Source organism: Dendronalium phyllosphericum CENA369 (assembly GCF_016056275.1).
Taxonomy (GTDB): domain Bacteria; phylum Cyanobacteriota; class Cyanobacteriia; order Cyanobacteriales; family Nostocaceae; genus Dendronalium; species Dendronalium phyllosphericum.
Window position 1 is genome coordinate 1 of record NZ_JAECZA010000234.1, and the last position, 52,964, is coordinate 52,964.

General features: G+C 40.9%; 45 protein-coding genes, 1 tRNA gene, 2 pseudogenes and 1 CRISPR repeat array. Of the genes and pseudogenes, 17 read left to right on the forward strand and 31 right to left on the reverse strand.

All coding sequences use genetic code 11. The features are described from left to right. Nucleotides 1-262 (reverse strand): annotated as a pseudogene (locus I8752_RS27095) (IS4 family transposase); the annotation flags it as partial. A 98-nt stretch (nucleotides 263-360) separates the two neighbouring features. On the opposite strand from I8752_RS27095, the pseudogene I8752_RS27100 reads away from it, so the two are divergent. The 3 genes and pseudogenes from I8752_RS27100 to I8752_RS27110 form a co-directional block, all read left to right on the forward strand. After that, nucleotides 361-681 (forward strand): annotated as a pseudogene (locus tag I8752_RS27100) (sensor histidine kinase); the annotation flags it as partial. 342 nt (nucleotides 682-1,023) lie between these two features. Then, nucleotides 1,024-1,860: a sulfite exporter TauE/SafE family protein gene (locus I8752_RS27105; RefSeq protein WP_214435325.1), complete on the forward strand. Its 837-nt coding sequence runs from the start codon at nucleotides 1,024-1,026 to the stop codon at nucleotides 1,858-1,860. Nucleotide 1,861: 1 nt separating this feature from the next. After that, on the forward strand, nucleotides 1,862-2,239 hold the full coding sequence (locus I8752_RS27110) for a DUF1634 domain-containing protein (RefSeq protein ID WP_214435326.1): 378 nt from the start codon (nucleotides 1,862-1,864) through the stop codon (nucleotides 2,237-2,239). Nucleotides 2,240-2,382: 143 nt separating this feature from the next. Here the strand turns inward: I8752_RS27110 and I8752_RS27115 are convergent. Continuing rightward, nucleotides 2,383-2,455: transfer RNA gene (locus I8752_RS27115), tRNA-Ala, on the reverse strand. A 72-nt stretch (nucleotides 2,456-2,527) separates the two neighbouring features. Between I8752_RS27115 and trhO the strand changes: the two genes are divergently transcribed. Then, nucleotides 2,528-3,430 (forward strand): oxygen-dependent tRNA uridine(34) hydroxylase TrhO, encoded by a 903-nt coding sequence (trhO, locus tag I8752_RS27120; RefSeq protein WP_214435327.1) that lies wholly within the window; start codon nucleotides 2,528-2,530, stop codon nucleotides 3,428-3,430. A gap of 37 nt (nucleotides 3,431-3,467) precedes the next feature. Here trhO and I8752_RS27125 read toward each other — a convergent pair whose 3' ends face one another. Beyond that, nucleotides 3,468-4,130 carry a class I SAM-dependent methyltransferase gene (locus tag I8752_RS27125; protein ID WP_214435328.1) on the reverse strand — a complete coding sequence of 221 codons (663 nt, stop codon included), beginning with the start codon at nucleotides 4,128-4,130 and terminating at the stop codon, nucleotides 3,468-3,470. A 179-nt stretch (nucleotides 4,131-4,309) separates the two neighbouring features. Then, the gene (locus tag I8752_RS27130) at nucleotides 4,310-5,389 is read right to left on the reverse strand and encodes a DUF389 domain-containing protein (RefSeq protein ID WP_214435329.1); all 1,080 of its coding nucleotides are present in this window, start codon (nucleotides 5,387-5,389) and stop codon (nucleotides 4,310-4,312) included. A gap of 88 nt (nucleotides 5,390-5,477) precedes the next feature. Here I8752_RS27130 and I8752_RS27135 point away from each other — a divergent pair, with 88 nt between their 5' ends. The 3 genes from I8752_RS27135 to I8752_RS27145 all read left to right on the forward strand — a co-directional run bounded on the left by I8752_RS27135 (nucleotide 5,478) and on the right by I8752_RS27145 (nucleotide 8,800). Beyond that, nucleotides 5,478-7,046, forward strand: a complete 1,569-nt coding sequence (locus tag I8752_RS27135; RefSeq protein WP_214435330.1) for a cation:proton antiporter — start codon at nucleotides 5,478-5,480, stop codon at nucleotides 7,044-7,046. Nucleotides 7,047-7,508: 462 nt separating this feature from the next. Further along, on the forward strand, nucleotides 7,509-8,366 hold the full coding sequence (locus I8752_RS27140; RefSeq protein WP_214435331.1) for an SDR family oxidoreductase: 858 nt from the start codon (nucleotides 7,509-7,511) through the stop codon (nucleotides 8,364-8,366). A 176-nt stretch (nucleotides 8,367-8,542) separates the two neighbouring features. Further along, nucleotides 8,543-8,800, forward strand: a complete 258-nt coding sequence (locus I8752_RS27145; protein WP_214435332.1) for a hypothetical protein — start codon at nucleotides 8,543-8,545, stop codon at nucleotides 8,798-8,800. Between the two features lie 299 nt (nucleotides 8,801-9,099). Here I8752_RS27145 and mgtE read toward each other — a convergent pair whose 3' ends face one another. Beyond that, entirely contained in the window at nucleotides 9,100-10,500 is a 1,401-nt protein-coding gene (gene mgtE, locus I8752_RS27150; RefSeq protein ID WP_214435333.1) for a magnesium transporter, read from the reverse strand. An 813-nt stretch (nucleotides 10,501-11,313) separates the two neighbouring features. Between mgtE and I8752_RS27155 the strand changes: the two genes are divergently transcribed. Further along, the gene (locus I8752_RS27155; RefSeq protein ID WP_214435334.1) at nucleotides 11,314-14,772 is read left to right on the forward strand and encodes a PA14 domain-containing protein; all 3,459 of its coding nucleotides are present in this window, start codon (nucleotides 11,314-11,316) and stop codon (nucleotides 14,770-14,772) included. Between the two features lie 90 nt (nucleotides 14,773-14,862). Here the strand turns inward: I8752_RS27155 and I8752_RS27160 are convergent, their stop codons facing one another. The 3 genes from I8752_RS27160 to I8752_RS27170 all read right to left on the reverse strand — a co-directional run bounded on the left by I8752_RS27160 (nucleotide 14,863) and on the right by I8752_RS27170 (nucleotide 18,066). Continuing rightward, on the reverse strand, nucleotides 14,863-16,410 hold the full coding sequence (locus tag I8752_RS27160) for a mercuric reductase (RefSeq protein WP_214435335.1): 1,548 nt from the start codon (nucleotides 16,408-16,410) through the stop codon (nucleotides 14,863-14,865). 111 nt (nucleotides 16,411-16,521) lie between these two features. Then, the gene (locus tag I8752_RS27165; RefSeq protein ID WP_214435336.1) at nucleotides 16,522-17,241 is read right to left on the reverse strand and encodes a TVP38/TMEM64 family protein; all 720 of its coding nucleotides are present in this window, start codon (nucleotides 17,239-17,241) and stop codon (nucleotides 16,522-16,524) included. A 114-nt stretch (nucleotides 17,242-17,355) separates the two neighbouring features. Then, nucleotides 17,356-18,066 (reverse strand): TIGR04283 family arsenosugar biosynthesis glycosyltransferase, encoded by a 711-nt coding sequence (locus I8752_RS27170; RefSeq protein ID WP_214435337.1) that lies wholly within the window; start codon nucleotides 18,064-18,066, stop codon nucleotides 17,356-17,358. 304 nt (nucleotides 18,067-18,370) lie between these two features. On the opposite strand from I8752_RS27170, the gene I8752_RS27175 reads away from it, so the two are divergent. Beyond that, a complete protein-coding gene (locus I8752_RS27175; RefSeq protein ID WP_214435338.1) occupies nucleotides 18,371-18,874 on the forward strand; it encodes a 2TM domain-containing protein in 504 nt (167 codons plus the stop codon). A 165-nt stretch (nucleotides 18,875-19,039) separates the two neighbouring features. On the opposite strand, the gene I8752_RS27180 is transcribed toward I8752_RS27175, so the two are convergent. Next, entirely contained in the window at nucleotides 19,040-19,663 is a 624-nt protein-coding gene (locus tag I8752_RS27180; protein WP_214435339.1) for an FMN-dependent NADH-azoreductase, read from the reverse strand. A 250-nt stretch (nucleotides 19,664-19,913) separates the two neighbouring features. On the opposite strand from I8752_RS27180, the gene I8752_RS27185 reads away from it, so the two are divergent. Continuing rightward, nucleotides 19,914-20,297 (forward strand): winged helix-turn-helix transcriptional regulator, encoded by a 384-nt coding sequence (locus I8752_RS27185; protein WP_214435340.1) that lies wholly within the window; start codon nucleotides 19,914-19,916, stop codon nucleotides 20,295-20,297. Between the two features lie 149 nt (nucleotides 20,298-20,446). Here the strand turns inward: I8752_RS27185 and I8752_RS27190 are convergent, their stop codons facing one another. The 3 genes from I8752_RS27190 to I8752_RS27200 form a co-directional block, all read right to left on the reverse strand. After that, nucleotides 20,447-20,842 carry a salt stress protein, Slr1339 family gene (locus I8752_RS27190; protein WP_214435341.1) on the reverse strand — a complete coding sequence of 132 codons (396 nt, stop codon included), beginning with the start codon at nucleotides 20,840-20,842 and terminating at the stop codon, nucleotides 20,447-20,449. Nucleotides 20,843-21,068: 226 nt separating this feature from the next. After that, entirely contained in the window at nucleotides 21,069-21,674 is a 606-nt protein-coding gene (locus I8752_RS27195; RefSeq protein WP_214435366.1) for a vWA domain-containing protein, read from the reverse strand. Between the two features lie 30 nt (nucleotides 21,675-21,704). Beyond that, nucleotides 21,705-22,310 carry a vWA domain-containing protein gene (locus tag I8752_RS27200; RefSeq protein WP_214435342.1) on the reverse strand — a complete coding sequence of 202 codons (606 nt, stop codon included), beginning with the start codon at nucleotides 22,308-22,310 and terminating at the stop codon, nucleotides 21,705-21,707. 266 nt (nucleotides 22,311-22,576) lie between these two features. On the opposite strand from I8752_RS27200, the gene I8752_RS27205 reads away from it, so the two are divergent. Further along, nucleotides 22,577-24,346: an ABC transporter ATP-binding protein gene (locus I8752_RS27205; RefSeq protein WP_225895943.1), complete on the forward strand. Its 1,770-nt coding sequence runs from the start codon at nucleotides 22,577-22,579 to the stop codon at nucleotides 24,344-24,346. 131 nt (nucleotides 24,347-24,477) lie between these two features. After that, entirely contained in the window at nucleotides 24,478-26,262 is a 1,785-nt protein-coding gene (locus I8752_RS27210) for an ABC transporter ATP-binding protein (protein WP_214435343.1), read from the forward strand. 213 nt (nucleotides 26,263-26,475) lie between these two features. Here I8752_RS27210 and I8752_RS27215 read toward each other — a convergent pair whose 3' ends face one another. Both I8752_RS27215 and I8752_RS27220 read right to left on the reverse strand, forming a co-directional pair. Further along, nucleotides 26,476-26,844: a type II toxin-antitoxin system VapC family toxin gene (locus I8752_RS27215; RefSeq protein ID WP_214435344.1), complete on the reverse strand. Its 369-nt coding sequence runs from the start codon at nucleotides 26,842-26,844 to the stop codon at nucleotides 26,476-26,478. Further along, nucleotides 26,844-27,233, reverse strand: coding sequence for a hypothetical protein (locus I8752_RS27220; RefSeq protein WP_214435345.1), 390 nt, complete (start codon nucleotides 27,231-27,233; stop codon nucleotides 26,844-26,846). The genes I8752_RS27215 and I8752_RS27220 overlap by 1 nt, the downstream gene beginning before the upstream one ends. A gap of 249 nt (nucleotides 27,234-27,482) precedes the next feature. Between I8752_RS27220 and pbpC the strand changes: the two genes are divergently transcribed. Beyond that, complete coding sequence (gene pbpC, locus I8752_RS27225) at nucleotides 27,483-29,864, forward strand: penicillin-binding protein 1C (protein ID WP_214435346.1); 2,382 nt, start codon at nucleotides 27,483-27,485, stop codon at nucleotides 29,862-29,864. A gap of 87 nt (nucleotides 29,865-29,951) precedes the next feature. Here the strand turns inward: pbpC and trpC are convergent, their stop codons facing one another. Continuing rightward, nucleotides 29,952-30,800 (reverse strand): indole-3-glycerol phosphate synthase TrpC, encoded by an 849-nt coding sequence (gene trpC / locus I8752_RS27230; protein ID WP_214435347.1) that lies wholly within the window; start codon nucleotides 30,798-30,800, stop codon nucleotides 29,952-29,954. Between the two features lie 334 nt (nucleotides 30,801-31,134). After that, a complete protein-coding gene (locus I8752_RS27235; protein ID WP_214435348.1) occupies nucleotides 31,135-31,419 on the reverse strand; it encodes a HetP family heterocyst commitment protein in 285 nt (94 codons plus the stop codon). 2,130 nt (nucleotides 31,420-33,549) lie between these two features. Here I8752_RS27235 and I8752_RS27240 point away from each other — a divergent pair. After that, entirely contained in the window at nucleotides 33,550-34,722 is a 1,173-nt protein-coding gene (locus tag I8752_RS27240) for a PAS domain-containing sensor histidine kinase (protein ID WP_214435349.1), read from the forward strand. 97 nt (nucleotides 34,723-34,819) lie between these two features. After that, entirely contained in the window at nucleotides 34,820-35,770 is a 951-nt protein-coding gene (locus I8752_RS27245) for a response regulator transcription factor (RefSeq protein ID WP_214435350.1), read from the forward strand. Between the two features lie 29 nt (nucleotides 35,771-35,799). On the opposite strand, the gene I8752_RS27250 is transcribed toward I8752_RS27245, so the two are convergent. The 6 genes from I8752_RS27250 to I8752_RS38855 form a co-directional block, all read right to left on the reverse strand. Next, nucleotides 35,800-36,129, reverse strand: a complete 330-nt coding sequence (locus tag I8752_RS27250) for a DUF3082 domain-containing protein (protein ID WP_214435351.1) — start codon at nucleotides 36,127-36,129, stop codon at nucleotides 35,800-35,802. A 142-nt stretch (nucleotides 36,130-36,271) separates the two neighbouring features. Next, nucleotides 36,272-37,231 (reverse strand): 4-(cytidine 5'-diphospho)-2-C-methyl-D-erythritol kinase, encoded by a 960-nt coding sequence (ispE, locus tag I8752_RS27255; protein WP_214435352.1) that lies wholly within the window; start codon nucleotides 37,229-37,231, stop codon nucleotides 36,272-36,274. Nucleotides 37,232-37,260: 29 nt separating this feature from the next. Continuing rightward, nucleotides 37,261-38,076 (reverse strand): 16S rRNA (adenine(1518)-N(6)/adenine(1519)-N(6))-dimethyltransferase RsmA, encoded by an 816-nt coding sequence (rsmA, locus tag I8752_RS27260; RefSeq protein WP_214435353.1) that lies wholly within the window; start codon nucleotides 38,074-38,076, stop codon nucleotides 37,261-37,263. 365 nt (nucleotides 38,077-38,441) lie between these two features. Then, nucleotides 38,442-38,645 (reverse strand): type II toxin-antitoxin system RelE family toxin, encoded by a 204-nt coding sequence (locus I8752_RS27265; RefSeq protein ID WP_214435354.1) that lies wholly within the window; start codon nucleotides 38,643-38,645, stop codon nucleotides 38,442-38,444. Continuing rightward, nucleotides 38,642-38,911 carry a DUF6887 family protein gene (locus tag I8752_RS27270; protein WP_214435368.1) on the reverse strand — a complete coding sequence of 90 codons (270 nt, stop codon included), beginning with the start codon at nucleotides 38,909-38,911 and terminating at the stop codon, nucleotides 38,642-38,644. The genes I8752_RS27265 and I8752_RS27270 overlap by 4 nt, the downstream gene beginning before the upstream one ends. Further along, on the reverse strand, nucleotides 38,908-39,015 hold the full coding sequence (locus I8752_RS38855; RefSeq protein WP_404827124.1) for a DUF6888 family protein: 108 nt from the start codon (nucleotides 39,013-39,015) through the stop codon (nucleotides 38,908-38,910). The genes I8752_RS27270 and I8752_RS38855 overlap by 4 nt, the downstream gene beginning before the upstream one ends. A gap of 326 nt (nucleotides 39,016-39,341) precedes the next feature. Between I8752_RS38855 and I8752_RS27275 the strand changes: the two genes are divergently transcribed. Further along, nucleotides 39,342-41,243, forward strand: coding sequence for a bifunctional serine/threonine-protein kinase/formylglycine-generating enzyme family protein (locus I8752_RS27275; RefSeq protein WP_214435355.1), 1,902 nt, complete (start codon nucleotides 39,342-39,344; stop codon nucleotides 41,241-41,243). 493 nt (nucleotides 41,244-41,736) lie between these two features. On the opposite strand, the gene I8752_RS27280 is transcribed toward I8752_RS27275, so the two are convergent. The 3 genes from I8752_RS27280 to I8752_RS27290 all read right to left on the reverse strand — a co-directional run bounded on the left by I8752_RS27280 (nucleotide 41,737) and on the right by I8752_RS27290 (nucleotide 46,858). Then, nucleotides 41,737-42,363, reverse strand: a complete 627-nt coding sequence (locus I8752_RS27280) for a Uma2 family endonuclease (protein WP_214435356.1) — start codon at nucleotides 42,361-42,363, stop codon at nucleotides 41,737-41,739. A gap of 235 nt (nucleotides 42,364-42,598) precedes the next feature. Continuing rightward, nucleotides 42,599-45,232: a PAS domain-containing sensor histidine kinase gene (locus I8752_RS27285; protein WP_214435357.1), complete on the reverse strand. Its 2,634-nt coding sequence runs from the start codon at nucleotides 45,230-45,232 to the stop codon at nucleotides 42,599-42,601. Between the two features lie 144 nt (nucleotides 45,233-45,376). Beyond that, entirely contained in the window at nucleotides 45,377-46,858 is a 1,482-nt protein-coding gene (locus I8752_RS27290) for an integrase (RefSeq protein ID WP_214435358.1), read from the reverse strand. Nucleotides 46,859-47,017: 159 nt separating this feature from the next. Here I8752_RS27290 and I8752_RS27295 point away from each other — a divergent pair, with 159 nt between their 5' ends. Beyond that, nucleotides 47,018-47,638, forward strand: coding sequence for a GerMN domain-containing protein (locus I8752_RS27295; protein ID WP_225895942.1), 621 nt, complete (start codon nucleotides 47,018-47,020; stop codon nucleotides 47,636-47,638). Nucleotides 47,639-47,953: 315 nt separating this feature from the next. Here the strand turns inward: I8752_RS27295 and I8752_RS27300 are convergent, their stop codons facing one another. From I8752_RS27300 to I8752_RS27325, 6 genes are all read right to left on the reverse strand, one after another. Next, nucleotides 47,954-48,235, reverse strand: a complete 282-nt coding sequence (locus I8752_RS27300) for a CopG family transcriptional regulator (RefSeq protein WP_214435360.1) — start codon at nucleotides 48,233-48,235, stop codon at nucleotides 47,954-47,956. 261 nt (nucleotides 48,236-48,496) lie between these two features. Beyond that, the gene (locus I8752_RS27305) at nucleotides 48,497-49,087 is read right to left on the reverse strand and encodes a ParA family protein (protein WP_214435361.1); all 591 of its coding nucleotides are present in this window, start codon (nucleotides 49,085-49,087) and stop codon (nucleotides 48,497-48,499) included. A 918-nt stretch (nucleotides 49,088-50,005) separates the two neighbouring features. Next, entirely contained in the window at nucleotides 50,006-50,350 is a 345-nt protein-coding gene (locus I8752_RS27310; protein WP_214435362.1) for a hypothetical protein, read from the reverse strand. A gap of 200 nt (nucleotides 50,351-50,550) precedes the next feature. Further along, nucleotides 50,551-51,156 carry a Uma2 family endonuclease gene (locus I8752_RS27315; RefSeq protein WP_214435363.1) on the reverse strand — a complete coding sequence of 202 codons (606 nt, stop codon included), beginning with the start codon at nucleotides 51,154-51,156 and terminating at the stop codon, nucleotides 50,551-50,553. Between the two features lie 172 nt (nucleotides 51,157-51,328). Beyond that, the gene (locus I8752_RS27320) at nucleotides 51,329-51,577 is read right to left on the reverse strand and encodes a hypothetical protein (protein WP_214435364.1); all 249 of its coding nucleotides are present in this window, start codon (nucleotides 51,575-51,577) and stop codon (nucleotides 51,329-51,331) included. 235 nt (nucleotides 51,578-51,812) lie between these two features. Beyond that, nucleotides 51,813-52,277: direct repeats of the CRISPR family, unit length 37 nt; unit sequence GTTTCAATCCCTCATAGGGAGTTAATGAAATTTCAAC. A 134-nt stretch (nucleotides 52,278-52,411) separates the two neighbouring features. Next, nucleotides 52,412-52,964 (reverse strand): HNH endonuclease (locus I8752_RS27325; RefSeq protein ID WP_214435365.1); only part of this gene is annotated, 553 nt, incomplete at its 5' end.

Sequence of the window (52,964 nt, forward strand, 5' to 3'; positions counted from 1 at the left end):
CACTTAAGGTATTCAATGTTAAAAACCTTTGTATATGCCGTCTACGACTGTTTTGTTGTATTGGTAGAGGTAAGGTTGCTGCCAGTCTTTCTATCTTCACCTGTTTCTGATTTTGTAACAACCACACCAACATTTTCAGAGTGATTAACTGTGCTTTATTTAGGTATTTTTCTAAAAAGTTTTGGTAGAATGATGCCAGCATTATGACGACGGTCTTAATTAAATTACGAGACCGTTCTTTTTTACCATTAAACTGTACCATACAGGTAGCTGCTTAATAACTGTACAGTTCATTCTCAATAAGTACCCACATTTGTTAAGGGGTCTGTGCCTCTCAAACCTTTATCTGGCTAGGTTTAGAGGCGTTTGTCGCCCCTTGAAATTAATGGCATTCAAGCCACACCCAGCGGCGGACAAGTGACGGTGGTTTTAGAAAGTAGCGATCGCTACGCCTTTATTGTCGTCCAAGATACAGGAATTGGTATTGCCCCAGAGGAGCGCAGTCGCATCTTTAACCGCTTCTACCGCATCAATCAAAACCGTTCTCGTGCTTCTGGAGGATCTGGATTAGGATTAGCACTGGCAAGTGCGATCGCTAGTTCTCATAAAGGTAGTATTCAAGTGCAGAGTCAGCTAAATAAAGGCAGTATCTTTACAGTCAAACTTCCTTTACAACACTAAGCAAAAGAGGGTTTGAAAGAGTTTTTGAGAAAGTCTTGTTATTAACAATACCTTTGCCAATTTTTGAAAATGCCCGCAGAGTGATGGTTTCGGGGTATGGGTTTAAACCCTAGTTCAAAAGCTTGAAACCTTTACTGTCTGAGGAAATTAGCTTTTTTCTCTAGCTCTAATCCTCTAATTTTGGCGAAGGTATCGATTAATTTAATTTATAAATTGGAACAATAAAAATATTTGCTTCTATTACTCAATGTTTTTAAAATACTTGTGTAAAGTCAGACCGCCAAAAATTCGAGTTTCGCTTTCTAGTATCAATCTAAAAAAGTTTGTCGCAAAGGAAGCATCATGAACATTCTAGAATTTTCTTTACTGGTATGGCTTGGATCTTTGAGCGCCGGATTTTTGGGAGCGTTAACGGGGTTGGGTGGTGGGGTAGTAATTGTTCCCCTCTTAACTGTAGTTTTTGGAGTTGATATTCACTATGCTATTGGTGCTTCTTTAGTATCTGTGATTGCTACTTCCAGTGGCGCAGCATCTGCCTACGTTAAGGAAGGATACACAAATCTGCGATTGGGAATGTTCCTCGAAGTAGCTACAACATTTGGTGCAATATTCGGAGCAATTGTTGCAGCAAAAATTTCAACTCAGATACTTGCTATTGTGTTTGGAATTATTTTGCTCTACTCAGCATATTTATCCCGTCAAAGCAGGAATGAACATCTCAATAATTTATCATCTAACCCTCTAGCAATTCGATTGAAGCTGACTGGTACATATCCAACACCAGAGGGAGAGCAGTCTTACAACGTGCGTAGTGTAACCTTTGGATTTGGATTAATGTTTGTAGCTGGTGTAATTTCTGGGTTGCTGGGTATTGGGTCTGGAGCGTTCAAGGTCTTAGCAATGGATCGAGTTATGCGTATCCCATTCAAGGTTTCTACAACCACCAGCAATTTCATGATTGGGGTAACCGCAGCGGCTAGTGCTGGGATCTACCTGAGTCGAGGTTACATCGATCCCGGATTAACTATGCCTGTAATGTTAGGGGTACTCTTAGGTGCTGTTTTAGGAGCGCGGATACTGATGAGAGCTAGAGTACCGCTTCTACGGAATATTTTTAGTGTGGTAATTTTGATGCTAGCGCTAGAAATGATTTACAAAGGTTTAACAGGGAAGCTTTAACATGTCTCTAAAAAGGCGTACTAAGTTTGAGCAACGCTTTGAGCAATTTATTGGCAATCTGTTAAGAGTTGGGGTTATCCTTGCCACCACCTTGGTGCTAATAGGTGGAATTTTATACTTAATTCGCCACGGAACTGAGGTTCCTAACTACCAGTTTTTTCGAGGAGTATCGCCGGAGTTTCGCACTCCAGATGGGGTAAAAACATCAATATTATTAGGTCGTAACCGAGGCATTATTCAACTAGGACTACTGCTACTGATTGCTACTCCTGTTATCCGAGTAATTTTTTCTCTATTTGCCTTTATTAAACTACGAGATTTTACTTATATAATTGTGACTTTAATTGTACTCTTGGGGCTGATATACAGCCTAATTTGAGGAAATTATTAGCTCTGTTTTATAAATTCTGGAAGAGATTAATCTGGGATGCTGACAGCATAAGACTTTTATTAATCCCAGAGTGACATAAGAAGGATAAGTCGGCAGAAATCGAATTCAAGCGATCGCTAAAATACTAGATATGGAGGTTAGCGGACTCGAACCGCTGACATCCTGCTTGCAAAGCAGGCGCTCTACCAACTGAGCTAAACCCCCGTAAAATGAAAAAGGCGGGTAAATTTTACTGCCGTTGTTATTGTAACCGAAGATTGTGCCGTTACTAAAGGAATGAAGCAAAAAAATATCCAAGTAGTTGCAGCACTTTATAAATTTGTGCGGCTGCCAGACTTTGCCGAAAAACAAGAACCCCTTTTGTCTTACTGCTTATCGCAAGATGTCAAAGGAACTATTCTGCTAGCGGCAGAAGGTATTAACGGTACAATTGCGGGTTCGCGTCAGGCGATTGACTCAGTTTTGGGCTTTCTGCGTTCTGACCCCCGGTTAGCAGACTTAGAACACAAAGAGTCGCATACAAACACTCCACCATTCGAGCGGATGAAGGTGCGGTTGAAGCGAGAAATTGTCACTCTGGGTTTACCTGAAATCGATCCGAATGAGCAGGTTGGTACTTATGTCAATCCCCAAGAATGGAATGATTTGATTTCTGACCCAGAAGTAACTGTGGTTGATACTCGCAATGATTATGAAGTGAATATCGGTACTTTCAAAGGAGCGCAAAATCCTCAAACTGAATCATTTCGAGAATTTCCTGAATATGTTCGCCACCAGCTTGACCCCAACGAACATAAAAAAGTAGCTCTGTTTTGTACTGGCGGGATTCGCTGTGAAAAGGCTTCATCTTTCATGCTTGCCCAAGGCTTTGCAGAAGTTTATCACCTCAAAGGTGGCATTCTTAAATATTTAGAAGAAGTTCCAAATGAAGAGAGTTTATGGCAAGGCGAATGTTTTGTCTTTGATGAGCGAGTAGCCGTCCGTCATGGTTTGGAGTCAGGGAGTCATGAATTGTGTTTCTGTTGTGGATATCCGATTTCTCAAACAGATAAAACATCTCCCAAGTATGAGGAAGGCATTTCTTGTGCCTACTGCTTTGATAGCCTCACCGCAGAAAAAAGAATGCGTCAGCAAGAAAAATGGCGACAGTACCAATTAAAAATGAAAAATGAAAAATAGCCAGTCTTTGCCATTTTTAATCAGAGAGAATATTAATTTAATTCTTCAGCGCCAGAGTCAAACCATCGGCAATTGGCAATAAGCTGAGACTGATTCGCTTATCTTGATGCAATTTGTGATTAAAGGCGCGAATCTTTTTGGTTCTATTGTCTTGCACTTGAGGATCTGCAACCCTTCCCGACCAGAGAACATTATCGATCGCAATCATTCCTCCCGCACGAATTAGTTGCAGCGATCGCTCATAATAATTATCGTAGTTGCTTTTGTCGGCATCAATGAAAGCAAAATCAAAGCTTTCTGCTTCGCCTGCTGCTAGCAATCGATCCAAAGTCTCTAAGGCTGGGGCGATATGCAAGTCGATTTTATTTGCCACTCCTGCTTGCTGCCAATAACGACGAGCGATCGCGCTAAACTCTTCACTAACATCACAGGCTACTACTTTGCCGTCAGTCGGTAATGCCAATGCCACTACCAAGGAACTATAACCTGTAAATACTCCTATATCTAAAGTTTTCTTTGCCCTCAGTAACTCTACCAGCCACGCCATTAGCTGTCCCTGTTCTGGCGCAATCTGCATTCTAGCCATTGGATGCTGGGCTGTTTCCTGCCTGAGTTGCGTTAATATTTCTGGCTCTCGTAAAGAAATAGACAGTAAATAGTTATACAGATTGGGTTCGAGTCCCAGTGTGTGAGTTGTCATTGGTCAGTTGTCAATTGTCAGTTGTCATTGTCCCCCTTCGGGTGACGCTCGTACCTCGCTAACGCTGCGCTAACGGCAGTTCGCAACCCACGGAAACCCTTACGGGTGACGCTCGTGCCTCGCTAACGCTGCGCTAACGGCAGTTCCTCCACTTGGGGAAACCCCAAGACTGGACTGCCTCACCGCGTCCCTGCGTCCCCGCGTCCCTCCATCCTCTCCTCTGGTTCAGAACTGCGAATTTCCTCAATTTGACCAACTTCAAAAATGAGGGTGAATGTTTGGCCCATCTGTCCTTTTATGAATTCTTCTAATAACTGTACTTGTCGAGGCGTGACAGGTTGCTTTGCCCGAACGCTGAGACGAACAACTGGAGGATTCGCCAACCAGTTGGTACTACTGTTAAGCAGTTGCAATCGTTGAAAAGTAACAGTTCTGTTCAATAATGCTTTTTGCAAGCTGCTTTCTAGTTGTGCTTGGCGGATTAGTCTAAAAAAACTAACACCTAAGGGAATTAATAGGATAGCTGTTAAAACCGCAGTCAAAATCAGTGGTTTGCGTGCCTGAGCGAAAGAAGTATAACCTGCTACCAAAAATATCAGCATACAGGAAAGGGAAATACCTAGTAAGTTAGTCATGTAGAGTAGGGTTGCTCCTAAACTGAGTTCCCAGTTTCCCTTTGCTAAACCTAATCCAATGACGCACACAGGAGGCATGAGAGCAACAGCAATTGCTGTTCCGGCTACACTACCAGAAATTTTCGGCTCAACTTTCGCCCAACCACTAATACCACCAGCTACCACTGCAATTCCTAAATCTAATAGTGTTGGTCTAGAACGGGCTAGTACTTCACTACCATAACTAGGTATCCCTAAAAATAAACCGAGACAGTAGGCAATAACCACAGCCATCACTGTACCTACGGCAACAGCAATTACTCCTTTGCGGAATAAAATAATATCGGCTTGCAAAGCGCCAAAAGCTAAACCCCGAATTGGTAACATCAAAGGTGCAATAATCATAGCTCCGATGATGACGGCGCTACTGTTCGACAATAAACCAAAGCTAGCGATCGCACAGGAGCCAATAATCAAAGTAATGTAAGATGAGTCTAAGTTTGACTCTGCCAGCAAGTCTGTATGTAGCTGTTGGATTTGCTCTGGCTGCGAACCTCTGCGTCGGAAATTTTTAAAGCGGTCTCGAATGCTCCTGCCCAAGACCTTCCTCCTAGAATACTGGGTTAAATCAGGTGTGACAGTCATCCTGTCAACTTAAAGAATTACACTGTACTGGTGTCATCTGAAAATAATTAGATAAACACAAGTGTAAAATTCTACTATAAATCTTTCTATGGTAATGGAATCGGCTATTAGTGAAGAAGTTATTGCAGGCAATCTCAAGCAATTTCTTTTAGTACTTTCGGTATCTTTAGGTGTAGCCACGCTACCGCAGATATTTAGCTGGTTTCGTCAGATACCTTACACATTACTACTAGTAATTGTAGGGTTAGGGTTAGCATTTGTTGATGTCCGTCTGGTGACTCTTTCCCCCGAATTAATTTTGTTTATTTTTTTACCTCCACTCTTGTTTGAAGCCGCGTGGAATTTGAAATGGCTGGACTTGAAGCGGGATTTAGTACCAATTTGCCTCTATGCGGTGTTCGGAGTAATTATTTCTATTGTGGGGGTGGCAATAGGTTTGAATCAATTCGCTGGACTATCGTTAACTACAGCTTTACTTATCGGGGCCAGTTTGTCTGCTACCGATCCGGTTTCTGTTACAGCTTTGTTTCGGGAATTGGGGGTAGGAAAGCGCCTTGTCACCTTAATGGAAGGCGAAAGCTTATTCAATGATGGTATGGCAGTGGTGGCCTTTGGGTTTTTGGTGGCGCTACCTTTGGGAACTGCTCAATTGGGGCTGCAACCAATTTTGATCCAGTTTTTTACAGTTGTTGGTATCGGGGTAGCAGTAGGAGGTTTAATTGGCTTTGCGATTTCCTATCTTACCCAGCGCTTCGATTTGCCTATGGTAGAACAATCTTTAACTTTGGTATCCGCTTACGGTACTTACTTGATTACTGAAGACTTGGGCGGTTCTGGGGTAATGGGGGTTGTCACTACAGGCTTAATTTTAGGCAACTTTGGCTCTCGTATCGGTATGAATCCCCGAACTCGGATTATCGTATCTGAATTTTGGGAATTTTTAGCGTTTTTTGTCAATTCAATTGTTTTTTTGCTGATTGGCGACCAAATACACTTTGTTGTTTTAGGAGAAAACCTGCCATTTATTTCGATCGCAGTAGGAGCAATGATTTTGATGCGGGCAGTCGCTATTTATCTCCTCAGCAATTTGAGTACTGCCATCACCAAATCAGCGATCGCCTTACCAGAGCAAACTATACTCTGGTGGGGAGGATTACGCGGTTCTGTTTCCATTGCCCTAGCATTGAGCGTACCAACAGTACTGCCAGAGCGAGAAAAAATCATCGCTACAGTGTTTGGAGTCGTTTTATTTACCCTACTAGTTCAAGGATTGTCAATTAAACCCCTGTTGCAAAAACTCAAGCTTTTGGGCGATGCACCTATACGCGAACAGTATTTGGAGTTTGTTGCCCGTCACGTGGCCCTAGAACGTGTTTTGCAACACCTGCAAACAGATAAACATCCAGGCAGGGATCGAGAGTTTTACCGTTACCAAGAGAAACTCATCATAGGTGAAATTGAGAATCTACAAGGTTCAATTGACAAGTTGCAAAGTGAATATCCCAATCTTCAAACCTTTACAAATGAACAGTTGCGAGGAGAACTGCTAGCAATTGAAGCGGATACTTATGCAGAATTTGTCAGGTCTGGTAAGTTAAATAAAGAACTTTCGCCCTTACTCCAAGACGTTTTGCAGCACGAAAATGATAAATATTGAAGATGGGCGCTTTTGAGAATTCGTCGCGGGTCTTTTTACCTCAAGCTTTTGTTCTAACTTCTAAATTTCTTTTACCTCTTAAGGCTGAGTATATTTCAATTTTCTTTCCATCTACAGAGTGATAAACTCCAGCAACTTACATAGTTAACTTGAATCAGATGAACAGGAGAAATCCTCCATCTAAGAGAGTTGTGTACTTGTTTTCGTGGTCAGATTAAGAGCGTGTGTCAGGTGTGAGGAGAAATAAAGTCGGTCACGTGCAGTTGTCAGCAATTAGTACGTTTGGCTTACATCAAGGCTAAAAACACCTCAACTTGCTAGTTGTAAGTAGGTGTCAAAGTAACAAGTAAACCTTGGTTTGAATTATCGATCCAAGGTTTATTTTTGGAAATCGTCAAAGTAAAAAAATATTTATTGTGATTTCCCCATCTTAAATTCTTAGTCAACGATTGGAAGAATTTTATGCCAGAAGAGCAAACATTACAGCCACCACAGCAACAGCAACCACCAGGTACTGAATCAGAAATGACACCAAAACCACAAGCAGATGACGATCGCTATCGAGGTAGTGGTAAGTTACAAGATAAAGTGGCATTAATTACAGGTGGAGATAGTGGTATTGGTCGTGCTGTAGCGATCGCATTTGCCAAAGAAGGTGCAGATGTGGCCATTGTTTACCTCAACGAACACGATGATGCTAAAGAAACCAAGCATTTGGTAGAAAAACAAGGACGGCGGGCGGTAGCAATCGCAGGCGATATTACCGATGAAAATTTCTGTCAGCAAGCTGTACAACAAACCGTAGATGAATTTGGCAAACTAGATATTTTAATTAATAATGCTGCCGAACAACATCCCCAAAAAAGTATTGAAGATATTACTAAAGAACAATTAGAGCGGACTTTTAGCACGAATATTTTCTCGATGTTTTACCTGACAAAAGCCGCTCTCAATCACTTGCAACCAGGCAGTGCGATCGTTAATACCACATCCGTGACAGCTTATCAAGGTAATCCACAACTACTTGATTACTCTTCTACCAAAGGTGCGATCGTTGCCTTTACCCGTTCTTTATCGCTAAATTTGATAGATAAGCAAATTCGGGTTAATGCTGTAGCACCAGGTCCGATTTGGACACCTTTAATTCCCTCGACTTTTCCAGAAGAGAAAGTTGAAAATTTTGGCAAACAAGTGCCGATGCAACGCGCAGGACAACCTGAAGAAGTTGCACCCAGCTATGTATTTTTAGCTTCTGATGATGCTTCTTATATATCTGGTCAAGTGTTACATCCCAACGGGGGAAATGTAGTCAACGGTTAAATAAAAAGGTTAAGAGTTAAAAATTAAGAGTTATGAGAGTTATTTAATTATTCATTCTCGCCCTAAATTTTAACTCTTAAGTCTATTTGCTTGTCTTCCATGAGATGGATGCACTAATGTTGAAAAATTGCTAATTTAACAAAGCATAGACAATTATTAAAAAGAACTACAGACCTATGGCATCTGCAAAACCATTGCATGGCACAGAACTAGTAGATTGTGCTAGAGCAAATGCGAAGCAGGGAATTGAAACTGCTGCTTATCAATGTGGTTATGGCGACGATCTCAATACTTTTGCAAGAGAACTACGCCAAGCTTGTGAAGAAATGAATTTACAAGTTAAGGAACTCAGCGAACTGATTACCGACCAAGACCTGATATTGCAATTGGGTACGGGCGAAGTCGTAGCTCCAGATACGGCTTCAGAACTATAAAAGTTAAGAGTGAGGAGTGAGAAATGTTGAAGAAAAAATATTTAACTCACAACTCACAATCCATATGGCAAAGTGCTGAGTGCTGAGTGCTGAGTGCTGAGTCAAAACACAGTTTTTGTAAAGCTTTGGGCAATCGCAACTGTCCTAACCGATGTGACTACAGCTATAACTCATAAATTGTCAGAAAAAGGAAGTCAGAATAGTTTAAGAATCAGGCGAATATTTGATACATGAATATCTTACTTGATACTAGAGTCCCGATCAATTCTGACTTCTGACTCTTGGGTGCTGAATTCTTACTATAAATTTAAAATTACCCGCGCTAAGTTAAAGTAAATTAAAACGCCCAGCACATCAACTGCTGTAGTAATAAATGGGGCCGACATCAACGCCGGATCTAAACGCAAAAAGCGAAATAAAAACGGCAGTGCGGAACCAGAGAGCGAAGCTAAAACAGAAATAGCTACCAAACTGCTACCTACAGCGATCGCAACTTCTAATCGCCCTTGGAGAAAGAAAGCCCATACGGTAGCGATAGTACCTAACATTAATCCCAATAACGCCCCGGCGATCGCTTCTCGGCCAATTACCTGCAATGTACCCAGCGATCGGATTTCGTCGGTATTCATCCCGCGAATTACTACTGTAGAAGACTGAGCGCCAACATTACCACCTGTACCTGTCAGTAAAGGAATAAACGCTGTTAGCGTTACCACTTTTGTCAAGATATCTTCTTGGGACTTAATAATTGTTCCTGTTACAGTGTTGGTAATCAATAAGACCAACAACCAGATAACCCGCTTACGGGCAACTTTCAATAAATTAGTTTGAAAATAGTTGTCGCCATCGGTTTGCACGCCACCACCCAAGGCGTAGATGTCTTCAGTAGTTTCCTGCTGAAGAATATCAATCACATCATCAACCGTGACAATCCCCACTAAACGCTGTTCTCTATCTACCACAGGCACAGCCAAAAAGTCATATCTTTGAATCAATCTGGCGACTTCTTCTTGGTCTGTATCTGTATGGACAAACACTACATCGCGGGTCATGATTTCGCCAATTGCTTCATCTGGCTGGGCTGTGACTAAATCACGCAGTGACAACATACCAGTTAACTGCCTCGCGCCATCAGTAACGTAAAGGTAATAAATCATCTCACTAGCATTAGCTAGGCTGCGAATTCGCTCTAGGGCAACAGCAACCGTAAAGTTTTCTTTTAGAGAAATTAACTCTGGTGTCATGATTCGCCCAGCTGTGTCAGCTTCATAACCTAAAAGTTGGGCTGTTGCTTCGCGTTCTCCAGAACTAAGTTGCTCTAGCAAGCGATTGACAACTTTTGCAGGTAGTTCATCAAATAACCTAGCGCGGTCATCTGGAGACATTTTATCGACAATCTCGCGCACATCCTGACTTTTCAGCTCCTCAATTAAACGTTGTTGAACGCTGTAGTCTAGATATTCATAAACCTCGATCGCTTCATCCTTAGAAAGCAAACGAAAAGCTAAAGCGTGCATTGCTTCTGGCAAACCTTCAATCGCCTCGGCAATATCCGCATACTGAACGGGCACGAGAATCGCTTTTGCTCCCGGCAAGTCACCTGCCTCTAACAACATTTGCAGTTGAGTTCTCACTAAATCTCGCAATTCCCTGCGTGAAACATTCTGGAGGCTAGAGTTTAAATTATTTGTCTCAGTCAAAGTCCACTTTCCTTAGCCAGTTTTAACAAGGTTGCTGCCCTTAGTCTAGGGGAAAGTGGTAATGTGAAACGTTTAACTTGTAATGTTTCCTACTTTCAGTCGAGCTTTTTATTTGCAAAAATTTACATTTTTGTACGTATTTCTTTTAATACAAACATAAATTTTAGAGAAATAGCGACACATATTTATCTAATTTCTGCAACAATGCTGTGTAATTCCACAGAGAAAAAGTTTGATTTTTTTAAATCTTTAAATAACAAATATCTTCTTTATCTAATTTTTATCTACTTAGTATCTTCATGATTGAGACGGCAAGGGATTATCCCGTATTTTGGGAAATTTCATGCCAGCTTGGTCAAAAATTTGAGCTAGCTTTAAAAAGCTAGAGATTAATGTAAATATTTAAACAACATTCTCAAAAAGAATAGACATAGTAACGAGATATGTTGTCAAATGTGTAATCGATTAATTCAGAGAAAGTACTTAAGTAGTTAAATGTCAAAACATTACGCTAAATATGCAAGTACGTGCTTGCTTTTGCTGAATACTGTTTTACTTGAAGCTGCGTATACTTTCATCTCAAGCTAATCGTAGGAATATCCAACAACCAAGATAGATGTTTTCCTCTCTATCTGACTAGTAAGCAGATAGTAACAGCATCAATCAATTAACAGGTTAATAGAATCTGCAACTTAAATAATATATTTACGTTTTTACTTTCACGTATATTTTTACCAAATTTTCAAGACAAAACTAATCCTGAAACAAGTATTAGGGCATTAGTTGCAACATTGTTTTGAGGTATTGATCTCAATGAATGATTACTCAAAAGCTCAAAGTTCATCGGTTCTTGACAAACCGCTAAATTCTGCAATTGCTACTAAATCTCCTTTAGAAGCGATCGAACAAGAACAACCAAAAACTTTCGCTCGCTCTAGTGATGCTAATTCTGTGAGTTTATCTGCATTAGCAGCTAACAATACCGGAAATGGACTCGATGCAGAGTATTACGACAATCAAAACTTCACAAACTTGAAGTTAACGCGTGTAGATCCGACAGTCAACTTTAATTGGGGTAAGGGTTCTCCTGCTGCGTCTATAGGTGCTGATACCTTCTCAGTACGTTGGACGGGTCAAGTAGAAGCCAAATATAGCGAGACTTATAACTTCTTCACCACGACTGATGATGGCGTGCGACTGTGGGTAGACGGGAAGCAAATCATCAATAGCTTTGTGAATCAAACTGCCGCAGAAGTTAGCGGGGCGATCGCATTGGTTGCTGGTCAGAAGTACGACATTAAAATGGAGTACTTTGAACATTACGTTGATGCTGTTGCCAAACTCTCTTGGTCTAGTCCCTCTCAGACAAAACAAATCATTCCTCAGTCTCAACTGTATAGCAATACCGATATCACTCCTCCTACTGCTACGGCAAATGCCGCCAATCTAACTACAGGTGGTGGAGATAGCTATACTTTCACTGTGAACTACAGCGATAATACAGCCGTTAATGTTGCCAGCTTGGATAATAACGATGTCATTGTGACTGGGCCGAATGGCTTTACTCAATCGGCAGCTTTGGTTAGTGTAGACAATAATAGCAATGGTAGTCAGCGCATCGCTACCTATAAAATTAATCCTCTAGAAGGAACGACTTGGAATATCTCCAACAATGGCACTTATACAATAGCGTTGCAAACTAACCAAGTCAGCGACACTAAAGGCAATTTTGCTAGTGCTGGCAGTATAGGCAGTTTCCAGGTCAATATCGCTGGTACTGGTACGGGACTCAACGCAGAGTATTACGACAATCAAAACTTCACAAACTTGAAGTTAACGCGTGTAGATCCGACAGTCAACTTTAATTGGGGTAAGGGTTCTCCTGCTGCGTCTATAGGTGCTGATACCTTCTCAGTACGTTGGACGGGTCAAGTAGAAGCCAAATATAGCGAGACTTATAACTTCTTCACCACGACTGATGATGGCGTGCGACTGTGGGTAGACGGGAAGCAAATCATCAATAGCTTTGTGAATCAAACTGCCGCAGAAGTTAGCGGGGCGATCGCATTGGTTGCTGGTCAGAAGTACGACATTAAAATGGAGTACTTTGAACATTACGTTGATGCTGTTGCCAAACTCTCTTGGTCTAGTCCCTCTCAGACAAAACAAATCATTCCCAAGTCTCAACTGTATTTACCAACAGAACCCACTATCAGCCTGGGATCTTCAGTCACGACTGTGAGCGAATCCGCTGGTAATGCAGTTATCAATGTGGTGCGAACTGGCGATTTAAGTGGCACTGCTTCAATTAGATACGCAACTACTGCTGTGACTGCCGAACAAGGCAAAGATTACGGGACGGCAAACAGCGGCAGTGAAGTTATAGGTAGACTCAACTTCGCGGCGGGAGAAGCCAGCAAACAGATATTGATTCCTATCATTAACGATTCGTTAAAAGAGCAAAATGAAACTTTTTCTGTTGCCATTGATGAGCCAGATGGAGCAACTTTAGGAGTTCAGAGAACTCTGACAATTACAATTCAAGATGACGATAATACAAACCTCAGCTTTACTGAGCCAGAAGTCAATGAGAATGTCGGTACTGCTAAAGTGACCGTTTCGCGCAATAATAGTTCGGCAGTTGCGAGTGTAGACTACACGACCGTGGATGGTACTGCTAAAGCTGGTTCTGATTACACTGCTGTATCTGGAACCTTGAACTTTGCTGTCGGAGAAACCAGTAAGACAATTTCTATCTTAATTAAAGATGACACGATCGCAGAACCAAACGAAAAGTTTTCTTTGAAATTCAAGAATGCAGTTGGAGTAGGATTAGAGCAAGACACGGCTGTAATTTCCATTATCGACAATGACCCAGGTAGCTTTACCAAACAAACTGTAGTTGACGGATTGAATGAACCCACAGCGTTTGACTGGACACCTGATAATAGCCGGATGTTCGTTGCTCAAAAAGATGGGGTAGTCAGGCTGATAGAGAATGGCACTTTACTATCAAAACCATTTATTGATATTTCTGCACAAGTAAATGATATACGCGATCGCGGTTTGTTAGGCATTGCCGTGCATCCCGATTTTGGCAAAGCTACTAACCCGAAAAACTACGTCTACCTGCTGTTCACCTACGATCCCGCAGAAACCGATCCCAGCAATTCCAAAAACAATCCCAATGCGACGTTAGACAATCGCGATCAGTCTGGTAACCGTGCTGCACGCCTAATTCGGGTAGAAGCTGACCCCAGTACCAACTACACAACTGCTAAGGCTGGCAGCGAAGTTGTTTTGCTAGGTAAAAACGACCTTTGGCAGTACATCAGTCACCCTGACAAGGATAGCACAGATGTTACACAGAACTATGCACCATCAGGGATTCTCAACAAAACTACTGGCAAGCTGTTTACCAGTATGCAGGATTATCTAAATAATCTTAACAACGCCACAAACGTTGAAGATTTTATTGCTACCGATAGTCAATCCCATTCGATTGGTACTATACGTTTCGGTACTGATGGTTCTCTGTTTGTTGGCGTTGGCGATGGAACTTCCTATAACCAAGTAGATCCTCGTGCAATTCGCGTTCAGGATGTCAATAATTTATCTGGTAAAATCCTGCGAATTGACCCAATCACAGGTGAAGGCTTATCCAATAATCCCTTCTACAACTCTAGTAACCCCAATAGCAATGCTTCTAAAGTTTGGAACTACGGTCTACGTAACCCCTTCCGCTTTACCATCGATAAAGATACCAACACTCCTTATATTGGTGATGTGGGCTGGCAAACTTGGGAAGAGGTCAATATTGGCGTAAAAGGAGCTAACTTTGGCTGGCCGGGTTATGAAGGTGGTCTGGATGCCAACGGTAATACTGTCAGCCTCAAACAAGGAAGTTATGCTTCCTACACCGCTATTGCTTCAAAACTACAAGCTTTGTATGATAGCGGCACTGCCATAGCGCCAACTTACACTTACAAACATTATCGCGATTCTACTGGCAACAGTTCCGATGCGATCGTTGTAGGCGATTTTTACACAGGCAACACTTTTCCTTCAATCTATCAAGGTACATTGTTTATTGCTGATGCCAGTAAAGGAACTATCGATAATTTGACACTTGATAGTGAAGGCAAAGTCGTCTCAGTGAGACGATTTGCGACTAATGCCGGAGCGCCCGTGCAACTCACTACTGGAGAGGATGGCAATCTATACTATGCAGACTTGTATGGAGGGAAAATTATGAGATTTACACCTGCTTAGAGATAAAGAGCAGGGGGAGCGGAGGGGCGGAGGAGAAAAAGGCAGTTGCAGAAATTACTCTTATCCCCCCATCCTCTTCTTGCCCCCTGTTTACGAAAGTTTGGTTAGAAAACCTAAAAGCTTTTTGGTTCGTGGTGTCAGCAGTGTGCGGCGATATGCATCTGCTGCCTTTTTAATTCCTTCTGCTTGAGTTGGGTAAGGATGAATGACGCTGCTTAACTTGCTCAAACCTATTTTATGTACAATTGCCGCTGTTACTTCCGAAAGCATCTCACCTGCATGACTGGCGACAATAGTCGCACCGAGAATTTCATCAGACCCCTTTTTATGGAGAATTTTGACAAATCCTGACTCTTCACCATCGGCGATCGCTCGGTCTACACTACTAAAAGGAATTTTAATTGTTGCTACATCAATTCCTTGCTTCTGCGCTTGGTGTTCGTACATCCCGACATGAGCAATTTCTGGGTCGGTATATGTTACCCACGGCATTACTAAACTACTGAGTTTAGAGCGACCCAAGCCAAAGGGAGAAAATAGGGTATTTTTAATTACAATCCGCGCCGCTGCATCGGCGGCATGGGTAAATTTCCAATTCATGCAGATGTCGCCAGCCGCATAAATTTTGGGATTTGTGGTTTGAAGATAATCATTGACCTTCACACCTTGGTGCTTGTCATACTCTACCCCCACTACTTCTAAATTTAGACCTTCCACATTCGGCGCACGTCCCGCACCGACTAAAATTTCGTCTACAGTCACAGAATCTCGATAACCTTTAGAGGAAAAATAAAGCCGCTTGCCATCAGTCACAGTTGCCACTTCTTCCAAATGGCAATTCAGTACTAAGCGAATTCCTTCTTTTATCAAGACCTTTTGGACGATTTCAGCAGCGTCAGCATCTTCTTTATTCAGGACGTGAGAACCGCTATGGAAAAGTACTACTTCACTACCCAAGCGCCGAAAAGCCTGAGCCAATTCACAACCAATGGGGCCGCCGCCAATTACCGCTAACCGTTCTGGTTGTTGAATCAAAGAAAAAACTGTCTCATTCGTCAGATAACCTGCTTGTTCGATTCCTAAAATGGCAGGTTGTGCAGCTCTTGCACCAGTGGCAATTACAGCTTTTTTAAACTTGAGGGTTTTGTCGCCAACTTCCACAGTATTTTTACTAGCGAAGCGACCGCTACCCAAGAAAACATCAACTCCCAGTGATGAGAAGCGTTCGGCTGAGTCATGAGGACTAATACCAGCCCTTACCTGCCGCATCCGTGCCATAACTGCGGGAAAATCAATATCAATATGTGCGGGAATATTTACTCCCAAGTCTTTGGCATTCCAGATTTCGCCAACCACGCGAGCAGACCGGATTATAGTTTTGGATGGTACGCAACCAACATTCAAGCAATCTCCACCCATGAGATGCTTTTCAATCAATGCCACTTTCAAACCTAAATCTAGACCTGCTGCACCTGCTGCCACCACTAACCCTGCTGTACCAGCGCCAATAACTACCAAGTCGTAAACATCAGCAGGTTGTGGATTTACCCAATTTGGTGGATGAACGTGAGAAACTAATGTTTGATTATATTCATCCACTGGGCGAACAATGACTCTTTCTAATTCTGAATTAGACATTTTAAGTATAAAGTATGAAAGTTTTGGTTACTTTATTATTTGTCCTGATGCGGAATGCTTATTTTAAAAGGATTACAGCTGCTGAACTGTTTTGTCAGTTACGCTTGGAGTTTAATTTTTAATTGTTTCGTCTTCTAAAGCTTTCCGAGCAATACGGGTTACATATACTGTAACGGCAATTGTGGCAATTAAACCTACGATCCTGATTGTCCATTGCATAGTGGAATTCGTGGGTTGAGCTTCAGTCCCAATTGCGGCAATATCGCTAGCCAAAGAACCTATATAAACGTACATGATGGTTCCAGGAATCATCCCAATAGAGCCGATAAAATAGTCTTTGAAAGAAACTCCAGTAATGCCAAAAGCGTAGTTCAATAAATTAAAAGGAAATATTGGGGATAGTCGGGTTAATAAAACAATTTTTAATCCTTCTCGGCCAACAGCGCGGTCAATAACAGCAAATTTTTGATTATCGGCTATTTTCTTTGCAATCCAACCTCTTGCTAGATAACGCCCCACGAAAAATGCACCTGTTGCACCTAGGGTTGCACCAATAAGTACATACACAGAACCCCAAAAAATGCCAAAGATAACACCAGCCCCTAAAGTCAAAATTGAGCCTGGTAAAAAAGCAATGGTAGCGATAATATAAAGTGCGATAAAAGCTATAGCTCCTACAGTACCCAGGCTATCAATCCACTGCAAAGCGTTGCGTAAAAGTGCTTGGGGATTGAAATAATTTGAATTATCAATCGATGCCTGTGCCCAAGCTATATGTGTATTTAACAAGGAGGCGATCGCTAGTTTGATGGAAATGCCAAAAACAGACATATGATATGTTTTTTTTAAATAAGAAAAGATTTTTATCTAAACAAAAAACAATTATTTGCTACTTATTTAAGTATTACTTGTAATTCAAGATATACTAATTAAATGAAAAATAGCTTAATTTTTTCTAAATTTACCCTGGCGATACCAGCTATGAATTTGTTCGGGTGAAACACCGAGAAAATAAGCAATAATGACTATTTGATTAATCAAGGTTGTTTTAAATACTCCCTTTTGTAACCATCTCCGAGCTGAAGTCACAACTGGTACGGGAAGAATTACAATTTTTCCGGTGCGTTTTAAACGACGCATTAGTTCAAAGTCTTCCATGATAGGCAATTCGGGAAAGCCACCAATTTGCTGAAATACTTCTTTTGTTAAAAAAATTGCTTGATCGCCGTATGGCATTTGCAAAAAACGCGATCGCCAATTTACTCCCCACTCCACCCAGCGCAAACTCAAAAGCGATGCATCAATTCGCAAAGCAAACGCACCTGCTACTATTGCTGGCTTTTGCAAGGCGGCGCGAATCAAAACGTCAAACTTTGGCGGTAAACGGGTATCTGCATGGAGAAATAGCAGAATGTCACCGCTAGCAGCTACAGCACCCGCATTCATTTGACTGGCGCGACCAGGAGACGATGAAATAACTGTTACACCTAATGACTGAGCTATTTCTACTGTGCCATCTTGGGAGCCGCCATCCACGACAATTATTTCTATATTTGTACTGTGTTGGGTTGTAGCAATAGCTTCTTTGATATTTCTTGCTTCATTGAGAGTCGGAATAATAATCGAAATCCTAGCAGCATCAATATTCTGACTCATGATATTTGAGAACTAGTGTGTTGATTCAACCACAATTACATTATTTTAAGCAGTTGGGCGATCGCTTCTTAAAATAGCATTGGTAATTATAGGATTTAGGCAGCGAACCGAAAAATCAAGGGGTGTGGAGGTGTAGTGAGTAAAACCCTGGCGTAAGTTCTATCCCTATTTGAAGAAATCCGTACATCCATCTCTATTCATATTTGCTAGTCTAGGTATAGTGCAGAGTGTACTAATAGTGGTGTAGCTGTAACACAGCTAGCGGGCGACAAATTATTAAAACTAACAATCAGAGATAGTAGTTATGACGGAATTTGAACCTAATAGCCTCCGTTCTTACAGCCAAGAAGATGTGCAGCAAATTCTTCAGCTAGCGATCGCCCGTCAAGCTGATGATAAAGACAAAGAGTTTTCTTACGAGCTATTGTTAGAAATTGCTACTGAGTTAGAAATATCGCCAGAGTCTTTAAACCTAGCAGAACGAGACTGGCGATCGCAACAAAGTGAAATCCAGCAACGGCGAGCATTTGATAGTTACCGACTCACAAGATTTAGAAAGCGTTTTGGTAATTTTGCAATTGTCAATGGTTGTTTGATACTAATAAATTTCATTGCTAGCGGCGGTCTTACTTGGTCGCTGTATATTTTGCTATTTTGGGGAATGGCAGTAGGGCTTGATATTTGGAATACGTTTCAAGGTAAAGGCGAAGAGTATGAAATAGCTTTCCAAAAATGGCATCGCAAACATCAATTTAAACGAACTATTAATACACTTCTAAATAAGTGGTTTAAAGCTTTGCAGGCTTAGAGGATGTGTAAAAGGGACTGGGGAACTCGGGGCCCCCACGACCGCAGGAAGTGGGGATTAGGGATTGGGAAAAGGAGAAAGGGGGAAAAACTTTGTTTGATTCCTTTTCCCCTTCCCTACGAGGGAATGGGGGTTTTAACAATCTTTTGTCAAGATATCATCCAATTACCAATTAGCTACGGCTTGGGCGATCGCATCTTTCGCAGCAGCCAAAGACTGTTGGCGCGCATCATCGCCAGAGTTGAGGTTTTCAGCGTAGATAAAGGTAACATCTGTCAGCCCGATAAAGGCGAAAACGGCGCGGAGATAAGGTTCTTGATAATCGTAGGCAGCCAAGGGCGTTCCAGGGGAAAAAGCACCTCCACGCGTTGTCACGACTAATACCTTTTTACTGCTATCAACTAAACCTTTATATGCATTATTCTCAAATGCAAAGGTACGACCTACACGTACAATTTGGTCAATGTAAGCTTTAAATGTGGAAGGTATATTAAAGTTATACATTGGCACGCCAAAGACGTAGCGCTCAGCTGCTAAAAACTCGTCAACTAAATTATCGGACAGCTTAATTGCTTCGGTTAGTTCGGGCGGGCGTGCTTCAGGTGGTGTAAAAGCAGCCGCAATCCATGATTCATCTACGTGGGGAACGGGATTGTGACCTAAATCTCGGTAAGTAACGGTATCCCCAGGATGAGCATCTTTCCAGGATGTGATGAACTCATAACAGAGCGATCGCGAAATAGAACGTTCGCCACGAGGACTAGTATCAATATGGAGGATATTTGCCATAAATTTTCCCACCAGAATGCCTATGAGGTATATAAAAAGCTGAAGTATGAAATTGCCCTTTCAGACTTCTTTAGTCATCGTATAGCTGTAATTAGATGGTTAGGACAGTGTTAATTGCTCAAAGCCACCAAGCAACTGGGTCTTTACTCAGCACTTTACTATACAAAAACTTGCCGAATAGACTTTAAACTAAATAAAGTTAATATGAAAAGTAGGCACTTAAAAGTAAGTATCTTACTAAAAAGTAACTATGAAAGCTGAAGCTGAAGATAATAGCAGACTGACTTGTGAGGTTGAAACCACCATAAAGGTGATTGGCGGACGTTGGAAGGTTTTAATTATTAGAGAATTAATGATAGGCGTAAAAAGATTTGGTGAATTGCAGCGAGCATTACCCGGAATTACGCAAAAAATGCTTACCCAGCAACTCAGGGAAATGGAGGAAGATGGTATTATACATCGAGAAATTTACGCTCAAATTCCTCCCAAAGTAGAATATTCGTTAACTCCCTTGGGAGCTAGTCTACAACCAATTCTTTATGCAATGCATGAATGGGCAATTGAGCATTATTTATCTCGATTTCAGAATAATACAGCAGTCAGAATGCATAATTCAGAATCTAACGAGTTGTAGATTTCAGACTTCTACTAATTGAAGACCACAAAATTGAAAATTGGATGGAAGCTTAAACCCTGTTATTTATAACATAAAAGTACAAAACTAATCCTGAATTCTCACTCCTAACTTTTGAATTTCTTGTCGATAAATAGTTTAATTTCAGTTTATTGGTTGCTTTGTAAATATTCAATTGCTGCCTCTAATTTGGAAGGGTAGCTTTCAGAAAATCTTTCAAACCAAAGTCCTTCAGGTGAGAATGGATCTAATTTGTCTAGCCATTCTTTGGCTTGATTTTTCAAAGCTTCTAGTTGTTTTGCTTTGATTTGTGCTTGGCGAATTCGCTCTTGTTCTAGTTCTTGCTGTTTTCTCAATTCCTCAGCTTCATCTTGTGCTGCAAAATCAGCTTGAACTTCCGCCAACAAGTTATCCACTAAAGATACTGACTTTGGCGGCGGTGGTACGAATTGTTTTACTACATTTATTTTTGGCTGTTGCTTTTCGGGTTTAGCCTCATCGTATTCAGCTTTGATTTGAGCTAACAACTTCTCAATAGCATCCATTGGTTTATATCTAGTTACGGTGGTGTGTAATTACTAATAATGAAGTTAGAAATTATGCCAAGGCTGATTTTGAATTTTCTTTGATTTTGCTTTTATTAGTGGTTCATCGCATTAATTTTTCTAGGTGAATTAACTTTTAATTTTCTCTTCTTTTTTCTCTTTCTTCCCGTACTTTGCGTACTTCGCGCTTCGTTCCTCAACCCTTCACAATTAATGCGATAGACCACTAGTCAGTAATGGCATTAAGCAGGACTTCCGATAAACTTAAATCTTCCATATCATCCATTGTAATTGTGTCGCAGATATCAAACTTAGCGCCAGCGCTTTGCAGTTCGTCATCTAAAACTTTAAGAAAGCGGGTAGCTTGCGGATCTGTACCAACTTGAATAAAGGAAATCGCTAATTCTTCATCTCGATCCATCCGGCGAGAAGCTTCAATTATTACCTTCATGACAGCTTTGCGATCGTCGGGTTCGCCATCTGTGACAACTAAAATTGTTTCACCATTGGGCTTTGTTTGACCTGTACTCTTGCGTTGAAAATAATCATCAGTTGCGTGTTTTAACACCGCTGCTAAATCTGTAGTTCCAGAGGGATCGTTTTCCCGAAACACTTGTGCTACCTTAGCAGATGTGACATTTTCATAGCGTTTAAATCTACCAGAAAATACATAAATAGTAATGCCATCTGGGTCAAATTGTTCGCACTTACTAGCTAAGGCTAAGGTAGATTCTTGTGCTGCTGTCCATCTATTTCTGCCACCCTTTTGGTCTGGGGTTGCCATGCTGCCACTTTTATCAATAATTAATGTGTAATCTCGATTTTCTAACATTGATTCGTTCTCCATTTCTGAGTCGATTAATTAATCAGTAATCGCATTCATTAATACATCTGCGAGACTCATCTCTTCTAAATCTTCTAAAGTGACGGTATCGCAAATATCGAATTTTGCACCGACTCCTTGCAACTGATCGTCTAAAGCTTTGAGAAACTTAGTCGCTTGGGCATCAGAACCAACTTGAATAATTGAAATACCTAATTCTTCATCGCGATCCATTTGGCGCGTGGCTTGAATAATTACCTCAAATACGGCTTTGCGATCGTCTGGTTCGCCATCTGTGATGACTAAGATTGTTTCCCCATTGGTTTTGGTTTTACCAGCAGCTTTGCGTTGAAAGTAATTATTGAGTGCATCTTGGAGTACACCTGCTAAGTTTGTCGTGCCAGCTGGGTCATTTTCTTGAAATATCTGCGCGACTTTGGCTGAGGTCACATCGTCATAGCGTTTAAATCTTCCAGAAAATACATATACAGTGATGCCATCTGGGTCAAATTGCTCGCACTTTCTTGCCAAAGCGAGAGTAGACTCTTGGGCTATCTCCCATCGACTTCTACCACCTACTTGGTCGGGAGTGGACATACTGCCGCTTTTGTCAAGGATTAATGTATAGTCGCGATCGCTCATCATAAATTCCTTTGAATATTACCCTGTGGTACTAGTCTAGTCTACGAATCTCAAGATACTGCAAGGGCTTTAAGCTTTTGTATCAATCTTGCTACTGAATACAGCAGTAAAACAAGCTGTATCCTTTTGTAGGTGCAACAACCAATCATCTCCGGTTGATTGAATCTTAACGAACAAGACTAATGCAAAGAGATTTTAATAAAGAGTGAATCCTGATTAGCTTATACTTTTAGAGTTTCCCAGAAGTATCAGGGTGAATTCTAGTGACTATGCCGCCAGAAATTCAGGAAACTTCTTCGATGCAGCCAATCCAACGGGTACTAGGGAGTTTAAGAACTTACCGCTGGACTTCGCTGGGAGCCGTAGTCAGCTTGTTGCTGTTGACGCTTGCTAACATACTGACTCCTCAACTATTTCGATGGGGAATTGATGGCGGCATTGTGAAAAAAGACTTGCAAATTGTACTTTATAGTGCAGCTTGGATGGTAGTTGCGGCGATCGCTCGCGGTTTATTTAACTTTGGTCAAAGTTATTTGTCAGAAGCAGCATCTCAAGGTGTAGCTTACGACTTGCGAAACAAAATCTTTAGCAAAATTCAAAATCTCAGTTTCAGCTTTCACGACCAAGCACAAACCTCTCAACTGCTAACTCGTGTCACCAGCGATATCGAGCAAATCCGCACATTTATTGGCACTAGCCTCATTCAAGTCATTAGTGGAGTTGTCACATTGGTGACGATAGCAGTGGTTTTGCTGGTAATGAATTGGCAATTGGCGTTAATTACACTAACGGTAGTGCCTTTAGCTGGATGGTTGATGGCACGATTTATCAGCCGTAATAATGGACTGTTCCGGCAGATACAAGAGCAATTGGCCAATTTGAATGCTGTCTTACAAGAGAACTTGGTAGGGGTACGCGTTGTCAAAGCCTTTGTGCGGGAGTCCGCCGAAAGGTCGCGTTACACGACCTTGAATGATACTCTGGTCAAGGCAAACATGAAGACCATTGTTGCTATTCGCAATACCTTCCCATTTATCTTTTTGTTAAGTAATTTGGTGACAATAGCAGTTTTCGGCTATGGAGGCGCGCAGGTTATTGGCAACAGGTTTTCCATTGGCGAACTAGTAGCATTTAACTCCTACCTAGTATTGATTCTCCAACCAATATTATTGATTGGATTTGCGGCTCCAGCGATCGCTCAAGCAGCTGCCTCGGCCGAACGAGTCTACGAAGTGGTAGATGCAGAAGTGGAAATTCGCGATCGCCCTGGCGCTGTTCCATTTGATACTTGTAATGGCAGAGTCACCTTTGAAAATGTCTCCTTTCGCTATCCCGGCGCGACAAAAGAAGCCCTCAAAGAAGTTTCTTTTGAAACCAAGCCCAAGGAACTAATTGCCGTTCTGGGGATGACAGCTTCCGGGAAAAGCACGATTATGAATTTAATTCCCCGCTTTTACGATGTGACAAGGGGAGCGATTCGCATTGACGGTCGAGATGTGCGGGATTTTACACTCAAAAGTTTAAGAGCGCATATTGGTATTGTCTTCCAAGAAACCACACTTTTCTCTGGCAGTATCCGCGAGAATATTGCCTATGCGAAACCCAATGCAACTATGGAGGAGGTGATTGAGGTTGCTAAAACTGCACAAATTCATGATTTTATCGCTAGCTTACCCGATGGCTACGAAACGATAGTAGGCGAACGCGGCATCGGCTTGTCTGGGGGACAAAAGCAAAGGATAGCGATCGCCCGTACCTTACTCACCGATTACAGTATTCTGATTTTGGATGACAGTACTTCAGCTGTAGATGCTAAAACTGCCGCTCAAATTCAAGCCAAGTTAGATGACCTCATGCGCCAAAAAGCTTGTATTACCTTTGTGGTGGCTCAACGCATTAGTACCGTCAAGAATGCCGATCGCATTTTGCTGATAGATAAAGGAAGATTAGTCGCCCAAGGTACTCACGAAGAATTAATGCAAACAAGTACGCTCTACGGTGTGATTTTAGAATCGCAGGTGAAGCAGAAGGAGGGATGAGGGAGCAGGGGGAGACAAATCAATTCAAAATTCAAAATTCAAAATTCAAAATTCACGGAGGAAGAATCCATCCTCCTGCCTCCTGCCTTCTGACAACTGACAACTGACCTTATCTAAAATCCAAAATTGCTATGAGAGGCACAAGTCCCGCGATCGCATCTGAGCAACAAGCAACTCAGCAAATCTCTACCCTACGGCGCTTTTTACAATACTTGCGACCTTATCGCAAAGAAATTCCCATTGCCCTGACTTTAGTCTTGATTGGGGCTTCAACTCAAGCAATTGGCCCTTTTTTAATCGGTTGGTCAATAGATAATCTAATTGCACGGGGAAATCTGCGAGGATTGCTGCTGGTATTAGGACTATTAGGGTTAATTTACGGACTTGGTGTCTGGGCAATCAGAGGTCAAATTATTCGCGTCGGCTGGATTATGCAGCGATTGCTAGGGCAACTCAGGCAAGATATTTTTACTAAAATCCAAAGTTTGCCACTCAGCTTTTTCGATCGCAGCGAAGCTGGCGATCTAATGAGCCGCTTGCTAAATGATGTTAACACTGTCAATCAGGCTTTTGGACAGACAATCGCCCAAATGCTAGGTAACGTTTTCAGTTTGGTGGGTATTGTCATTGCTATGCTTGCAATTAACCTGCAACTGGGCTTGTTGAGCAACTTAGTCGTACCAGCAATGATTTTGACCACAAGCTTGTTTGCCCGTTGGGCAAGGGCTAAATTTCGCGTCACCCGCCAGACAATTGGCGAACTTTCGGCCAAGTTGGAAGAAGATATTGGTAGTGTCCGAGAAGCACAGGCATTTAATCGCGTACCAATCAATATTGAAGAATTCAATATTCTTAACGCTGCTAATCGCGATGCCAACGTCCAAGCGGTGGCAATTACCGCTGCATTTTTACCCTCAATCGATTTTCTCAACACCCTCGCAACCGCAGGTGTACTGGCTTATGGTGGCTATCTTGCGGTGACGGGGAAAGCAACGGTGGGTGTAGTAACATCCTTTTTACTTTACGTACAACAGTTCTTCCGCCCCATCCAAATCCTCAGCCAGTTTTATACCCAGGCTCAATCTGCTTTTGCTGGATTAGAGCGGATCTTTCTCCTGCTGGATGAACCTTCCCAACTTAATGATGCACCAGATGCCATTGAAATGCCGCCGATTCAAGGTGATGTCAAATTCGAGAATGTCACGTTTGGCTATAACCCAGAGCAACTTGTGCTTAAGGGAGTAAATTTACACGCCCATCCAGGACAAATGGTGGCGCTAGTCGGCCCGACTGGTTCAGGCAAAAGTACAATTATTAACTTAATCTTGCGCTTCTACGATGTATCTGGCGGTACTGTCAAAATTGATGATATTGATGTGCGTAGTGTTACGCAAGCTAGTTTGCGCCGTCAGATTGGTATCGTCCTGCAAGATAATATTTTGTTCAGCGGTACTGTTGCTGAAAATATTGCCTTTGGTTTACCCTATGCTAGCCAAGCCGAAATCGAAGCGGCTGCACAAATGGCGAATGTGCATGAGTTCATCACTTCACTGCCACAAGGTTACACAACTCAATTGGGCGAACGAGGCGCACCCCTCAGCCAAGGACAACGGCAACTAATTAGTATTGCCCGTGCTATTTTAATCGATCCCCGAATTTTAATTCTCGATGAAGCAACCAGCAGTATTGATACCCGTACAGAAGCTATGGTACAAGAAGCGATCGCTCGCTTACTCAAAGGTCGTACCAGCTTTGTCATTGCCCACCGTCTCAGCACAGTGACTCAGGCTAATCAAGTGTTAGTGATTCAGCAAGGACAAATTGTCGAACAGGGAACTCACGCAGAACTGATAGCTCAACAAGGTGTCTATGCGAACCTTTATGCGCTCCAATTAGGTGCAGCAACTACAAACTAAGTACATTAAACGGCGTTGCAGAAATGGGGGAAAGGGAAAGGGTTAAAGGGGAAAGAAATAGAATTTTACTTTTCCCTTTAACCTTTAACATGCACCCCAATATCTTGCAAAAGTAACTTTTGCAAGATGTCTATTGATATGTGGTATTGCTGAATAATGAAATGATTTTTTTCGATAAGTTTTCAAGCGAACATGATATTACTTTGTAATAAATTAAATTGATACTCCATATTTTATAAATGCAGTATCAGAAGTAATTATTACCATCTTTTCTAAGATAGCTTGTGCTATTAAAAGTCTATCAAAAGGGTCTTTATGGTGTTCGGGTAGCGATGCTGCTTTAACAGCATGGTGTTCTGTTATTCGTAAAAAACTAAATTGAGTATTAATAATAGCTTCTAATAAATTGTCTGGAGCCTTCAGCTGTCCTTTTTTTCTTTTTATTTCTATCTCCCCAACGCTAGCAGCACTAACAAAGACGTTATTTAAAGGATCTGAAATTTGTAGACGAGCTTCAGGTGAAAGATAAGGGTTATCCTCAAGTGACCATATTAAAGCACAGGAATCAAGCAATAATTCCATTACTCTTGTATACCGAAATCAGATAAAATATCGCTGGAGGTTTTGTAAAAATCTTCTGATATTTCTATCTGTCCTTTCCAAATACCTAGAGGTCTAGAAGGCTTTTGAACAGATTCAGCGCTTTTTGTTGTATTATCTAGGGTTCCAGTAGACACAGTTAAACTAGGTGTATTACTTAATTCTACTCCTTGTAACGCTAAGGCTTCTTCAACAATTTTATTAGAAATACTTTCAGAAGTTTTAAAACTAGTTGTCAGTTCAAATTCAATATCCTTTACATTATTTGCTTTAATAATAGATTCAATTTCTTCTTTTAATAATTGTAAATCTGAAAGAGTTAAAGAAGGTAGTGTAGACGATATTGAACGTACCTTTTCGCTACTAAACATAATATTACTAGTTGTAAAATCGACTATAGTTAACAGCTAAAGACAAAATTTGATGACACTACTATTTTAATCTATCTGGTTAGGCTGCGATCGCACGGTGCTAGACCGATAGGTTTTTGATGTGCGATCTGCGCTTTACTACACCTCAGCCACAATGTGAGTATTGTTAAGTGTTTGCAATGTTTCCTGATGCATCTATAATCACCGCGCCAAAATTAAAGTAAGTTTTTCTAGCCAAGGGATTCGCTGATGAAACCAACTTCGCGGTGGCTTATCAAAATGAAGCGTAAATTTTGGCATCAGTGCGATCGCAAAATTAGTAAAGTTATCTTGGCTATGCTGCTGATGTGTTTGGTGATGCGATCGCTTCCTTATTTTGCGCCGATTCGGGCCGCAGATATTACCCAAAATCAACTAGCTATGCAGTTTAGCGATCGCAATGGGCTACCATTAGGAACATTACTCACCCGCGACCAAGACCATACAGCAGTAGTCCCATTAAATCAAGTGTCTCCCCAATTTATCCATGCTATTTTAGCTGCTGAAGATGGTAGCTTTTATCAGCACGGGGCGTTGGATATGACAGCAGTTGTCCGCGCCATCAAAGAAGCTATTCACGCCAAAAGAATTGTTTCTGGTGCTTCCACAATTACTATGCAGTTGGCGCGGATGTTAGATCCTTCTTCCCGCACCTTCTTAGGTAAAGTACGCGAAATTTGGCTATCTTGGCGGTTAACGGCGGGGATGAACAAAGATGATATCCTTTCTGCATACATCAATCGGCTGCCAATGGGAGGAAATATATATGGTGTGGAAGCAGCAGCCCGTACTTATTTTTCCATCCCAGCTAGCGATTTGAATCTTGCCCAAGCTAGTCTTTTGGCAGCTATTCCCAATAATCCTACTTATTTCGACCCTTTGCAGCATTGGGCACGGTTGCAGCAACGACAAAGATACGTTCTCAATCGTATGGTACTAGATGGGTATATCACTCGCGCCACAGCAGAGCAAACCTACAGTGAAAAGGTTGTCTTTCAGTCTCGCCAACGGGGAATTATTGCCGCACCACATTTTTTATTTTGGCTATCGACTCAGCTACCGCCACAGCATTCATCTCCGATCCGCACTACTATCAATCGTCCTTTGCAGCAATTTGTAGAAGCACAAGTACAGCAGGTTCTTTCCTCCCTCGCGGCTAATAATGTCCATGATGCTGCGGCTTTAGCGATCGATAACCATACTGGGGAAGTTTTAGCTTATGTTGGTTCGCCTGATTACTTTAATGAATTTAAATTGGGGCGCAACGATGGAGTCCAAGCACTGCGTCAACCGGGATCTACCTTGAAGCCTTTTGTGTATGAGTTAGCTTTAGAAAAAGGTCTGATTCGTCCAAATACCATTCTGGCAGATGTACCCGCCCACTACGCCATTCCTGGTGCGAAACTCTACAGCCCGACAGATTACACCGAACGTTTTCTCGGCCCGGTGCGGGTGCGGGTGGCTTTGGCTAATTCTCTGAATGTGCCAGCTGTGCGAGTACTAGAAAAAGTAGGGGTGCAAACTTTTTTGGAACGTCTGCATCAGCTAGGATTTGCCCACCTCAATCGCAGTGCGGAATATTACGGTTTGGGGTTAACTCTCGGTAGTGGCGAAGTCAGTTTGTGGGAACTCGCTAGAGCTTACGTTACTTTAGCACGACAAGGACAAGCCACACCTTTAATCCCTTGTACAGACGAGATTAATCGCGTCTCTACTCCTCATTCCCCAATCTCTTGTACAGACGCGATGAATCGCGTCTCTACTTCTCATTCTCCACTCCCCAACCGGACAACATGGCAACTGATAACCAACATGCTGAGTGACAGTCATGCCCGTGCTACAGCTTTTGGTGTAGACTCGGTGTTAAGTTTGCCCTTTGCTACTGCTGTTAAAACTGGCACTTCCTCGAATTTCCGCGACACTTGGACTGTGGGTTTTACTAGCGATTACACAGTAGCTACTTGGGTAGGTAATTTCAATGGCGAACCGATGCGGCAGGTGTCTGGTGTTACTGGGGCCGCACCTTTATGGAACCGGATTATGTTACACCTGCACGAACATCAAGAACCAGCGGATTTTCTTCCTCCAGAGGGTTTGGTGCAATTACCGATATGTGCAATATCTGGTTTACGACCAACGCCAGATTGTACTTCTGTGGTGCAAGAATATTTCTCCCCGGCAGATAAAATTGCCTACGATACTCAAACCGATTTCAATTTGCCGCCAGAGTATGATGAGTGGTTGGCAAGACAGCAACAAACCTCGATCGCTACTAATAATTTCAGGATTTTATCTCCACACAATGGCGATATATTCTTGCTGTATCCTAGCGCCCAAACGCAGCAAAAATTGGAGTTGAAACTGGCGGGGACTAAATCAGCACCTGTAGAGTGGTGGCTGAACGGCCAAAAGCTAGATTCCCAGTCAGCTAATACTTTATTTTGGCATCTGCGTCCTGGTAACTGGACTTTAGAAGCGAGAAGTGGGGAAATGAGCGATAAGGTGAGTTTTCAAGTAGAGTTGGCTGGGATGAAAACCGCACGTCGAGGTTTTTCTATTGTTGATTCTAAAATAAGAAGCGATCGCCCTTAAATCCAGAAGCCAGTTATCGTAGAGACGCGATTAACCCTTGTCTGTACAATAGTCAGTTGTTATTCTTCTTACCTTCCCCCGTTCCCCTCAAACGGGCGGTTCCAGTTTGAGCAAACGACGCACGGCTTGTTCTATATCTTGTTCTTTAATTAAAGACTCTCCGATGAGAGCCGCATGTGTACCAGCTTCGGCTATTAGTGATAAATCAGCGTGGCTGTATAGTCCAGATTCACTGACTACAGTTACGCCTAAGTTTTGTAATTGCGATCGCCGCGCTGCCATGAGTCTTTGTGTTGTGCTGATATCAACTGTAAAATCTTCTAGGCTCTGATTGTTAATTCCTATTAAGCGGATGTCGTCTAGCTTGAGTGCTCGATCTAGTTCTGTCAAGTTATGAACTTCTACTAAAGCATTCATCCCCAAATAATGAATTACTCGTAACAAGTCTTGGAGTTCCCGATCTGTCAAAATTGCTGCCATAAGTAATACAGCATCTGCTCCTGCTGCCCTTGCTAAATAAATTTGGCAGGGGTCGATAATAAATTCTTTGCACAAAAGAGGTAATGATATTCTCTGCCGGATTGCACGTAGAGTTTCAAAACTGCCATGATAAAATGATGCCTCTGTGACGACAGATATACAAGCCGCGCCATTACGCTCGTAGACTTTTGCGATCGCTATTGGGTCAAAGTCCGATCTGATCGTCCCATAAATTGGCGATGCTCTCTGAATTTCTGCGATTAAACGCGGTCGAAAAGGATTTTGTTGCAAGGCGGTTAAGAAATCTCGCACGGTTGGGGCAGCAGTTAACTGGCGTTGCAAAGAAGCTAAAGACATCTGTTGATGCATATGTACTACTTCTTGCTTTTTGTGCCACACAATCTCTCTGAGAATGGGATGTAGACGGGTATTAACAGGAGTACGTGGATAAATCATAAGCTGCGACAAATCGGGAGATGGGGTGACTCAGAAAGATGAAGTCAGAAATCTTGTCCCTATTAGACTTAAGCACTGATACGAAAAATCAAAAGTAAAGTTTGGACGGTGTAGGCTAACAAAGCCCTTACCTCACCTAGCCCCAGTCTCAACAGACAATCTTTGTGCATCAGTCCTACCTCTTTTTAGGGAATGCCTCCGCTAAAGCTTCTTCATTCTTTCTGATAAAACTTGGTTAAAAACCTGCCCTAGAAGGGTTTGAATTGTTTGTTGTGAATATTTGGTTGGCAATCACCTCCAAAAATCGAGGTTGAGTTCAGATCGGTTTTTGCTTTTAGAGTCTGAGCCAATTTGATTTCATGTCAAAAACTTCTACTTTTTCGCGTTTACTCTCGGTGTCATTTAATTTTGAGCTTTCAACTAAGCAATTGTTTTTCAAGAGTCGAATGTAGGTACGGTAGGGTATGTAGTCTATGGGATTGTAACCAGAAAAACGTAAAATTAAAACACATGCCCAGGAATACTTACCGGCAATAATTGCTTTAACAATTTGTTCGATTTGTTCGGTGTTGATTTTTTTCGCTGTTTGTGTGTTGTAAGTGCTATCTGTTTGATGCATAGTATGCTCTCTTTTATTAAACTTGTAATCCTAAGGGTAAGAATTGATTGAGTTGGCAATTGATGTTTTCTTATTTACTTTAAAAATAGGCCAGAAGGCATAAAGTATAAGGATTTTCATTGATGTCTATCTTTAGTTCAGTCATGGCGGAAGATACACGAAGATTGCTAAGGGTAGTGTTAGAGATGAATCAGTAAAAAATGCTGATATGCAGTGAAACCCAAGAAGTATGGTAAGCGAACTCTGAAAGTAGGGGAGAATTTAGCTAGTTGGCATTTTTATCTGCCTAAAAAATCTAGTTAAACCAACCCCTACAGATGAACCGTGTTGCAGAAGCAGCTTCTGTTTTAAGCCTACTCAATATTCAGCAACAAATATACGATTTATTTTTTGATAGACTTATCTTTTTTTTAGCTCCTGCAATTTAGGAGTTCTTGTTAACAAGGATTTATGATGTTTTTATTTTTATCTAAACAAAGCAAATTATACCAAGTTCTATTCAGTCAAACAAAAAGGTCAAACTAAAGATTCTTTTTTTATTTTGTCTTTTTCATTTTCGAGCATAACTATATATTGTGTTGCGATACGGGTCTGAATCGAAGCAAATAAAATTTGATTTATTTATGGTAAGTATAGAAACCATGAAATAAGTAAACTTGTGTCTATGAAAACAATACTAATGCCAAATATTAGCTAAAATACGATTTTTTATCTTTTACGAGCTAAGTTAAATAGTTTCTATCTTTCGATAGTTGATAATTATACACTCTTACTAGTAAACTACTAATTTTGTAGCAAATAATACTAGTACCTTAAATAATAAATCTGTTTGCAGTTTTTAAAACTGAGTAATACTTGCTGAGAAAGATTTCTAAAAACGAGCTACAGTATTATATCTAGAAATATAAATAAGTTTCAAGTTAAAAGCCTTACACAGTAAATAATCTTTGTGCACAAGCCGGAAATCAAAATACTATATTAGCAAGCTTTTAGAAAGTTAAAATCAAGCTGTTATAAATTAGCAGTCATAGTTTTGCTATGTAATATTTTTGCTGTAACTTGATTTGTGTTTTTGAATACATGTACTTTTAACACTATCTATTTCTTTTGATAGATACTGAGTCTAGAAGAAATATGTAATTTTATGAAAATGTATAGCTTGCGAAAGATGATCTGATATATTTTTCTATTAATATTTACCTCTGTGGTTAGATATCAAATAAAGCAAAAAAAATCATAAAATTCAAATGAATAAAAACTTTACTATTTGTTTAAAATGAAGTTTAATCATATAAAAATCTTTAAATTTAATGTAGATACGTTCGTGCTATTGTAAATAATAAATGCAGTACTTTATTATCTTTTTCTCTGTTGTAATTACTTGTGTTATGTAAAAATTCGCAATTTATCTAAGTGCTTTATTGCAGATGTCCTGTTACATAAACTAAGAATATATAGTAAGTATGGTTAAGCTCGAAGTAATTTTATTTTAAAACTACTTCTTTAATTAAAATTGAAAAATATATAATTTAAACTTAACTAGTATACTAAATTAAAGAATATATTTAAATCACATATATCAATTATTTAAAGTCAAGCTATAAATATAAATTTGATAGGTATTAGCTGTTTATTAAAAGCAGATTAAACTTTTGATAAAAATAACTATTCAGATATTAGCCAATGTCCAAAGATTGGCTAATTATTGTTTGTGTTTTTAATCCCCAATAAAAAATATTGTATTTTTATGTGAACAAGTTTAAAATATCTGTTTTGTGTTGGTAAAATCATATTTATAATAATAATATAAGTCTTAAATTTTTCTTATGTAAATTATTTACCTTTATTCAGGAAATAAATAGCCAATCAGAATTTGTGAAGGTTCTGATTATTTAGTTAATGAAGTCCAAGAAGGGAATAGGGAAAATTATGGTGGCTATTATTTTAGTTAAATTGAAATTTAAATTGTTGCTACACCTAGAAGTCAAGCTGTAGACATTGCCTCTTCTCTAGGAGCGAATGCCCAGTTTCTCTACGTTTGGTCAAAATAAATGGTGAAAACTGAGAATCAACCACTATTTGTGTAGAACATTAGGACAAAAAATTTGGCTGTATGTGAGAAGAGTGAAGATGCAAAAGTTGATTGATGAATTAGAGAATGCTGAAAAGCATTTGCAACAGGAAGTTTCTGAACTGAAGAAGAAAACAGCAGAGTTAGAAACATCCCTGTCTCTACTTCGTTCTACGCTCGAATCTACTGCCCATGGGATTGTTGCAGTAAATCTTGAGGGAGATGTTATGAATATAAATCAAAAATTTCTGGATATGTGGCAGATTCCAGATTCGCTTACATTATCTCAAAATTCTCCTCAAGCTAGCCTATTTTTCGAGAACCAATTAAAAAACCCAAATTCTTTTCGCCCATTTGTGGGGGAAGTTTCCAGTCAACCTGATTTTGAGGGCTATAACATTTTGGAATTGAAGGATGGAAGAATTTTTGCCCAATATTCTCAGCCGCAATGGTTGGGTGCCAGAATTATTGGTAGAGTGTGGAGCATTTGGGACATCAGCGATTACAAACAGGTAGAATCGAAACTTCGTCAGACGTTACAACAAGTACAACAACTTAGAGAACAAAGAGCAAACTTTATTTCTCAGGTTTGTCATCAATTTCGCACGCCGTTGAATGTTGTTTCATTTTCTAATAGCTTACTCAAGAAACATATTGACGAATGGACAAAGGAGAAAACACAACCATTACTAGATCACATTCAAACAGCTGTTGAAAAGCTGAGTCAGATGCTGAATGATGTTCTATTGTTTGCCAATGCAGAAGTTGCAAAGCCAAACTTTGAGACCGAACCGCTTGATTTGGTGCGGTTGTGCAATGAGTTAATCACACAAATACAGAAAAGTAGCGCTCACCACATCAATTTTGTGAGCGAAGGTAGTTGCGGTAGCGTTTGTATCGATGAAAAACTGCTGGAACCTATTCTGAAGAACTTACTGGATAATGCATTTAAGTATTCTGCAAGTGATAGTCTAGTTGATTTACGACTTGCTTGTGAATCTGGGAAAGTAATTTTCCAGGTTACAGATAGGGGTGTTGGTATTGCAGTCGCAGAGCGACAACGAATATTTGAACCTTTTTATCGAGGTAAAAATATCAAGAATATTCCCGGTACTGGATTAGGGTTATCTCTTGTTAAAACTCTTGTGGATTTATATGGCGGTGAAATTACGGTGGAAAGTGAAGTTGACGTAGGCACTACGTTTACTGTAATGCTGCCGTCGGTAAAGTAAAATTTCAATTTTGTGTGTTTAAATTCTATGATTTTTTCAAAGAGTACTCAGTAGAGAGTTTAGTAATCATTCCTTGCCACAATTTCTAGTAATAAAAATGATGCATGAATCGACAACAATTCTCGTAATAGAAGATGATGCCTTTACCCGCGATGTCTTCTTAAAGGGTCTTGAAGCTGAAGGTTTTAACACAATAAGTGCTGAAAACGGTCTTGCTGGTATCGAAGAAGCACGAAAGCATTTACCCAATCTAGTAATTTGCGATATTGCAATGCCGGATATGGATGGTTACGGAGTTTTGAATGCTCTGCGCCAAAATCCTTTCACTGCGGTTATTCCCTTCATTTTTCTTACTGGGAGTAATACTCAAGCATCTGTTCGCAAAGGTATGGAGTTGGGGGCCGACGATTATTTGATCAAACCTTCTACAGTAGACGAATTGCTGAAAGCGATCGCTATCCGATTAGAAAAGCAAGCTATTCTCAGGTCTTGGTATGCTACTAATAGTGAAATCTCAGAATCCTTACCAATCAACACCACTTCATCGCTAAGCTCTGAGTTCTTTTTTCCATCAATTCCGCAATTCAAAGAAGTTTTCGACTACATTGAAGCGAACTACCATCAAGGGATTACTTTGGCTGATGTGGCTGTTGCAGTTGGTTATTCCCCAGCTTACTTAACCAGTAGGGTGGCAAAACAAACTGGAGAAACTGTCAACGGCTGGATTGTTAAGCGTCGCATGGCAGCAGCACGTCCTTTACTTAAAGAAACCGATCGGACAATCGAGCAGATTGCCATAGCGTTGGGCTATCAAAATGCATGTCATTTCTCCCGCCAGTTTCGTCAATATCACGGGCAACCTCCAAAAATTTGGAGAAAACAAAATCAACCTCAACTATATCCAGTTTCCAGAAACGCAAATTTGCAAAGAACCAACACTCATCCGGCGATGAGAAACTATGTACCTTATAGTACTGAGTTGCAAGTTTTGGAAATTCCCAGCAGGAAGGATACAAGCCAGCGTTCTGAATTGTCGCGCACTAAATAAGAAAGTAAGAACTAGTTAAAACTGAGCGCTCAGTTTTGACTGCTTTTGGGCTTTGTCAGTTGCTGCACTAATACTTGCACTGCCAAAGCCAATAAACCAATCGCCACTATACCAAATATTCCACTTCCCAAGGCAACTACGCCTACAACCAAGGTACGAACGGCAGAGGTAATTTTCACTACTAATAGATTATCTGAGTGGATGGGTTTGCTGGCAAAATTTGTGGCGATTTTAATCATCAGCGAATAAAGTGCAAATCCTAGTCCTCCGGAAATCACTGCTCCAGTTAGACAGCGTAACACAGTCATCGGAACCGACGCTTGAGCTTCTACTTGTGGTGTTATATTTGGGTCACTCATATTATTTTTGTCAGTTGTCAGTTGTCAGTTGTCAGAAGGCAGGAGGCAGAAGTCGCAAGTCGCAAGTTATTCTCCCTCACTCCCTCATCTCCCTCATCTCCCCCTGCTCTCCTGCTTTCTTGTCAGCGCGTCTCCCAAGTTCCTAGTCCTTACCTGACGATACTATCTGAATTCCATGTGTAGTCATCCGAGTCACAAACAATTCTAAATCTTCGTCAGGAATTGTTTCTCTCACTTTTAGTTTCACTGCTTGCGCTTGTTGTTCGGATTCAATAAGGGCAAAGACTGTGGGGCCAGAACCAGACATCATTGTTCCCAACACACTTTCTTGAGTTGCAAAGACTTCTCGTAGTTGCAAGACTTGGGGATAAGCTGGCAAGACTACACGCTCTAAATCGTTGTGCAGTTTTTGAGCAATTTCTGCTGTGTTTTTCTCAAAGATAGCTTTGACTATTCCTCCTGAATGGACGGCAGCTGCACGCGCTGCTAAATTAGCGGTGTCTCTAACATAAGAATCACTAAACTGCTGCCGATAGGTTTTATATGCCCAAGCGGTAGAAACTTCTAAGCTGCGATATTTTGCCAATACTATATATATGTTATCTAAATTCGGTAGAGGAGAAAGTTGCTCGCCTCTTCCTGTGGCGATTACTGTTCCACCTGCCACACAAAACGGCACATCTGAACCAAGATTTGCTCCTAGTTCCTCTAATTCTGACTGAGTTAGTCCCAGATTCCACAGTAAATCTATCCCTACCAAGACGGCTGCGGCATTTGTCGAACCTCCAGCCAAGCCAGCGGCTACGGGAATGTGCTTGTTGATGGTAATTTCTACACCTCCGTATTTACTAAAGGCTTCAGGAAATTGTGTTGCCATTAGTTCTGCTGCTTGGTATGCCAGATTCCTTTCATCTGTAGGTACTTCTGGGCGATCGCAGCGAACTCGGATGCTGTCATTGCCGATAGAATGTAATTCAATTCGGTCGGCAAGGTCAATACTTTGGAGTATCATGGCTAACTCATGATAACCGTCAGGGCGATCGCCGATAATTTCTAAATACAAGTTAATTTTGGCGGGGGCAGTTAAGGTGTAGGAACGCATAACAGTTATCGGTTATCAGTTATCAGTCATCAGTTTACTGTTAACTGATTTGCTAGTGTTACCCATTGGTCGATGCTGAGGTCTTCGGCACGGGCTTGGGGATTTATTTTTAATTGTTCCAGTAAGTGGGTCAGGCGATCGCGTTCGACGACTGGCTGTAAATTATTTCGTAACATTTTGCGTTTGGCACTAAATCCCAATTTTACTAGATTCTCTAATTGTCTGGGGTTGATTGCTGGTGTTTCTATTTGTCTTGGACGCAACCGCACGACTGCTGAATCTACTTTTGGTGGTGGATGAAATGCACCTGCTGGAACTGTACAAATTAATTCACAATCAGCTAAATATTGTACTCGCACGCTTAATGCTCCGAAAGCTTTCGACCCTGGTTTAGCATACAATCTTTCTGCTACTTCTTTCTGCACTAAGAGCACTATTGAATCAAATGGTTCTGGATTAGGATTGGCGATTGTGCCCAGTAGTTTTTCTATGATTGGCCCTGTGATGTTGTAGGGGATATTAGCTACTACTTTATTTTGCTTTTGAAAATTAGAAAATGCTACTAGATGAGATGGTAAATCTAAGGTGAGAAAGTCGCCTTGTAGGAGTAAAAAATTTTCATTTTTACCTGGTTGTTTTACTAGTAGTTCGCACAAATCGCGGTCTATTTCAACTGCGGTTAGAGATTGTACTAAAGGTAATAAACGACGAGTGAGGATGCCGGTTCCTGGGCCAATTTCCAGGATGCGATCGCTTGCTTGGCATTCGGCTGCCTTCACAATTGCGTCGAGTGCCTTTTCACTTTTGAGCCAATGCTGAGCAAATATCTTGCGCGGTCGTACCATTTATTTTCCTTACTTTATCTGAGTTTCAGCGTTTCTCCGAAAATCCATTTCTTACTTTTTTCTTACTTTTACTACTCATATTTTTAGGATTTTTGCCTAGTAAATTATTGACTTTTAATAGTTTTTATGATATCGATTTTCTTGCCAGCGGGTCGATAAACCTGTAAATCAAAAACAGGGCGTGATACCAAGTACTGCTTTGCAGTCAGCAAAGTTTTGGTTAAATCTGCAAAAAATTGGTAACTAAACACTGTCTTTAAACAAGAATAATATCTAGATTTATGTAATTACAATATTTTGAATTCCGAATTCCGAATTTAATAATCTTTATGGCGAGCAACTTTGGTTACTGTTATTAGCGAAACTTATTTCTGAATTCGATAAACAAGACGATAATTATTGAGAGTAAGCACATATAAATTCTTCCCAGCTTCTATATTTCTTGCTTCTTCTAAAAGCGGGTTTAATGTTAATTTTTCTAATTTCATAACGAGTTGCTGCTGCACTTCCGGATTGAGTTTTTCAATTTGCCGTGCAGCTGTAGATACAAGTTGTAATTGATAGCTCACTGTCCTAATTCCTTTTTCAGGTCTTCTAGAGATATAGTATTGACTTGTGCTGCTTCCTCTAATGCTACATCAGCATCTCGGATATCTACTCGATCGCGCTTTTCTTCAATTAACTGATGCAACTGTTCCATTGAGGTAATCTCAATTCCTGGTTCCTCTATCAGCTTACTGGTTAAAGCATAAAAAGCCTCTTGGTCATCTCGGTGTGACAGTACATAGGCTCTTAATTCTTGCTTAGTCATCGCTTGAAAATTTGGTTTATTCATAAGTACCTCACGCTATTGTTTGGTAAGATTTCTAATTGAATTTCGTCTCCAGCCATTATATAAACACGGTTGGTTGTCTCATCTATTCTCAGAGCAGTACATATTGGTTAATTGATAGCAGACCCGAAAAAGTTCTTTTGACTGGTCTGCTGTTTGCTCTTGCATAACTCTGATTTGACACTACTACCACCTTACGGAGAATTGAAGCGATCGCTCATAATTTGATTGTAGACATCAATATATATTTGCATGACAGACACTTTGACACCAGTTACTATCCTACAGGTTCTCTGTTCGCGTTAGCGGCGACCTTAGCAGAAGGAGTACAAGTCAGGAAACTCTCTTATTCTGTATGTAAAAAAATTACTTGCCCTACCAGCAGTAAATTTGGCACAATAAACCCAAATCCCCCACTGCCAAGTCAAAAACCATGCCTACGACTGGTACAGTCCTCCGCAATCGCTATAAAATCATCAAAATCTTAGGAAGTGGCGGATTTGGCGACACCTACCTCGCAGAAGACTTAGACTTACCCAACCATCCCAAGTGTGTAGTCAAACATCTCAAACCCAACTCCAACCCAACAGTATTACAAATCGTTAGAAGATTATTTGATAGCGAAGCCCAAGTTTTATATCGCTTAAGCAATGATAGCGACCAGATACCGCGACTATTTGCCCACTTTGAAGAACAAAGCGAATTTTATTTAGTCCAAGAATTTATAGATGGCAAAGACTTAGGCCATGAAATTAGTTCTGGTAAGCGATTAACCGAAAAAGAAGTCACTAAACTACTACAAGAAATTTTGGAAGTCTTAGCAGTAGTTCACAAAAAGAATATCATCCACCGCGATATTAAAACCCAGAACATCATGCGTCGCCGTCAAGATAGCAAAATAGTGCTGATTGATTTTGGCGCAGTCAAAGAAGTTAACACGCTGATGGTGAACGCTCAAGGACAAACTAGTGTTAGCGTTACCATTGGTACGGCTGGTTATATGCCCAGCGAACAAGCAGCCGGACAACCCAAATTATGCAGCGATGTTTACGCGGTGGGAATGTTGGGAATTTATGCCTTGACAGGTTTACAACCCCACGAACTACCAAAAGACCCCACCAACGGCGAAATAATTTGGCGCAATTGGGCAAATGTCAGCGAGAAGTTGGCACAGGTGCTGAGTAAGATGGTGAGTTATCACTTTCGAGATAGATACCCTTCAGCAGTGGAGGCGTTGCAAGCACTGACACCACCACAGAAACAAGCACCACGACCAGCACCAACGCCAACGTCGACACCAAATTTCCCAAGACGGCGGGTAATTCAAACTGTGGCGTTGATAGCGGCTGGATTTGGTTTGGCTATTGTGGGAGAACGTTTCTTATTTCGCCCTGATACGAGAGGAGGTACTATAGATGACACTACAACTACAATACCACCAGAAACAGAAACCCAGTCTTCACCTTCAAAAAGTTCAACTTCTTCACAACAATTACAAACCTTTCAATTTGAAACGGTGACGGTGAATGCACAGGGAAGTATCACCAACCGCCGTAACCATCAAGCAAATTACCTTGTTGAAGACTTGGGAAATAGTGTCACCTTGGAAATGGTGCAGATACCAGGAGGAACTTTTACAATGGGTTCACCAGCTGTGGAGGAGAAACGAAACTCAGATGAAGGGCCACAACATCAAGTAAAAGTTCCTGGGTTCTTCATGGGTAAATATGAAGTCACCCAGGCACAGTACCAAGCAATTATGGGTAATAATCCCTCTGGTTTCAAGGGGGAGAAACGACCTGTAGAAAATGTGAGTTGGAATGATGCTGTAGAATTCTGTAAACGCTTAAGCCAGAAAACAGGACGCACCTATCGACTACCCAGCGAAGCAGAATGGGAATATGCTTGTCGTGCTAGGACGACTACGCCGTTTTATTTTGGTGAAACTATTACTACTGATTTAGCAAACTATCGAGGAACAGATTATCCTGTAGTAGGTACAAGCTACTTAGGTAATTACGGTAAGGGGCCAAAAGGTCAATATCGTGGGGAGACAACTCCTGTAGGCAATTTTCCCCCCAACGCCTTTGGACTATACGATATGCATGGCAATGTTCATGAGTGGTGTCAAGATTACTGGCATGAGAATTACAATAGCGCACCCATAGATGGCAACGCATGGCTTAATGATAGTGATATTCAAGCTCGTCGAGTGCTGCGTGGTGGTTATTGGCAGGACATCCCAGTCTTCTGTCGCAGTGCAGACCGTTTCACGCACGAAGCCGATGTCAATAATCTCGGCATCGGTTTTCGCGTCGTTTTAGTTTCCGCGTGAGCGCTCCCAAAAGTCAGAACTGATAGATGGGCATTTATCGGGCGTACATTAGGGAGTCCAGACCTGTTCCAGCGAGTAAAGCGACAACCTCCAAATATCAAATTGAGTCGTGTAGCTTGATAGGTTGCAAAGCCGAACAGTTATTCGACTTAAGCAAAGTTGTTCTCACCTCACTTCAATCACAACTATTCAAGCAGTTGTAGCAAATACAAGTTCATTTATAAGTAATGTTTAAGTCATTGTATAAAATGTATAAGTAGTTATAGCAATTGTGGAAGTATTTATAACAAATGCGAGTTTATTTATAAGTAATGCTTAAGTCATTGTATGAAATGTATAAGCAGTTATAGCAATTGTGAAAGCGTTTATAACAAACACAAGTTCATTTATGGACTTAGAAGAGACATTGCGATAATAGATTGAGATCGATAATGTTTTGAACTGAAGGTAAGGTGATTATGGCGATCGCACCAGACAATGATGTTAGGTTTCACTACGTTCCACGCAAAAAGTTCCTTAACCACCTAATCGCCTCACTTGTTGTTTGCTCGTTGGCAATTTGCAGGCATTGCTGCACAATTTCTCTGACGTTAGGAAAATAGCTACTTTCTGTAATTACGTAATTTTCACCCTGTAACCTATAAACGAATAGCTGCTTATTCTTGAGAAGCCAAACCTCTGGCACTTTATAAGGGAGATAGTCATTAATATCGGTGTAACTAGTAACATCTACCTCAATTACTAAATCGGGTGGAGGATCGTTTTGCCAGTCGATACGGCTCTTACCTACTACGGCTCTCCAGTTTTCAATATAAAAGCAAAAGTCAGGCTCAATGCCGCTGACTTCTGGTAAGCTCATGGTGATGGGTGTAAATGAATCGTATCTTTGCTCTAAACAATCCAGCAAAACCTTAGCAATATCTGCCAACAAGCTTGCATCTCTGCCATGCTCTGGTAGTGGTGCCATTAGGAAAATCTCTCCAGGTCGATATTTAATGCGAGGTAAGGTGCGATCGCCTAGTTGCTGACTCAGTACTTGATAGTCTTGCCAAGATCCCAACATCCTGACAACTGTGCCAGGTTGCAACTCGATTTTTTCGGGTGTAATTACAGTATGCATATTCATTTACCTTGAGAAACTTCGACTACACCAAAACTGTTGGCTATAAAGTAACTGGGTTTTTACTCAGCACTTTGCTATAAACACAATATCTTGTACGCTTGGATAAGTGCGATCGCAAATCTGAGGAACAAAACCCAAATTCAACACATTTTAATTGTGACATGAAGCCTAGAGACAAATAGATTACTAGGATTTGTTTTAAACTTGCAAATAGTTTGGGAATAACTTGATATTATTGGCAAGTTTTTTGTTGATTGATAGGAATTTCAATTACAAATTCTGCTCCTTGTCCGGGTGTGGAGTGACAAGTTAATTTTCCACAATGTTTGTCTACCACAATTTGGTAACTGATAGATAACCCCAGTCCCGTACCTTTACCCACCTCTTTAGTAGTAAAGAAAGGATCAAAGAGTTTTGAGAATATTTCTTGAGGAATACCCATACCATTATCTGATATCCGGATTGCTATTCGTTGATTATTGATAAGTTCAGTACGAATATGAATTGTGGGATTGTCAGTTATTTTTCTATTAACTACTGATTCGTCCAAAGCATCAATAGCATTACTGAGAAGATTCATAAACACTTGGTTTAGTTGCCCAGCATAGCACTCTATAAGAGGAAGTTTGCCATATTCTTTAATCACTGTAATTTCTGGATGATTTGGTTTGGCTTTGAGGCGATTGTGTAGAATCATTAGAGTACTATCAATACCTTCATGAATATCTACTTGTTTGAATTCAGCTTCATCAAGGCGAGAGAAATTCCTTAGCGATAGAACAATTTCCCGAATGCGCTGGGTTCCTACGCGCATAGACTGGAGGAGTTTCATTAAGTCTTCTTTAAGAAAATCAAGTTCGATCGCAGCAATTTCTGCTTGAATTTCTGCTGGAGGATAAGGAAAGTGTAGTTGATAAAGTCCTAGTAGTTTCAACAAATCTTGGGCGTATTCACTGGCAGGAATCAGATTACCATGAATGAAGTTAATCGGGTTGTTAATTTCATGAGCAACACCTGCAACCATATTACCGAGCGAAGACATTTTCTCACTTTGGATTAGTTGAGTTTGAGTGCGTTGTAGTTCAGTTAAAGTATTTTCTAAGTCTTCCGTTTGTTGTTGCAAACGCAATTCTGCTTGTTTGCGTTCGGTCATATCAGTTGACACACCAAGAATTTGCTTAACCTTGCCATCATGAGTGCGGCTGAATGGTGTCTCCCTAGTATAAAGCCAGCACCATTCACCATTACCTCGCCTGATGCGATATTCATACTCACAAATTTCGCCATCTTTAGCAGCAAGCAATCTTTGCAACTGAGTTGCTATTTTCTCCTGCTCCTCTGGATGAGTAATAGTCGGAATCAGTTTGTCTCCCATCTGTTGAATTTCTTCAATAGAATAGCCAAGAAGAGTAATAATTTCTTGATTGGCGTAAACATTGCGCTGTTCTTCTAGGTCGAAAATATAGAGAATATTAGGAGAAGAATCGGCGATGCGTTGAATGAAATGCTGACTTTCTTGGAGTGCTTGCTCTGCCTTTTTGCGGGCTGTAATATTCAATTTTGCTCCCACCAGTTGATAAATTCGACCTTCGCTATTTTTCAAAGGATTAATTGTAGTCAAACACCAAGTTTCTTCACCATCAAAAGTCAGATGTTCCTCATAATTCACCCTAGTACCAGCTTCTACACAGCTTTTGTATCGCTGACGTACTAATGCACCATTAATAGGGCCATGTAAATCTTCTGGAGTTTTACCTACAATTTGGGCATGATTGATTCCGATGATTTTTTCTGCTGATGAGTTGCAACCGGCAAAGCGAAAGTCCCCATTTTCTAAAACATCGACCACAAATACTAAGTGTGGAATACCATCATAAATAGTGCGGAGGAATTGCTCTTGTTCTTGAAATTGTTGTTGTGCTATTTCGCGATCGCGCTTTGCAGCTTGTTGTTCGGTAATATCAGATATGTAACCATACCAAAGAATTTTGCCTTTTGGTTGAGGCTCTGGCCGAGAAACTGTTTTCACTAATTTCTGTTCGCCAAAGGGAGTTGTAATTCGCCACTCATATTCAAAGTTTTGTAGAGTTTGGGCAGAAACAGCAATAGCTTGTTGAATATTTGGGATATCTTCCGGGTGAATATGGGCAAATACTACAGATGCATCTTCTGTTATCTGTTTCGGTTCTAGTCCTAAAACATTTCGACATCCAGAAGAAGCATAAGCAAAGGACATTGTACCATCAGGCTGAAGATGAAATTCATAAAGCATCCCTGGCACATTATCTGCCAGTCGCTTCAACCGTGCTTCACTCTGACGCAGCGCTGCTGTGCGTTCCTCAACTCTCGCTTCTAACTCCTCATTCAGTTGCTTGAGTTCTGCTTCTGTCTGTTTGCGATCGGTAATTTCTTCTGTAAATATAATGATGCCGCCTACTTCACCAGAGTCTTCGTACCAAGGATGTATCTCCCACTTCACCCAATTGATTGTTCCGTCTGCACAAGGGAAGACATCTTCTTCACATTTCTCAACAGATCCTGCCAAACAACGTTGATGGATTTTCCGCAAATATTCTGGAATCTCTGGGAAAACTTCATAACAAGAGCGACCAATAATTTCCTCATCAACTAAGCCGTAATTTTCTCTCCAGCGGCGACTCGCCAGTAAATAGCACATCTGTCGGTCAAAGATAGCGATCGCAGCAGGCGTGTATTCTATGAATAAAGCCATCTGCTTTTGGCTAAATTTTGGAGTGCTAGAGGACTTAACCTGCTCCAAACGAGCTATTACCTGACGCAGTTCTATTAGCTCTTGTTGAAGAGATTCATACGTATTTTTATCTACAGTAATCAGATTAGGAGCCATACTTCGGGCATTTACTAGCTAAAGTGTCTGAAGTTGAGTTCAGTATTTATCTTGCCCAATCTTAAACCTACCAAATCAATATTTTATGATAAATTCCGTATAAAGCCTTAAATTCATGAGTTTTTAAACAATTCAGGAATCTTTTTATTCGCTTGATTGACTCAAAAATTCACCTAATTGATGTTTAATTAATAGTCCTTTGAGCGTTGCATTTTCAGCTTTTAGTGTTATATTATCAGCCTCTAATTCCCTAATTCTTTCTTTCAAGGCTTCCTTGGTTGTACCTTGTCTGTGAATCACCACTTCTTTATAAATTTCTAAGTTAGTATCTTCATTCATCCATCTTTGATAAGTTTTAGTATGTTCTTGTACCGTGTGTCCCATGTAATCAGCCATTGTCTTAATTGGCACTCTCAAACGATGACCGCGCAGTGCATAAGCATGACGCAAATCATAAGGTCTAAAGCCTATTTCAGAAGTTCTAAATTTGATATGAAGTTTCGCCGTTTTATTATTCAACGTTCCTTCGTTATAAGGTAATCTAATATTCTTTAAATCAAATAATTCCACCCAATGAGGATGTAATGGCGGAATCCCACAACTCCTTTCACCAGTTTTAGTCCCTTCTGTAAGAATAGGATTTAAAGTCACTAAATGAAAGGTATTTAATGTATCTGTAAATGCTGCAATATCGACAGCGAATAACTCATGAGGTCTTAACCCATAAGTTGCTAACATTCCATAAGCCCATTGCCATTGTTCCGGTTGTGTCAGATTCTCCTTACTAGCGTATGCTGATAAGGGCATTCCCATTTTCAGAAATCCTTGGATAATTTCTTCATCTGAGGGAATCTTTCGGATGGTAGGATGAGGCTTGGGAGTTGTATAAGCATAAATTGTCTTAAAATCATCAATTCCACAAAACTCACAAAACTTTTTCAACTGCCATACTAAAAAAAACCTCCCCGATGTATTAGCTTTAGTTTTTTCTAATGCTATTGCCAGCGATTGTGCAGATAAAGGTACATCTTGAGGAAGTTTTTTCAGATGCCTCAGATAATGAGTTTCCCAAGTCCGGATTCCTTGCCGATTCTTTTCGTGAGTTTTCCAAAACTCTCGCTCGTATTCTTGAATCAATTCACTAATAATTTTAGCAGGTAGCTCTTTATCTAACATGCCTAAATTTTGTGCATGTTTACCGAGTAAATCTGATGTCCACTGGAATTGTTTTGTCATTAACAAAAAGTCCAGTTCCCGCGCTTTCAATACAGCCATTTTTACCCCAGCATCATTAGCTACAAAACCGCATGAAATGGTGTACTGTTTATTAGGACTGCCATGTTTTCCTATATCACCAGGTCTGCAAGGAAATGTTCCCTGTAAAGCTATAGTTTTAGGACTAGTCAGCTTCAGTTTGACTTTGATTCTATCTAAACTTAATGCCGAATTAGCTTGAGCAATAGCGTGTTTTATCCTCAGATATTCACGCTCCATCTTAGTATTTTCATCTGATGCAGGCTGTTTGGGTTTCCACTGTTTCCATTTAGCTGGTTCCCATTGGTCAATTGGTATACCATCCCATACTGATTTACGGATATCGTCAGTGCTAGCTTTGCTGCTCGGCATAGGCTTGTTCTAAATTAGTTTTAAGTAACTTAACTTTAAGGCTGACAGCGCTTTTCCATCAATTAATTTTTCCTACTCCCTTAATTTGTATAATTCGCTAAGTTATGCGGAATTTATACCACCAACACTGAAGTTAATAGCATAATTATGAGCAAGATTATGAATAGTAGCAAAAGATATCTTTTACCATTTATTGTTATTGCGATCGCAGCCAGCCTGGGCAGTTGTAGTTCTAACCCTACCCCTCGTAATATAGCTAGCGTTTCGCCCACACCCACCATTACACCGATTACACCATCGCCAATCCTAAGTTCAAGTCCAAGTCCAACCCCAACTCCTAGCAAGGCTCCAATCAGAACTAGCTTGAGTAACGTTGAGCCAGTAGCCACCACACCCGCCACGCCTGCTGCAACTACTCAAGCCGCCGCCAGCAAAACAGTCAACGTTACCCTATATGCAAGTGATGCCCAATGTCAAGAACTGATTCCTCAAAAAGTTTCAGTACCTGCTGAAGAACCTGTAAAAGGTGCAGTAGACAAGATTATAAAGCAGCAAGAGACAGGCGATTTTGGCTTTACTGGTTATCGCGTCAATGTGAAAAATGGCGTGGCAACAGTTGATTTGCGACTATCTCCGCAATCAAAGCGGCAATTAACTTCTCTTTCGAGTTGCGAACAGTTTGCTTTATTTGGAAGCCTCCGCAAAACTTTAACAAGTAACGCTCAATGGAATATTAAAGAAGTTCGCTTCACCGAACGAGGTCAAGAAATTGTGCTTTAATATCATGTCCATCTAAATAGTTACGATAAGATTGACGCAAAGATGGTGAGACGCGGTGAGGAAGTTGGAGTCTTGGCAGTGAGGCAGTGCGAGAGAGGGGTCTCCCCAAGTAGAGGAACGGCCGTTAGCAAGAGCGAAGCGCGAGGCACGAGCGTCACCTGTAAGGGTTTGGGTCGAGTCCAAACTTCCTCTCCCGTTGGGGGACAAGGGAGATATTTTTGAATGAATTTTAAGAGCGTCCCCCGTCTCCGTGTCCCCGCGTCGGCTTATCTTAGCGCCATTCCCCGCAAAATTAATGCGATAGATCCCTAGAAACTAACCATTTCCATCTTGACCCGCACTTTTAATTAAAAGCCACTGCTCAACCAACTCCGCCACAATATCGCTCATCTGTCGCTCCTGTGAAACTGCGGCTGCCTTAAGTTGTCGATGCAGTTGCTTAGGCAGATAGATAGTGGTACGCGTATAAGCTGGATCGGTGCTTTTACTTTGTAAAGTAGTTCGCTCTTCAGCTAGCTGGGGCTTATCTCTTTGTTGGCGACTGCGAGCCGCATCAATCAGCTCGTCAAAACGGCTAGTTTTTTTCTTGTTATTCAAAGTAATACCAAATTGATTAAATGTATGTTTCACAAGGAGAGTAAAGCACAAGAAATAGCCTATATAAAGACTTATTCAAGTGTGTCTTAATTGCGAATTAGAAATTACCCTTCGGGTGACGCTCGTAGCTCGCGCTTCGCTGCGAAGATCGGCAGTTTGCCAGACGCTCGTTCGCTTAGCGTCTCCCCTTGGGAGAAGACTCGCTAACGCTGCGCTAACGACGCAAAGCGCCAAGACGGCAACTGCCTCACGAATTACGAATTAGTATAGTATTTCCTTTCCTACCTCCGCGTAGCATCGCCATGCAATTTGGGCGTAAGGGTCTTTGACAGTACTTACTGGCACACCTTCTAAAGCAGCTCGTTGGAATACAGCAAGCCGTCGAATTCCAGATTTAAACACAGGTAGTCCTGCTTGTTCTAGAGCAGTTCTAGCATCTTCTCCTGCCTTATTCGGATTTGGCGGGATGATAGTTAATAAAATTCGATAATTTGTCTTTAATTGTTTAAGTAAATCAACCATTTTCAGTGTTGCAGCTAAAGCAACAGCATCTGGGGTAGTCGGAATAACCAACAAATCGCAGCCTTTGGCAATAGTTTTTAACTCATCTAAATCTGGTCTGGCTGGCGTATCAATTACTACATGTTCGTAAAGATTTACTAAATTTACTCCCTGTGTTTCATCAGCCACTTTAAATGGCAAACAACCTCGGTTTGACCAATCCAAAGCACTGCGGTTTAAGTCGCCATCTATTAACAAAGTGTCAGCTTTCGTCTGAAGGTATGTAGCTAAGTGCAATGCTGTCGTAGACTTAGCAACACCGCCTTTGAATGCCGCTACAGCAATCATCATTTTGGATTTCAACGCAAATAATCCCAAGATTCTACCGCATATTTAAACATTTGGATGTTTAGTTATATTTTGCATTTAAACATCTAAAAATTTAGATGTTTTGCATAAAATATATTTGTATATGTATTATATGTATATAAAATTTTTACCTAAAAACTAAAATAAGTAAGATGAGTTATATATGTTAAATAAGCACATTTACAATACTTAGATTTAGCTCATATTCTCCAAGGTGATTTTTCAGCCATAAGCGATATTTGCGATCGCCTACACTTACGCACATTTCAAAGAAACGGGAAAAATGTCTTACAGCAGTTTTCAATTGAGCCAAAATAAAAGTTGAGAACTTACTTGCTTTGCAGCAATTAGTAGATGAACAACCGGATGCCATACTGGGAGAATTGTGTGAGGGCTATTGCATTCGGAGTGGAATTACTGTCAGCGTAGCGACGATGCACGATTGAAATTGACGACTAAAAAAAACTCTGTATGCCAGTGAGCAAGATAGCCCGCGAGTCAAACAGATGCGCTTTGAGTATAGGGATTGGGTTTTGGGCATTGATCCTCACAATATGAAAACCGCTGTAAACTCTTAGCGGTTCGTCGTAGACATCCCTCGTGGTGGTTAATTTTGTGTATATAAGCTGCGATCGCGTCACCATGTGATATCTGCGGTTGCTTCTACTCTATTGGCGGTGGGTAGAGTTTAACTTGGTCTGATGGCAGAGTGATGACATTAAAAGCCTTCCAGTTGGTTGTAACGTACTTGAATTTACCAATACCAAAGTCTTTATTAAGTAGAACGGTGCAAATAAACCGAAGTATGTAACGAAAAGTAAAGTTACCTAAAACCCTCTTTCCTTCTGCCTTCTGCCCTCTGCCTCCTGCCTTGTCATAACGACAATTTTTAACATCGACCTACTTAGTAGTCCAGTTATTCCACTGTGCAGTTAAATTGAACCAGTAATCGCCCCCCATACTCAGAATATAACGAGCTTTAGAGCGATCGTCAGGTTTGTTAAAATCATCCACCACAAGTCGAGCTTGAACTGTGGTAAACATCCCCATTACATCAATCGGATTAATAGATGCTCGACCAGGCGGCCAAAAGTGGAAGTTGTAACCATTACCTGTTTTGACGGAGATACTCTCGTTAGTTGCATGGGCACAAAATGCTACTGCTTCGCTTTCTTGGTTGTCATCTATGGTGCGGTCATAGCCATCTTGAAAGCAAACGATATTATCATACTTTGCGATCGCCACAAATTGCCTTCGCTATCAAGATTTTTCGGTTAAGCCCAAAAACAGGTAGATTGCATCCGTGAGAGGTTAAGTAATATAGCTGGGGACTGGGTGAAAAGTCTTTTTGTGTCTAGGTTCGATCGTCTGTTGATGTCCTAACACTACTGGCGACGGCTATATTTTGCACCTAACAGGATAAACGCTGAATACCTTCAAAATCATTAAATAGGCATAATCTCGTCGAGCTTCATCTGTAAATTTGGCAATAAATGAGATGAAATAGTATCTCCTAAGCGATATTGTTGCTGTTGGTACACTCCATTAACTAACTGACATACAGTGAAAGTTGGTTGTTTGGGATTGCCAATAAATTGCAACCCGCCTAATCCCTGAAAGTCTACAATCCAATATTCTGGAATGTTAAGAAAAGCGTATTCTTCCACTTTTCTTGCATAATCATCCTGCCAATTTGTACTCACAACTTCAGCAAAGAGTTTGATGGTACTACCGTTACAAATTATCGGTTCTTTTTGCCAAAATGGTTCTTGACTTAGTTGTATTTTATCTAAGACAATTACATCAGGACGCAACGCTGTGGCTTCAGCATATGGTGGTTTGATTAAGCAATTTTTTGGTACTAGCCAGTTGAAATTAGAATTAAAAATCTCGACATAGATTCTACCAGCAATACTACCTGCAACAGCTTCATGAGGGCCTGTAGGTTCCATGTCTCTTAACTCTCCATCAATTAGTTCGTAACGTGTATCGTCACCATATTGAGTTATGAATTCCTCAAAGCTTAGTACTTTGGGTGGAGTGTATGTCATATTATTGGAACTAAAGGTAGTCTCATTCTAGCTAAGTGGTAGAAGCAGGCAACAGACATATTCGCTGTTGAAGTTGCTTAAAGTTAAAATACTCAAAATGCTTCTGGCTAATTGTTCCGGAAGCATTTTGATTGGATATGCGAGTTTGCGATCGCCTATGAAACTTCAGAGACTATTTATTCAAGTCCACATCACTTTTGTAGGTCATTGGTCTAGGTAAAGCTTTCTTTTTAGGAGCAGAGGATTTATTCGGTGGTTGTGGCGCACGGCATTGCTCGCAGTACAGTGGTCTTGGGCCATAAGTCTCGCGTTGAGTCGGGCGATCGCACTCTTTACAGACGAAGTTGAATACGCGAGTATGAATCTGCCGCTGATGTGCTCTGACGGTGTACTCTTTGACGTTGATTACCTTACTTGGCATTGTTTATTGCATATAGGGTTGAGCGAATGTGAGTTTACTCACCAACTTGAATCTTAGCTTTTATCATAAGAGTTTCAAATACCAACGGTACAACTAATCACATAGTTCATGAGACTACAAAAAATAGTATCAATGGCTACGCCAAAATGACCCTAAGTATGAACTGACGCTCAATTTGTGGTCACATGCTTGACTTTCAACTTGATTAAATCCATTCGGGGCAACCTGGGTTAAAGTTTCAATCCCTCATAGGGAGTTAATGAAATTTCAACTTTAATAGCAAAAAGCATATCTCCGAAAAAGAGAGTTTCAATCCCTCATAGGGAGTTAATGAAATTTCAACTCCCCAATGATACAGATAAATCCTAACGGTGTTGTTTCAATCCCTCATAGGGAGTTAATGAAATTTCAACCAAGAGCGATTTAACTGGTATTGGGCAATTACTATTAGTTTCAATCCCTCATAGGGAGTTAATGAAATTTCAACACTCCTCCTGTTGGGTTGTCTTTGATCGACCCTAAAGTTTCAATCCCTCATAGGGAGTTAATGAAATTTCAACCAGCCCAAAACAAATCACAGCCATCTTTTCTAGTTTCAATCCCTCATAGGGAGTTAATGAAATTTCAACAAAACGGTGACAATAGTAACGCTAAAAGAAACCAGTTTCAATCCCTCATAGGGAGTTAATGAAATTTCAACATCTAGCAGATAAAGGGTACTCCCACTTGCTAGATCCAGGTTTACTGGGTAGGGCAGGGATATTGCTATCCCTTTCCCCCCGACAAACCGGACAAGCAAGTTCACCCTGCATCCGGCTTTAGCAAATCCTAGAGCTACCAAGGACTCAATTCATTCTCAATTTCAGAAAGGTGATTCTGTGCATGAGAATGTATTTGTTGATGACAGTAATAATGCACTAGTTCTAAATTAGCGTAACTTTCGTTACCCCCATCACAAAAAGGTATTTTATGGTGTTTTTGTATGGGTTCATCATTGAATAATGATTCTCCACATACTGGACAGATAAAACCCTGTTTTTGGGCAAGCTTTTGATAACTAGGAATTAGACTTTTGAATTTAATATTCTGCCGATTTTCCCAATAGGCTGTTAGCTGTGGGTCATCGGGAGAATAAGCACCCTTAACCATTGGATGCCGTCTAATCTTAAACCAATTAAATTTCAACAAATGTTTTCCTGTGCGCTTGTCACCAAACACCCAGTAATCACTTCTGTCTAAGTTTAACCTGCCCCAATAGCGGTGATAACGCTGCTGTTGATTGAACTTGGGGTGCATTCTTTTGGCGTACCTTTTCTCCCTCACAAACATCCATCTATCTAAGCAAGAGAATATTTGTGAGGAAACTACTGTCCGGTAATAATTGGCG

Bases quoted from the DNA above. Each gene is read 5' to 3' on its own strand.
- I8752_RS27250 (WP_214435351.1), bottom strand. From the start codon at position 36,129: ATGAGTGACCCAAATATAACACCACAAGTAGAAGCTCAAGCGTCGGTT.
- I8752_RS27145 (WP_214435332.1), top strand. From the start codon at position 8,543: ATGGCATCTGCAAAACCATTGCATGGCACAGAACTAGTAGATTGTGCT.
- I8752_RS27315 (WP_214435363.1), bottom strand. From the start codon at position 51,156: ATGACATACACTCCACCCAAAGTACTAAGCTTTGAGGAATTCATAACT.
- I8752_RS27290 (WP_214435358.1), bottom strand. From the start codon at position 46,858: ATGCCGAGCAGCAAAGCTAGCACTGACGATATCCGTAAATCAGTATGG.
- I8752_RS27305 (WP_214435361.1), bottom strand. From the start codon at position 49,087: ATGATGATTGCTGTAGCGGCATTCAAAGGCGGTGTTGCTAAGTCTACG.
- I8752_RS27275 (WP_214435355.1), top strand. From the start codon at position 39,342: ATGCCTACGACTGGTACAGTCCTCCGCAATCGCTATAAAATCATCAAA.
- I8752_RS27205 (WP_225895943.1), top strand. From the start codon at position 22,577: ATGCCGCCAGAAATTCAGGAAACTTCTTCGATGCAGCCAATCCAACGG.
- I8752_RS27195 (WP_214435366.1), bottom strand. From the start codon at position 21,674: ATGTTAGAAAATCGAGATTACACATTAATTATTGATAAAAGTGGCAGC.
- I8752_RS27125 (WP_214435328.1), bottom strand. From the start codon at position 4,130: ATGACAACTCACACACTGGGACTCGAACCCAATCTGTATAACTATTTA.
- trhO (WP_214435327.1), top strand. From the start codon at position 2,528: ATGAAGCAAAAAAATATCCAAGTAGTTGCAGCACTTTATAAATTTGTG.
- I8752_RS27280 (WP_214435356.1), bottom strand. From the start codon at position 42,363: ATGCATACTGTAATTACACCCGAAAAAATCGAGTTGCAACCTGGCACA.
- I8752_RS27200 (WP_214435342.1), bottom strand. From the start codon at position 22,310: ATGATGAGCGATCGCGACTATACATTAATCCTTGACAAAAGCGGCAGT.
- I8752_RS27110 (WP_214435326.1), top strand. From the start codon at position 1,862: ATGTCTCTAAAAAGGCGTACTAAGTTTGAGCAACGCTTTGAGCAATTT.
- I8752_RS27170 (WP_214435337.1), bottom strand. From the start codon at position 18,066: ATGAGTCAGAATATTGATGCTGCTAGGATTTCGATTATTATTCCGACT.
- I8752_RS27215 (WP_214435344.1), bottom strand. From the start codon at position 26,844: ATGGAATTATTGCTTGATTCCTGTGCTTTAATATGGTCACTTGAGGAT.
- I8752_RS27295 (WP_225895942.1), top strand. From the start codon at position 47,018: ATGAATAGTAGCAAAAGATATCTTTTACCATTTATTGTTATTGCGATC.
- I8752_RS27235 (WP_214435348.1), bottom strand. From the start codon at position 31,419: ATGCATCAAACAGATAGCACTTACAACACACAAACAGCGAAAAAAATC.
- I8752_RS27135 (WP_214435330.1), top strand. From the start codon at position 5,478: ATGGTAATGGAATCGGCTATTAGTGAAGAAGTTATTGCAGGCAATCTC.
- I8752_RS27210 (WP_214435343.1), top strand. From the start codon at position 24,478: ATGAGAGGCACAAGTCCCGCGATCGCATCTGAGCAACAAGCAACTCAG.
- pbpC (WP_214435346.1), top strand. From the start codon at position 27,483: ATGAAACCAACTTCGCGGTGGCTTATCAAAATGAAGCGTAAATTTTGG.
- ispE (WP_214435352.1), bottom strand. From the start codon at position 37,231: ATGCGTTCCTACACCTTAACTGCCCCCGCCAAAATTAACTTGTATTTA.
- I8752_RS27155 (WP_214435334.1), top strand. From the start codon at position 11,314: ATGAATGATTACTCAAAAGCTCAAAGTTCATCGGTTCTTGACAAACCG.
- I8752_RS27130 (WP_214435329.1), bottom strand. From the start codon at position 5,389: ATGACTGTCACACCTGATTTAACCCAGTATTCTAGGAGGAAGGTCTTG.
- I8752_RS27320 (WP_214435364.1), bottom strand. From the start codon at position 51,577: ATGCCAAGTAAGGTAATCAACGTCAAAGAGTACACCGTCAGAGCACAT.
- I8752_RS27160 (WP_214435335.1), bottom strand. From the start codon at position 16,410: ATGTCTAATTCAGAATTAGAAAGAGTCATTGTTCGCCCAGTGGATGAA.
- trpC (WP_214435347.1), bottom strand. From the start codon at position 30,800: ATGATTTATCCACGTACTCCTGTTAATACCCGTCTACATCCCATTCTC.
- I8752_RS27220 (WP_214435345.1), bottom strand. From the start codon at position 27,233: ATGTTTAGTAGCGAAAAGGTACGTTCAATATCGTCTACACTACCTTCT.
- I8752_RS27285 (WP_214435357.1), bottom strand. From the start codon at position 45,232: ATGGCTCCTAATCTGATTACTGTAGATAAAAATACGTATGAATCTCTT.
- I8752_RS27165 (WP_214435336.1), bottom strand. From the start codon at position 17,241: ATGTCTGTTTTTGGCATTTCCATCAAACTAGCGATCGCCTCCTTGTTA.
- I8752_RS27180 (WP_214435339.1), bottom strand. From the start codon at position 19,663: ATGGCAAATATCCTCCATATTGATACTAGTCCTCGTGGCGAACGTTCT.
- I8752_RS27240 (WP_214435349.1), top strand. From the start codon at position 33,550: ATGCAAAAGTTGATTGATGAATTAGAGAATGCTGAAAAGCATTTGCAA.
- I8752_RS27105 (WP_214435325.1), top strand. From the start codon at position 1,024: ATGAACATTCTAGAATTTTCTTTACTGGTATGGCTTGGATCTTTGAGC.
- I8752_RS27140 (WP_214435331.1), top strand. From the start codon at position 7,509: ATGCCAGAAGAGCAAACATTACAGCCACCACAGCAACAGCAACCACCA.
- rsmA (WP_214435353.1), bottom strand. From the start codon at position 38,076: ATGGTACGACCGCGCAAGATATTTGCTCAGCATTGGCTCAAAAGTGAA.
- I8752_RS27185 (WP_214435340.1), top strand. From the start codon at position 19,914: ATGAAAGCTGAAGCTGAAGATAATAGCAGACTGACTTGTGAGGTTGAA.
- I8752_RS27245 (WP_214435350.1), top strand. From the start codon at position 34,820: ATGATGCATGAATCGACAACAATTCTCGTAATAGAAGATGATGCCTTT.
- I8752_RS27175 (WP_214435338.1), top strand. From the start codon at position 18,371: ATGACGGAATTTGAACCTAATAGCCTCCGTTCTTACAGCCAAGAAGAT.
- I8752_RS27190 (WP_214435341.1), bottom strand. From the start codon at position 20,842: ATGGATGCTATTGAGAAGTTGTTAGCTCAAATCAAAGCTGAATACGAT.
- I8752_RS27270 (WP_214435368.1), bottom strand. From the start codon at position 38,911: ATGAATAAACCAAATTTTCAAGCGATGACTAAGCAAGAATTAAGAGCC.